Origin of the sequence: Streptomyces durocortorensis (assembly GCF_016901035.1) — a bacterium.
In the GTDB taxonomy this organism is placed as follows: Bacteria; Actinomycetota; Actinomycetes; order Streptomycetales; family Streptomycetaceae; genus Streptomyces; species Streptomyces durocortorensis.
Map to the genome: position 1 here is coordinate 65,565 of NZ_JAFEUF010000001.1, position 57,671 is coordinate 123,235.

At 68.0% G+C, this 57,671-nt stretch carries 49 protein-coding genes and 3 pseudogenes (1 of these 52 only partly in view); 27 read left to right on the forward strand and 25 right to left on the reverse strand.

What is annotated here, in order from left to right; translation table 11 throughout:
- Positions 1-120: 120 nt before the first annotated feature.
- The gene (locus JS521_RS00270; RefSeq protein WP_239486552.1) at positions 121-873 is read left to right on the forward strand and encodes a hypothetical protein; all 753 of its coding nucleotides are present in this window, start codon (positions 121-123) and stop codon (positions 871-873) included.
- Positions 874-1,386: 513 nt separating this feature from the next.
- On the forward strand, positions 1,387-2,091 hold the full coding sequence (locus tag JS521_RS00275; protein WP_205080689.1) for a nucleotidyltransferase domain-containing protein: 705 nt from the start codon (positions 1,387-1,389) through the stop codon (positions 2,089-2,091).
- A gap of 79 nt (positions 2,092-2,170) precedes the next feature.
- Here JS521_RS00275 and JS521_RS00280 read toward each other — a convergent pair whose 3' ends face one another.
- The 3 genes from JS521_RS00280 to JS521_RS00290 form a co-directional block, all read right to left on the reverse strand.
- Positions 2,171-2,581 carry an NUDIX hydrolase gene (locus tag JS521_RS00280; RefSeq protein WP_205080690.1) on the reverse strand — a complete coding sequence of 137 codons (411 nt, stop codon included), beginning with the start codon at positions 2,579-2,581 and terminating at the stop codon, positions 2,171-2,173.
- A 61-nt stretch (positions 2,582-2,642) separates the two neighbouring features.
- Positions 2,643-3,593, reverse strand: coding sequence for an FAD-dependent oxidoreductase (locus tag JS521_RS00285; RefSeq protein WP_205080691.1), 951 nt, complete (start codon positions 3,591-3,593; stop codon positions 2,643-2,645).
- 10 nt (positions 3,594-3,603) lie between these two features.
- Positions 3,604-5,049, reverse strand: a complete 1,446-nt coding sequence (locus JS521_RS00290; protein ID WP_205080692.1) for an NsdA family TPR-like regulatory protein — start codon at positions 5,047-5,049, stop codon at positions 3,604-3,606.
- Between the two features lie 203 nt (positions 5,050-5,252).
- Between JS521_RS00290 and JS521_RS00295 the strand changes: the two genes are divergently transcribed.
- Genes JS521_RS00295 through JS521_RS00335 form a run of 9 tightly spaced genes read left to right on the forward strand, consistent with a single transcriptional unit; the run spans position 5,253 to position 14,519 of the window.
- A complete protein-coding gene (locus JS521_RS00295) occupies positions 5,253-5,780 on the forward strand; it encodes an ATP-binding protein (RefSeq protein ID WP_205080693.1) in 528 nt (175 codons plus the stop codon).
- A gap of 43 nt (positions 5,781-5,823) precedes the next feature.
- Positions 5,824-7,131: a glycosyltransferase family 4 protein gene (locus tag JS521_RS37310; RefSeq protein ID WP_205080694.1), complete on the forward strand. Its 1,308-nt coding sequence runs from the start codon at positions 5,824-5,826 to the stop codon at positions 7,129-7,131.
- Complete coding sequence (locus tag JS521_RS00305) at positions 7,128-8,126, forward strand: D-2-hydroxyacid dehydrogenase (RefSeq protein WP_205080695.1); 999 nt, start codon at positions 7,128-7,130, stop codon at positions 8,124-8,126. The genes JS521_RS37310 and JS521_RS00305 overlap by 4 nt, the downstream gene beginning before the upstream one ends.
- 3 nt (positions 8,127-8,129) lie before the next feature.
- The gene (locus JS521_RS00310; protein ID WP_205080696.1) at positions 8,130-9,236 is read left to right on the forward strand and encodes a radical SAM protein; all 1,107 of its coding nucleotides are present in this window, start codon (positions 8,130-8,132) and stop codon (positions 9,234-9,236) included.
- Positions 9,236-10,354 (forward strand): hypothetical protein, encoded by a 1,119-nt coding sequence (locus JS521_RS00315; RefSeq protein WP_205080697.1) that lies wholly within the window; start codon positions 9,236-9,238, stop codon positions 10,352-10,354. Before JS521_RS00310 ends, JS521_RS00315 begins: the two co-directional genes overlap by 1 nt.
- 16 nt (positions 10,355-10,370) lie before the next feature.
- The gene (locus JS521_RS00320) at positions 10,371-11,168 is read left to right on the forward strand and encodes a radical SAM protein (protein WP_205080698.1); all 798 of its coding nucleotides are present in this window, start codon (positions 10,371-10,373) and stop codon (positions 11,166-11,168) included.
- 23 nt (positions 11,169-11,191) lie between these two features.
- Entirely contained in the window at positions 11,192-12,907 is a 1,716-nt protein-coding gene (locus JS521_RS00325) for a carbamoyltransferase C-terminal domain-containing protein (RefSeq protein WP_205080699.1), read from the forward strand.
- Positions 12,908-12,921: 14 nt separating this feature from the next.
- The gene (locus JS521_RS00330) at positions 12,922-13,536 is read left to right on the forward strand and encodes an HD domain-containing protein (protein ID WP_205080700.1); all 615 of its coding nucleotides are present in this window, start codon (positions 12,922-12,924) and stop codon (positions 13,534-13,536) included.
- A complete protein-coding gene (locus JS521_RS00335; RefSeq protein WP_205080701.1) occupies positions 13,533-14,519 on the forward strand; it encodes a glycosyltransferase in 987 nt (328 codons plus the stop codon). Before JS521_RS00330 ends, JS521_RS00335 begins: the two co-directional genes overlap by 4 nt.
- A 9-nt stretch (positions 14,520-14,528) precedes the next feature.
- Here JS521_RS00335 and gltX read toward each other — a convergent pair whose 3' ends face one another.
- A complete protein-coding gene (gltX, locus tag JS521_RS00340) occupies positions 14,529-15,902 on the reverse strand; it encodes a glutamate--tRNA ligase (RefSeq protein ID WP_239486575.1) in 1,374 nt (457 codons plus the stop codon).
- A 545-nt stretch (positions 15,903-16,447) separates the two neighbouring features.
- A complete protein-coding gene (locus tag JS521_RS00345; RefSeq protein ID WP_205080703.1) occupies positions 16,448-17,593 on the reverse strand; it encodes a DNA cytosine methyltransferase in 1,146 nt (381 codons plus the stop codon).
- 406 nt (positions 17,594-17,999) lie between these two features.
- Between JS521_RS00345 and JS521_RS00350 the strand changes: the two genes are divergently transcribed.
- From JS521_RS00350 to JS521_RS37315, 3 genes are read left to right on the forward strand one after another with little or no spacing between them, the layout of a single operon-like run.
- Positions 18,000-19,832: a hypothetical protein gene (locus JS521_RS00350; protein WP_205080704.1), complete on the forward strand. Its 1,833-nt coding sequence runs from the start codon at positions 18,000-18,002 to the stop codon at positions 19,830-19,832.
- Positions 19,832-21,271: a hypothetical protein gene (locus JS521_RS00355; RefSeq protein WP_205080705.1), complete on the forward strand. Its 1,440-nt coding sequence runs from the start codon at positions 19,832-19,834 to the stop codon at positions 21,269-21,271. The genes JS521_RS00350 and JS521_RS00355 overlap by 1 nt, the downstream gene beginning before the upstream one ends.
- A complete protein-coding gene (locus JS521_RS37315; RefSeq protein WP_205080706.1) occupies positions 21,268-26,304 on the forward strand; it encodes an FtsK/SpoIIIE domain-containing protein in 5,037 nt (1,678 codons plus the stop codon). The genes JS521_RS00355 and JS521_RS37315 overlap by 4 nt, the downstream gene beginning before the upstream one ends.
- Before the next feature lie 124 nt (positions 26,305-26,428).
- On the opposite strand, the gene JS521_RS00365 is transcribed toward JS521_RS37315, so the two are convergent.
- Positions 26,429-26,932 carry a very short patch repair endonuclease gene (locus tag JS521_RS00365; RefSeq protein ID WP_205080707.1) on the reverse strand — a complete coding sequence of 168 codons (504 nt, stop codon included), beginning with the start codon at positions 26,930-26,932 and terminating at the stop codon, positions 26,429-26,431.
- Positions 26,933-27,134: 202 nt separating this feature from the next.
- The gene (locus JS521_RS00370; protein ID WP_073788316.1) at positions 27,135-27,323 is read right to left on the reverse strand and encodes a hypothetical protein; all 189 of its coding nucleotides are present in this window, start codon (positions 27,321-27,323) and stop codon (positions 27,135-27,137) included.
- A 705-nt stretch (positions 27,324-28,028) separates the two neighbouring features.
- Between JS521_RS00370 and JS521_RS36300 the strand changes: the two genes are divergently transcribed.
- A complete protein-coding gene (locus JS521_RS36300) occupies positions 28,029-28,820 on the forward strand; it encodes a hypothetical protein (protein WP_239486554.1) in 792 nt (263 codons plus the stop codon).
- Positions 28,817-29,287: an MGMT family protein gene (locus JS521_RS37320; protein WP_307847718.1), complete on the forward strand. Its 471-nt coding sequence runs from the start codon at positions 28,817-28,819 to the stop codon at positions 29,285-29,287. The genes JS521_RS36300 and JS521_RS37320 overlap by 4 nt, the downstream gene beginning before the upstream one ends.
- Positions 29,288-29,329: 42 nt before the next feature.
- Here JS521_RS37320 and metG read toward each other — a convergent pair whose 3' ends face one another.
- Complete coding sequence (gene metG, locus JS521_RS00380; protein WP_205080708.1) at positions 29,330-31,051, reverse strand: methionine--tRNA ligase; 1,722 nt, start codon at positions 31,049-31,051, stop codon at positions 29,330-29,332.
- Between the two features lie 480 nt (positions 31,052-31,531).
- Positions 31,532-32,107 carry a rhodanese-like domain-containing protein gene (locus JS521_RS00385; RefSeq protein ID WP_205080709.1) on the reverse strand — a complete coding sequence of 192 codons (576 nt, stop codon included), beginning with the start codon at positions 32,105-32,107 and terminating at the stop codon, positions 31,532-31,534.
- A gap of 83 nt (positions 32,108-32,190) precedes the next feature.
- Here JS521_RS00385 and JS521_RS00390 point away from each other — a divergent pair, with 83 nt between their 5' ends.
- Positions 32,191-32,478 carry a metal-sensitive transcriptional regulator gene (locus JS521_RS00390; RefSeq protein WP_010056191.1) on the forward strand — a complete coding sequence of 96 codons (288 nt, stop codon included), beginning with the start codon at positions 32,191-32,193 and terminating at the stop codon, positions 32,476-32,478.
- Between the two features lie 44 nt (positions 32,479-32,522).
- On the opposite strand, the gene JS521_RS00395 is transcribed toward JS521_RS00390, so the two are convergent.
- The 3 genes from JS521_RS00395 to JS521_RS00405 are packed head-to-tail and all read right to left on the reverse strand — an operon-like array spanning position 32,523 to position 35,052.
- Positions 32,523-33,266, reverse strand: coding sequence for a sulfite exporter TauE/SafE family protein (locus JS521_RS00395; RefSeq protein ID WP_205080710.1), 744 nt, complete (start codon positions 33,264-33,266; stop codon positions 32,523-32,525).
- Entirely contained in the window at positions 33,263-33,628 is a 366-nt protein-coding gene (locus JS521_RS00400) for a rhodanese-like domain-containing protein (protein WP_205080711.1), read from the reverse strand. Before JS521_RS00400 ends, JS521_RS00395 begins: the two co-directional genes overlap by 4 nt.
- A gap of 59 nt (positions 33,629-33,687) precedes the next feature.
- Positions 33,688-35,052: an MBL fold metallo-hydrolase gene (locus JS521_RS00405; protein ID WP_205080712.1), complete on the reverse strand. Its 1,365-nt coding sequence runs from the start codon at positions 35,050-35,052 to the stop codon at positions 33,688-33,690.
- Positions 35,053-35,212: 160 nt separating this feature from the next.
- Between JS521_RS00405 and JS521_RS00410 the strand changes: the two genes are divergently transcribed.
- On the forward strand, positions 35,213-35,611 hold the full coding sequence (locus tag JS521_RS00410) for a DUF302 domain-containing protein (RefSeq protein ID WP_030812994.1): 399 nt from the start codon (positions 35,213-35,215) through the stop codon (positions 35,609-35,611).
- Between the two features lie 193 nt (positions 35,612-35,804).
- Here the strand turns inward: JS521_RS00410 and JS521_RS00415 are convergent, their stop codons facing one another.
- Positions 35,805-37,091 (reverse strand): hypothetical protein, encoded by a 1,287-nt coding sequence (locus JS521_RS00415; RefSeq protein WP_205080713.1) that lies wholly within the window; start codon positions 37,089-37,091, stop codon positions 35,805-35,807.
- Between the two features lie 501 nt (positions 37,092-37,592).
- Here JS521_RS00415 and JS521_RS00420 point away from each other — a divergent pair.
- On the forward strand, positions 37,593-38,351 hold the full coding sequence (locus JS521_RS00420) for a hypothetical protein (protein ID WP_205080714.1): 759 nt from the start codon (positions 37,593-37,595) through the stop codon (positions 38,349-38,351).
- Here the strand turns inward: JS521_RS00420 and JS521_RS00425 are convergent.
- Positions 38,326-38,774, reverse strand: a pseudogene (locus JS521_RS00425) (transposase family protein); the annotation flags it as partial. The gene JS521_RS00420 and the pseudogene JS521_RS00425 overlap by 26 nt on opposite strands.
- Before the next feature lie 397 nt (positions 38,775-39,171).
- Between JS521_RS00425 and JS521_RS00430 the strand changes: the two are divergent.
- The gene (locus JS521_RS00430; RefSeq protein WP_239486556.1) at positions 39,172-40,227 is read left to right on the forward strand and encodes a peptidase; all 1,056 of its coding nucleotides are present in this window, start codon (positions 39,172-39,174) and stop codon (positions 40,225-40,227) included.
- On the opposite strand, the gene JS521_RS00435 is transcribed toward JS521_RS00430, so the two are convergent.
- On the reverse strand, positions 40,193-40,726 hold the full coding sequence (locus JS521_RS00435) for a DUF4232 domain-containing protein (protein ID WP_205080715.1): 534 nt from the start codon (positions 40,724-40,726) through the stop codon (positions 40,193-40,195). The two genes, JS521_RS00430 and JS521_RS00435, sit on opposite strands and share 35 nt — an antisense overlap.
- Positions 40,727-41,291: 565 nt before the next feature.
- Here JS521_RS00435 and JS521_RS00440 point away from each other — a divergent pair.
- Positions 41,292-42,152, forward strand: coding sequence for a PmeII family type II restriction endonuclease (locus JS521_RS00440; protein WP_205080716.1), 861 nt, complete (start codon positions 41,292-41,294; stop codon positions 42,150-42,152).
- A 60-nt stretch (positions 42,153-42,212) separates the two neighbouring features.
- Here the strand turns inward: JS521_RS00440 and JS521_RS00445 are convergent, their stop codons facing one another.
- Positions 42,213-43,301 (reverse strand): DNA cytosine methyltransferase, encoded by a 1,089-nt coding sequence (locus JS521_RS00445; protein ID WP_205080717.1) that lies wholly within the window; start codon positions 43,299-43,301, stop codon positions 42,213-42,215.
- A 235-nt stretch (positions 43,302-43,536) separates the two neighbouring features.
- Positions 43,537-43,761: a hypothetical protein gene (locus tag JS521_RS00450; RefSeq protein ID WP_239486557.1), complete on the reverse strand. Its 225-nt coding sequence runs from the start codon at positions 43,759-43,761 to the stop codon at positions 43,537-43,539.
- Positions 43,762-43,886: 125 nt separating this feature from the next.
- Between JS521_RS00450 and JS521_RS37155 the strand changes: the two genes are divergently transcribed.
- A complete protein-coding gene (locus tag JS521_RS37155) occupies positions 43,887-44,048 on the forward strand; it encodes an SDR family NAD(P)-dependent oxidoreductase (RefSeq protein ID WP_307847723.1) in 162 nt (53 codons plus the stop codon).
- Here the strand turns inward: JS521_RS37155 and JS521_RS00460 are convergent.
- Positions 44,020-44,799, reverse strand: a complete 780-nt coding sequence (locus tag JS521_RS00460) for a DUF899 family protein (RefSeq protein WP_205080718.1) — start codon at positions 44,797-44,799, stop codon at positions 44,020-44,022. The two genes, JS521_RS37155 and JS521_RS00460, sit on opposite strands and share 29 nt — an antisense overlap.
- 272 nt (positions 44,800-45,071) lie before the next feature.
- Between JS521_RS00460 and JS521_RS00465 the strand changes: the two are divergent.
- The 3 genes and pseudogenes from JS521_RS00465 to JS521_RS00475 all read left to right on the forward strand — a co-directional run bounded on the left by JS521_RS00465 (position 45,072) and on the right by JS521_RS00475 (position 46,779).
- Positions 45,072-45,466: pseudogene (locus JS521_RS00465) on the forward strand (TOBE domain-containing protein).
- Positions 45,467-45,541: 75 nt separating this feature from the next.
- A pseudogene (locus tag JS521_RS00470) lies at positions 45,542-45,709 on the forward strand (molybdopterin-dependent oxidoreductase); the annotation flags it as partial.
- Between the two features lie 263 nt (positions 45,710-45,972).
- On the forward strand, positions 45,973-46,779 hold the full coding sequence (locus tag JS521_RS00475) for an SGNH/GDSL hydrolase family protein (protein ID WP_205080720.1): 807 nt from the start codon (positions 45,973-45,975) through the stop codon (positions 46,777-46,779).
- A gap of 54 nt (positions 46,780-46,833) precedes the next feature.
- Here the strand turns inward: JS521_RS00475 and JS521_RS00480 are convergent, their stop codons facing one another.
- Entirely contained in the window at positions 46,834-47,214 is a 381-nt protein-coding gene (locus JS521_RS00480; RefSeq protein WP_205080735.1) for a nuclear transport factor 2 family protein, read from the reverse strand.
- Between the two features lie 213 nt (positions 47,215-47,427).
- The gene (locus JS521_RS00485; protein ID WP_205080721.1) at positions 47,428-48,267 is read right to left on the reverse strand and encodes a class I SAM-dependent methyltransferase; all 840 of its coding nucleotides are present in this window, start codon (positions 48,265-48,267) and stop codon (positions 47,428-47,430) included.
- Positions 48,268-48,356: 89 nt separating this feature from the next.
- Between JS521_RS00485 and JS521_RS00490 the strand changes: the two genes are divergently transcribed.
- Positions 48,357-50,174 (forward strand): S9 family peptidase, encoded by a 1,818-nt coding sequence (locus JS521_RS00490; protein WP_205080722.1) that lies wholly within the window; start codon positions 48,357-48,359, stop codon positions 50,172-50,174.
- 62 nt (positions 50,175-50,236) lie between these two features.
- A complete protein-coding gene (locus tag JS521_RS00495; RefSeq protein ID WP_205080723.1) occupies positions 50,237-51,166 on the forward strand; it encodes an SURF1 family protein in 930 nt (309 codons plus the stop codon).
- Here JS521_RS00495 and JS521_RS00500 read toward each other — a convergent pair.
- From JS521_RS00500 to JS521_RS00520, 5 genes are all read right to left on the reverse strand, one after another.
- Positions 51,136-52,695, reverse strand: coding sequence for a hypothetical protein (locus JS521_RS00500; RefSeq protein WP_205080724.1), 1,560 nt, complete (start codon positions 52,693-52,695; stop codon positions 51,136-51,138). The two genes, JS521_RS00495 and JS521_RS00500, sit on opposite strands and share 31 nt — an antisense overlap.
- On the reverse strand, positions 52,692-53,354 hold the full coding sequence (locus tag JS521_RS00505) for a SigE family RNA polymerase sigma factor (protein ID WP_205080725.1): 663 nt from the start codon (positions 53,352-53,354) through the stop codon (positions 52,692-52,694). The genes JS521_RS00500 and JS521_RS00505 overlap by 4 nt, the downstream gene beginning before the upstream one ends.
- 275 nt (positions 53,355-53,629) lie before the next feature.
- On the reverse strand, positions 53,630-54,700 hold the full coding sequence (locus JS521_RS00510) for an aspartate-semialdehyde dehydrogenase (protein WP_205080726.1): 1,071 nt from the start codon (positions 54,698-54,700) through the stop codon (positions 53,630-53,632).
- On the reverse strand, positions 54,697-55,968 hold the full coding sequence (locus tag JS521_RS00515; RefSeq protein ID WP_047177900.1) for an aspartate kinase: 1,272 nt from the start codon (positions 55,966-55,968) through the stop codon (positions 54,697-54,699). Before JS521_RS00515 ends, JS521_RS00510 begins: the two co-directional genes overlap by 4 nt.
- Positions 55,969-56,192: 224 nt before the next feature.
- Positions 56,193-57,671, reverse strand: partial view of a LamG domain-containing protein gene (locus tag JS521_RS00520; protein WP_205080727.1) — the 3' portion only. 651 nt of this gene lie beyond the right edge of the window; 1,479 of the gene's 2,130 nt are visible here — the last part of the coding sequence; its start codon lies off the right edge, out of view; its stop codon occupies positions 56,193-56,195.

Here is a 57,671-nt window from a genome sequence, read left to right on the forward strand (position 1 = left end):
CCCCCCGCCTCCCTTGCTAGCTCCCCCCGCCGCCTCTCGCCGCCCCCGCCCCCCCCCCCCCCCCCCCCCCCCCCCCCCCCCCCCCCCCCCCCCCCCCCCCCCCCCCCCCCCCCCGGCCCGGTGACCAATCTCGTCTCCGGGCAGGCCGAACTGCTGGACCGCATAAACCCCGCCTGGGGCAGACGATTCCGCAACGGCGGCATGGACAGTACACAGCCCTCCGCCGCGTGCGGACGCGATCCGCTGGAGCGCCTCGCCTGGATCGCCGGCAGTTGGCGCGAGCAGGACCCCTACACCCACCTCGCCTTTTTCCGCGGCGAGAACATCAGCGCCGAACAGATCGCGCTGCTCCACGGAGCCGACCCCGCACAGATCGCCGCCGGGACCCGTCTCGCGGATCTGCGCCGCATGGACGGCGGGACCTTCGACTACTGGGACATTGTCTGGGAGACCTGCTGCTTCGGGCAGGGCGGCGGCTGGGCGTTCCTGATGTACCACGAGACCCCCGGCCTCAGGCCCGATCCTGAGGCTCTCGCCCGGCTCGGCGTCACCGAGACGGTGCACCTGACCGCCACCTCCGCGAAGGCCATCTACACCTTCGACTACATGCGTAACGGCCGCCGTATCGACGACGACTGGGGCATCCTGGAGCTGATCTGGTACGACCGCGGCCTGGCCCCCTACTTCCGAGGCGGTCAGCTCGACTTCATCAACCAGGCCATACGCCGCGCCGAACTGGACCATCCCGAACTCACCAGCGAGTTCGAGCTGTACTTCCACGCCCTGGAGGACGCTTTCGGCCTCCAACTGCCCCGGCAGGACTTTCAGGACGGAATGGTCCGGGCCGCGCAGTGGGAACGCCGGAACAGTTGACCGTTCCGCACTGCGAGCTGCAGCGATTGCTCCCGGGCAGCCGGGCCTGAGCCAGTGATCAAGAGGGAGGGGGTAGCCGCTGGGCATGGGGCAATGGTGGAGACGATTCGGCGCTGCGGTGGCGGCCGGAGTCGTGATGAGCACTGTCATGACGTGGGTGGGCGACATGACCTGGGGATGGGACTTCGCGGCCCGATGTCTGCTCATCTCGGCGGCTTACGCGGTGATGGGGCCCTTGTTAGCGCGGTCTCGGCGGAATGCTGAGGAGCAGGATCGCCACCACATGCGGGCGGTTCAGGAAGCGCGGCGCGATCGGCGATGACCCACGCCCTCGGGCAAGCCAGTCGCAACAATCGCGGTCATGACGTCGATGCCGAATATCTTCCGCCAGGCCCTGCAGACTGCACTGGCCAGCCAAGAAACGGTGCTCTCCCTGCTTCGCCATCAGACTGGCGCCGGCGCCCCTAGAGAAATCCCTGTGCGCACGATGGACAGAATGCCGATAGTTGCTGCATGGATGCGATCGCCGCCGCGCGTGCCGTTGTAGAGGAAGACCACCCCGACGCTCAGGCTGCGTTCCTGGGCGGCAGCGTTGTGACGGCCCGCCGCACGCCGATGTCGGACCTCGACATCGTGGTGATCCTCCACGGATCCCCGGCCCCATACCGGGCAAGCTTCCGAAGCGGTGAGTGGCTGGTGGAGATGTTCGTGCACACCGAAGCGACGTGGCACTCGTACGTCGACCGGGAAGTGCGCAAGCGCCGGTCGCCGCTGCTCTGGATGTGTTCCGACGGGCTGTTGCTCTTCGACACCGATGGGGTCGGGGCGCGCATCGCCACTGAGGCTAGGGCGCTGACCTCTGTGGGACCGCCCAAGATGTCGGCTGACGAGATCGATGACTGCCGCTACGCGATCACCGACCTCCTCGACGACCTCGCCGGGAGCCCGGACCAGAGCGAACGGCTGTTCATCGCCACCGAACTGGTGCGACGGGCCGGCGAACTGGCTCTGAACATCAGCGGGTCGTGGTGCGGAGGCGGGAAGTGGCTGGCACGCCGTCTCGAGACGGCGGCGCCGGGGCTCAGCGAGCGCCTGCACGATGGCCTACGTGACGTCTTGGCAGAGCGGATTGAGACTCTTGTGGCCGCCGTGGACGAGGTACTGGATCAGGCCGGCGGACGACTCTGGGTCGGCTACAAGCGTGCTGGAACTCTGTGAACGAGGTCAGCACGCGGCAGCAGGGTCGCATCGAAAGGTCGAGCGCCGCGCACCCATGGCTCTGCCTCGCGGAGGGGGATCAGGAAGGCAGGACTGCATCAAGGTGTTCCTGCACCGGCTCGAACAGGCCGTAAGGCACGTACTGCGGGATGTCTCCGTGGGTTACCCAAGCCACCTCGGCTACCTCCTCGGTGGTCGTGAGGTGGGCGACTCCACCCTCCACCTCACAGGCCGTATAGGAGATCAGCCGGCCCGTCATCGGGTGAATGCGCTCACCGAGCAACTTCGCCGCAGCCACGCGCAGTCCTGTCTCCTCACGGGCCTCCCGCACAGCGGCAGCTTCTCGGGACTCACCCGGCTCGACCTTGCCGGCCGGGAACTGCCAGGAGAGCTGCCCCTCGCTGACCCGACGGCGCACCATGAGGACGCGTCCCTCTTGGACGATTACAGCTGCGGCAACGCTCGGTACGTTCGCCATGCTCTGCGTCATCACGTTCACCCTTCACGGACGCCACGACTTCCATCACCGACGAGTCGGGGAGAGCCCTCGCTCAGCCGAGGGAAAGAAGCTCTCGAGTCGCCTCGGCGCACCCCCACGACAGCGTGACGCCGGCGCCTCCATGCCCGTAGTTGTGTACGACCAGGACTCCGTCCTGTCGCTCCGCCTCCACGCGGACAACGGAACGAGTCGGCCGAGCGCCGATCCGGTGTTCCAGAACGCGGGCACGGGCGAGGCGGGGTTCGACCTCGGCGCATCGGGCGAGGATGCTGGCCGCCACTGTGTCGTCCGGGGCCAGGTCGCCTTCGTCGTCGATGGCTGTGCCGCCCAGGACGACGGTCTCTCCATGCGGATAGAAGCACAGTAGATCCGGCGACGTGCCGGTGTCCTCGGAGAAGAACTCGGTCAGCCCCGGGTTGGCGACGACTACGTGCTGGCCACGAATCGGCCGCAGGTCTGAATCCACGGCCAGGTCACCGGCGCCCAAGCCCGCGCAATTGACGATCAGAGGGGCCGGGCCGACGTCCGCGAGCGAGGTCAGACGTCGCTGCTCGACCGTTCCGCCGCCCGCTCGCAGCTGGCGCAGGAGATAGTCGAGATAGGCGGGCATGTCGATCAGCGGCACCGTGAACCGGTAACCGGCCGTGAACCCGTCCGGCAGTTCGGTCGACTCGCACGGTCGGAACCCGGGCAGCGTGGTGGCCCAGTCCGGTGGGGCCTCGGCAGTACGGGATGCTTCGATGCCGCTGGTGAGCCGGACGCCTGTGGCCTGGTCCTGGGCCAGCTCCCGGAAGACTTCCAGGGACCGCTGTCCCCACCGGTCGACCTCGTCCTTAGGCTCGACCAGGTACGGGCCCCACATCGCGCCGGCAGCCAGCGAGGTGACACCGGGCACCTGCTCGGCGATCACGTGCACCGATACCCCGGCCTCGGCGAGAACAACGGCGGAGGTCAGCCCTGCCACCCCAGCGCCGACAACGACAACGCGCTCCCCTGCGGTCATGATCTCGACCCTAACGGCCGGGTGGCGTCGACGGAGCATGTCGGGCGAGTGCGTCTTCGAGGACCGGCAGAAAGCTGCGGACGTGCGGGTTTCGCTGGCGGCGGCGTAGGTCCGCCGCAAGCTGGTGGAGCAGCGCCGCGCTCCTAGGTGAACGTACGGCGTCAAGGCGGTCAGCCGCGATCTGGCCGATCTCGCAGGCCGCCTCCAGGTCTCCGTAGGCGCTGTGTCCCAAGGCCAGCCAGGCTCCTTCGAACATGGCCCTGCGCTGGCTGGGGTCGCCACGCGGAACGTCGTACGCCCCGGAACGGAGCATCTCGGTCCCTTGAGCGAGAAAGCGACGGCCCTTGGTGCCGCCGTCCTCCTTCTGCCGGGCGCGCCCCATCTGAACGAAGCCATAGCCGGCTTGGCAGTCGAGGTGGTTGTCGGTGAGGAAGTACATCCAGCGGGGCTCCTCCCGGCTGCCGTCCCGACCCGCGATCAGTTCTCGCGCGGAGCCGCGGGTGTGGGCGAAGTCGTTGTCACGGCCGGCGGCCGCATACGCGTAGGCGAGCCGGGAAAGGACGGATGCCCGGGCGGCAGGCGGAGCGGCTTCGCTGGCGCGGCGGGCTGCCTCGCCGAGGGCGATGGCATCCGCCGGATGTCCCCGGCTCGCCGCCTGGAAGGAGAGGTCGCCGAGAATGTGCGCGCACAGGGGCAGGTCGTTGACCTGATGTGCGGCTCGCAGCGCAGTGGCGAAGTAGCGCTGGGCCAGACCGTGATCTGCCGCGTCGAAGGCCATCCAGCCGGCGAGCTGACCGATCTCCGCCAGCGCGCGGATGAGCCTGCTCGCCACAGCGGGCGGATGCCCGCCCTCGTGAATCAATAGCCCCACAGCACGGAACTGGGCACCGACGTAGGGGAGATGTCTCGCACCTCCATGCTCGTCGTCGAGCAGCTGGAGCATGGGCAGGTGCTGCTCGACCTGGTCGACGAGCGGATCAGCGCCGGGCGGCGGGGCCATCCGGGACGTGTACTGGCCTCGCCCCGCGGTTCCGTCGAGGTACTGGGCGACGATCGCCAGAAGCCCCGCGCCTGAGATCGCGAGGAATCGACGCCGGTCGACAAGCCCTCCCATCACCCAGTCCTCCACGATCGCCTCCATGCCCTGCACGGTCCAGGGCCGTGCGAGATCCGTGTCCGCCGGGACGAGCGCCGAGGAGTCACCCGCGCGGCCCTGCCACAGTTCGGCCACGGAGACAGCTCTACCCAGTTCCTGGGAGAGCACATAGGCAGCCATCATCGGTAACGGCGAACGCGGCAGCGAGCCGCCGTCCCTCCAGTGGTACGGCGCCGACTCGGCGACGGTCCCCGCTCCGAACACCCTGTTGAGCTTTCGCGCGAGCGCCTTGGGGCTCCATCCGAGTTCGTCGAGGCACCGCGACAGCGCGGCGTTGGGTCCCCCTGCTTGTTGCCCCACGTGTGCCCACCTCACGTCCCCAGCGGTTCGTCGGCCGCCCCGCGCTCCTCATGGTGATGCAGACCGCAGCCGAATCTCCTGCATCTCAAGGAAGTTGACCGAGTTGACCGACTGATCGGGTGCTGCCCGACCGGCCCCCTCCGGTGTTCTTGAGTCACGACGGAAGGCGCCGCCTTCGACGCCGGCGGAGAAAGAGGTGGGCCTTGAGACACCACACGAGCACCTCCCGAGACCGTCCGGGCAGCGTGTTGGAGCGCGGCACCGGGCACCCGGGCTCAGCGCCACCACCCAAGCACTCCGACTGCGGCGGCACGACCACGCTGATCACGGATCTGCCGTACGGACTGAGGGCAGCCGAGGTTGCTCGGGAAGCCGTCGCGGTGGCACTCCACGGCACCGAGACTGATCTCCTCGACGACGCCCGACTCATCGGGTCGGAACTCGCAACGAACGCCTTCGCCTCGGGAAACCCACCTCTGGTCCTGTGCGTGGACGTCAAGACCTCGGCCGTCGACGGCCTGGAGGTCGAGATCACCGTCACCGACGGAGGCTGCCCTGACCTGGCACCTACGTCTCCCCCGGGTCCCCAGGAGGAAGCCGTATCGGGACGAGGCTTGGTCATCGTCGACGCACTGGCCGATGCCTGGTCCTTGAGCACCGGTACCCACGGAACCCGTGCCTGGTGCCGGCTGAAGCGCCAGGCCAGCCCGTCGCCTCCCAGTACGCACTGATGCTCACGCCCACGAGACCCGTCTTCCAAGGAGGCACCACACGGTGCGCATCGACCATGCGACCCCGCCCTCGCCCACTGACGCGCCGGCGGCCGGTCGCCAGCCCCGCGTCGTCGTAGCTGTCCACGAGGGCGTCTACGGTGCCGCGTCGGGCACCGGCTTCAGCAACCGCGCCTTCCTGACAGCCCTCGCCCGCATCCTGCCGATGGGCCGCCTCTCCGTGATCACCCCGCACGTCCCCGAAACAGCGGGAACGCACGATCGGCGGTGGACCCGCGAGGTCCAGCAGATGCTGAAGAAGGCCCAAGCCCAGGTGATCACGATCCCTGCGGTCCCAGCGCCGCCGGGCTCGGTCCACGGCGCCATGCAGCTGTGTGACCTGGCCGGCGAGGCTGCCCTACGCGTCGCCCATCGCACCAGCCGCTGCCTGCTCGTCGGCCTCGACGCCCCCCTCCTCGGCCTCGCCCCGTACACGTCCCCCACCATGGACCTGCTCCTCGTCCCGCGCTCCGCGGCGGCCCTCACGCGGCCAGGAGACCGGCCGCGGATCCGCTGGGAACGTGAAGCCCTACGAGCGGCGATCGCCCGAGGAGGGCGGATCGGGGCCATCTCCGCCCACATGCGAGAACACCTCGTCGCGAGCTGCGGTGTCCCTCGGGCGAGCATCGTGAACATTCCGAACGGACTGATCCGGGAGGAGCTGACCAGGCCGACGGTTGTTCGCCCCTTACCACTCCAGGCCCGAGGCGGATTCCTGCTTGCCATGGGGCGCGCCGTGCCCACCAAGGGGTTCGAAGACCTGCTGGAAGCGCTGCACGTCCTGAAGGAGCGTGGGGTTCGTATTCCGCACCTGCTCTTGGCGGCCGTTACTTCGGAGGGGCACGAGCGTCTCACCTCTCATCAGAAGGACCTGGCGGCAGGCATCCGCGCCTACGGCTTGGACGCGACGCTCATCACCCGCTTCACCCCCTCCGTCCGCTCCTGGTTGCACAGTCCGGCGCTGCGCGCGGTCGTCATTCCCTCACGCGAGGAGCCCTTCGGACGGATACCCCTGGAGGCGTTCGCGGCAGGCGCCGGACCCGTCGTCGCGACCAGCGCTGGCGGCCTGGCCCAGACCGTCATCGAGGGCGTGACCGGCTTCACCTCCGCACCCCGGGACCCCAAGTCCCTGGCATCCGCTCTGCACAGAGCCTTGACCGTCCTGCCCCGAGAACGCGAGCGACTCCAAATCGGCGGAACCGCTCTGGTGCGTTCGCGCCACGACTACGAGGCCAGCATCGGCTCCGTCATCGGCCGCATCGCCCCGTGGGTTCTGGCTCCGTCGTCCTCCGGGGAAGGCGGGACCCGATGAGCAGGCCGGTGGTGCTCGTCAGCCTGGAATCCCCGCACTCCTTCTGGCGGCTGTCCGCCGAACACGAGCGTTCCCTACGTATCGCCTTCCCGGGTGTCGACTTCCGTACGGCCGCAGAGGAGGACGTGCCGTACCGGCTGGCCGAGGCACACGTCTACCTCGGCTGGCGGTTCGAGCCGTCGTGGCTGGCCAACGCGCCTCACCTGAACTGGATCGCTTCCCCGGCCGCCGGCACCGACCATCTGCCCGTCGCCGAGGCCCACTCCGCCGGGGTGGCCCTGACCCGCTCGTACGGGTTCCATGGCCGCCCCATGGCCGAGCACGCCATGGGACTGATCCTCGGCTTCTCCCGCGGGTTGTTCATGAGCCAGCGCGTCCAGCGAAACCGGACGCGGTGGAAGGACGACCTCGCCGCAGAGTTCTTCGACCTTGCCGGGTCGACGATGGCCATCGTCGGCTGCGGCAGCATCGGAGGCCATCTCGCTCGCGCCGCCCGCGCTTTCGGCATGAACGTGATCGGAGTGCGCCGGACACCGCCTGTGGCACCCAGGGCCGGGCTCACCTGGATGCACGCCTCGGCGGTCCACCAAGCCGTCGCCGTCGCAGACGTGGTGGTCAACCTGCTGCCCGCCACCCGTGTCACGGACCGTCTCTTCGACCACCGCCTCTTCACGGCCTGCAAGCCCGGAGCGCTGTTCCTCAACCTCGGTCGAGCGACGACCGTCGACCAGCAGGCCCTCCTGGCCGCCCTCAATGCCGGCCACCTACGCGGCGCCGCCCTGGACGTCTCGGACCCGAAACCGCTGCCGGCTCGCCATCCACTCCGACTCCACCCACGGGTCGTACTCACACCGAAGAGCTCGACGCTCTGCCGCACGTACATGAACGAGGCGGTCGACTTCTTCGCCGCCAACCTGCGCCGATACCTCGCCGGTCAGCCGCTCAACGGCCTGGCCGAAGTGCCGGACGCCCACTCTCCCCTCGACGGAGGCTGACCGATGCCCACCACCCGCCACGACCTGGCCGCCGCTTTCGCGGCGACCGGCCGAAACCACCCCTACCTGGCCTTCACCCTGAACTCGCTGTGCAACCTGGACTGCGTGTTCTGCAAGCCCCGTTGCATGCCGGACTACGGGCACAAGGACCGTCCTCTGACCACCACCGACTACGCGGCCATCGCCGCGGAAGCCGGTACCTGGAAGATTCGGAAGGCGCACTGCTCCGGAGGCGAGCCGACCCTGCGGGCGGACATCCTCGACGTGATCGCGGGACTCGCAGACGGCCTCGGGTCCGGCGCCGCGATCGGCATGACGAGCCACGGCAACCTGCGCCGCGGGCTGAGCGTCGAGAAGCTCCGTGACGCCGGCCTGACGCACCTCAACCTCAGCCTGCACAGCCTCGACCCGGAACGGTCCGCCACGATCATGGGAGGCGGCGACCCGCGCGCCACCCTGAGCACCCTCGACGACGCCCTCTCCCTCGGCCTGCAGGTGAAGATCAACTGCGTTCTCCAGCGCACCTACCTGGACGACGCCTTCGCCGTGGCCGAGCTCGCCCGCGATCTGCCTGTCGCCGTCCGCCTGATCGAACTCCAGAACATCGGGCCCGCGCAGGCGCTGTTCGACACCGAGTTCATCAGCGAGGCAGACGTCCGCGACCGTCTCCACGAGTGGTTCGGGGGCGCGGGGGAGGTCTCTCGTGACCAGCTCGGGGTCCGTAGCCCCGGGCAGTACCTCCGCCCCGACGGCTGGGCGGGCTCGATCGGCTTCATCTCCAACTCCAGCTGCGCCACATGCTCCGACGCCAACCGGATCAAGATCACGCCCACCGGTGTGGCCCGCCCCTGCATCCTCCACAACCGCGACATCCCTCTGAAGTCCCACCTCGCCGACGGCACCCTCGATGACGCCTTCGCCCACCTCTTCCAGGCCATGCTCGACCGCAACACGAACGACGCCTGGCAGGGGTTCCACTACGTCGACTACGACCTGCGCTGGGACCGGATGGAGCGCCCCGAGGGCGCCCCGGTCCTGCCCCTGCTCCCCGTCCTGACCACAAGCGCGACTCAGTCCTCCTGCACCCGAGCCTCCACCGGGGAGTGGTGATGGTCGTGGCCGAAGCGCCGCCCCTCTACCTGGGGCTCGGAAGGCTGTACGAACGCGAGCTGGACGCCCACGGTGTCGGGGCCGTGATGCTCACCCACAAGTGGCAGTCGACCGACCTGCTGGCTCCCCACTCGGACATCGACGTACGTGTTCTCCTGCCGGAGGCGCCAGTGGACTGGGAGGAGTGGAACCACCACCTGGCCTCCGCGCACAGGTCCGCAGTCCGCCGGGAGGTCTCCCACGGACGGCTTCTGGAGCATCCGCCCGGATTCGCGTTCACCGCGGCCGAGGCGGACGGACGACTCATCTCCGCACCCGAGCTCGCGACCTGGTCGCTGATCAGCGGGAGCGCCCGGGACTTCCAACGCTGGAGGTCCCGGGCCCAGATGGCGCCCTGGTGCGAGGTCGATGAATGCTTCTACCGAGGAATCCTCCAGGCGCGGCTCGGCGGCCGGTACCAGCTGGCAGCGGACAGTACGGACAACGTGGTCGAGGACATCACGGCGTACCGGCGCCACTGCGTGGCCTGGCACTACCTCGCCCCCTGCTGGTTCGCCGCTGCCGCGCTCGCGACACGGACCCGCTGTCCCGGCAAGACGGCCGCGCTCACCCAGTGGCGCCCGGACGGGCTGGACGCCTACGCCGAGCTGTTCCTCCGGCACTCAGAGAGCGGGCCCGACGGGCGCCCCCGCAGCCCGCACCTCCTGCTCCGCGCGGCGCATGTCTCCCTGGAGGCAGCCATGCGCCGCATTCCTGATGCGAGCCGTCCTCCCGACACAGGCAAGGAGTCCACGAGGACCGACTGGGTCATGACCGCCGGGATGCTCCGCGTACGCGTGGCCCGCTGGCTGTACTACCTCGATCCGCCGTCCGGCGTCGCGACCGAGTACCTGATCCGGCGGGAGGCCAAAGAGCTCCGTTCCGCCGCCCAGACCCTGTACGCACTCGCGGAGGACGGGCCCGGTCCCGCCCAACGTCTGGCCGCCCGGATGGCCGGACTGATCCCCACCGGCCCCACGACCGCCGACACCCTGCGCGCCACCCTCGCCCACTGGCATCGGCAGAAGCCCATCGTGCGGGACTTCCTCAGCCTCACGCCCGATGACGTCAACCCCTGACACAAGGAGCCTCGCCATGCCCGCGCACGCGTCTCATCCCCGCGTCCTCAAAACGGCGAAGATCAAGATCACGACGAAATGCAACCGGTCCTGCGACTTCTGCATCTTCGCCGACGGCGCCCAGGGCGAGAACATGTCCCTGGATCTGTTCTCCACCATCCTGGCCCGGCTGGAGACCATCCCGTTCCAGCAGCTGCACATCAACGGCGGCGAGCCCACCGTGCACCGCGACTTCCCCGCACTCAGCGACGCCGCCCGCACACGTCTGCCGGACAAGGTCATGGTCCTGGGCACGAACGCCATCACCCTTGCTCGCAACCAGCGGATCATGGAAGCCACCCTCCGCTCGTACGACCAGATCCTCATCGGCTGCGACGACGAGCACGAGAACTACGCCGAAGTGCACGCCGTCGTGCCCCGCCTCCGTGAAGCTGGCAAGACCGTAGTCATCAACAGCGTCCTGGAAGGCATCAGTTTCTCCCGGCTGGTGGAACTCGCGAGCCTGTGCGACGCGTACGGCGCGATCCACGTCACCAACCACGTGCACCACGTCGACGTCGGCCAGCCGTCGAACGACCTGCGCGGCATCTGCGACCGCTACCTCGACCAGCACCTGATGATCGAGATGGACGGGTCCTGCTACCGCTGCTTCAACGCCATGGCGAAGGACGACAGCGAGTTCAGCATCTGGGACCAGGACTTCGCGGCCAAGGTGTTCGCCCCCCGAGGTCACCACTTCCGGTTCTGCCTGCGCTGCCACGAGTACGCCGACTCCGGCGCCGCTCTCCTACCCGCCCGCATTCCGACCGCCTGACCCCAGCCCGGAGGTACACGACCATGCCCGCAGTCCTCGGGCTGAACTTCCATCACGACACCGCCGCCGCCTTGATCGTCGACGGCCGCCTCTACGCGGCCGAAGAGGAACGCTGGAGCGGTGTCAAACACAATCACCCCGCCCGCAAGGGCACGCTCGCCGCACCGGTCCGCGCACTCCAGTGGTGCTTGGAGGCCGCCGGCATCGAACCGCAGGACGTCGACGCCGTCTGGGCCGCCTCCATGCGCCCCAACCCCGCCGCCGGCTGGTGGCTCACCGAGGAACGGGAAGAGCTCTCCGTCCTCCTGCCCGCCCCGCTCGATGAACGTCTCCGCCTTCTGTCCCACCACACTGCCCACGTGCTCTCCGGCTACCTGCTCTCCGGACACGACCACGCGGCGGGGCTCGTCATCGACGCCGGCGGCTCCGCCCTCGGCGCCGACTTCGGCCCGGGCAGGGAACGCATCACCGGCTACGACCTGCGGCCGGATCGCATCGATCGCCTCCACCAGAGCATGCCGGCCGTGGTTCCCGGCCCTGTCGGCCCTCGGCGTGTCCACTCCTCCCTCGGGCACTTCTACCGGAACCTCGCCCGGAGGGTGATCCCACCCGGCGACGAGCCCGAGGGCAGCATGATGGCGCTCGCCGCATTCGGCGACCCCCAGCGCTATGGGCCGCAGATCCGCGAACTCGTACGGCTCAGCGACGACGGCGAGGTCCGCGTCGACCATCCCTGGGGCTCTGCGGACAGCACCACACCACTTCTGCTCCGCGGCCACGTCTGGACCGCCGCCAATGTCGTGGAGCAGCCCGAACACGAACGGGCCGATCTGGCCGCCGCAGTCCAGCAGATCTTCTCCGAATCGGTCGTCCACATCGCACGCCATCTGCAGCGGCTTACAAGGGCCTCGTCCCTGGTGTTCTCGGGCGGATGCGCCCTGAACTCCCACCTCAACGGCCGGCTGGCCGCCGACAGCGGCTTCGACAGCCTCTTCGTGGCGCCGGCGCCACATGACGCGGGCACCGCCGTGGGCGCCGCCGTGTACGCCTGGCACTACCAGCTCGGGCAGGAGCGCCTTCCGGTACCGACCGATGCGGCCTGGGGCCCAAACCCTGGCACGCTGATGCCTGATGCGGTGCCATCCGGCTACCGCGCTCTGACCGGCCTCGGGGCGGGCCTGGCACCCGCAGCAGCCACGCTGCTCGCTGAGCACCGCGTTGTCGGCTGGGTACAGGGGCCGCTCGAATTCGGGCCTCGGGCCCTCGGCCACCGCTCGATCCTCGCCCACCCGGGCCACGCCGCCACCCGGGACCGGCTCAACGCCATCAAGCAACGAGCCGAATATCGCCCGTTCGCCCCGGCCGTCCTCGCCGAGCACGCCACAGAGTGGTTCATGTCGGAGGGTGACCCCTTCATGAACCGTGTCGTCCACGTCCGCCGGTGCCGAGCCGACCGGATAGCGGCAGTCACCCACCATGACGGCACCGCCCGCGTCCAGTCCGTGGCCGCCGACCACCAGGGCCTGCACGAGCTCCTGCTGCAGTTCCACGAGCGCACCGGACTGCCGCTGCTCCTGAACACCTCCTTCAACCGCAAAGGCACCCCGATCCTGCGGACCTCCCAGCAGGCCGCACAGGCGGCAGCAGACCTCGGCCTCGACGCCCTCGCTGTCGGAGACAACCTCCTGATCGCCGACCACGTCCCCGATCCCCGTTCGCAGTCCCAGCCGTCCTTATGAGAGGGATGACGGAAATGGCCACCACCGATCTGTCACACACCCTGACCACGCTCGGCACCACCGCATGGCCTGCCAGGGAGCGTGCCCGCGCCCGTGTAGCCGCTGAGGTGGCCTTTACGATCTACACCGGCCATACTCGGGATCAGGGCACCCCGTACTTCCAGCACCCACTCGCCGTCGTCGCGATCCTGCGGCACGAGCTCGGCGTTACACAGCCCGAGACTCTCCTCCTCGGCCTTCTGCACGACGCCCTGGAGGTCGATCCGAGCGCAGAGGCCCTCGTCAGCCACCAGCTGGGGACACCCTTCGCCGAGCGCCTACGTGCGATGACGCCCGAACACCGGCTCGAACAGCGCCCCAAAGCTCCCGGTGACGAGACCCGGTGGCGCATGAAGACGGCGGCCCTCCCCGCAGAGGAACTCCTGGTACGGCTCGCCGACCGCATTCACAACCTGCGCGACCTGGCCGCCTCGCAGAACCAAGAGCGCCGGCGGAAGTTCGTACGGAACCTCACCGACTTCCACCTCCCCCTCGCCGACGCCGCACGCCGCCTCAGCCCCCACTTGGAAGCCGCACACACACTGCTCAACGCCGAGTACGTCCACCATCAGCAGGAGGTAAGTCCGTGAGACGGATCGTGTACTCGATGGAACCTGTCGGCCGGACCGGCGGCCGGGTCTACCTCCGGATGCTTCACGAGGCAACCGTCGACGACGTGGAATGGCGCACGGTCCCGGACCACAAGCGCACCTACCGCGCCCGCCGCTGGCGGAAGCTCCGCCACCTCGCACAGCTGGCCCCAACCGTCCGAGCGCTGCATTCCGCCCCAGGTATCTTCGTGTGGGACGACATCAGCCTGCTGATCTTCACGCCGGAGATGCGGGCCCGCACCATGTTCCTCCTGCACCACTACGAACCGTTGCAGCACGACTCCGCCCCCGTCGAGGCAATGCTCTGGGAGCGGCTGTTCCGGGTGTTGCCGCAGTGTGCGGCCGTGGTGTGCGTATCCCCGTACTGGGCTGACTTCCTCCGCGCCCGCGGCGTCCGCAACATACGGGTGATCTACAACGCCTTCGACATGGCCGAGGTCGAGCGGGCGCGGGGCTTCGACCGAGCCGAGTGCCGCGCCGAATTCGGTCTGGCCCCGGAGACGATCGGCGTGTACGCGGGCAAGGCCGTCCACTGGAAGGGCACCGAGGAGGTCACAGCGGCCCTGACCGGCGTACCCGGGCTACGGGTGATCACCAGCGGTAGCAACACCATCGGCCTCGACGGCGCGCACTACGACGTAGAGCGCGAGCGGTACCTACGGCTGCTGCGGGCGTGCGACGTCGGCGTCTTCCTGCCCCGCATGCAGGAGGGCTGGAGCCGCTGCGCGGCCGAAGCCCTACTACTCGGCCTGCCCTGCCTGATCCGGCCGATCGCGGGCCTCGGCGACCTCGCCGCCCTGACCGGCCAGCCCACGCCGGATCTCGACCGTCTGCCGGCGCAGGTCCGGGAACACGCTGCGGCACGCCGGACCGAAGCCAAGACAGCGTACGAGACCCTGGCTCGGTTCGACCTGAACTACTTCGGAAACGCCTGGGGCGACCTTCTCGCACAGGTCGCCTGACCAGAGCGACTACGCCTGGGCGGCCAGCTTCTCGGCTGCGGCGTCCAGACGGGCCAGCACGCGGTCCCGGCCGAGCAGCTCCATGGACTCGAACAGCGGGAGTCCGATCGTTCGGCCGGTGACCGCGACCCGGATGGGCGCCTGGGCCTTGCCCAGCTTCAGCCCGTGCTTCTCTCCCACGGCGAGCGTGATGGCCTTAAGACCGTCCGCTTCCCAGCCCGCGACGGTGGCGAACTCGGCACGAGCGTCGGCCAGGATGTTTTCGGCGCCGGCCTTCATGGCCTTGTTCCACGACGCCTCGTCCTCGACGGGCGCGTCAAGGAACAGGAAGTCCACGTAGCTGGTGATCTCCGACAGCAACGCCAGCCGCGTCTGGGCCAGCGGCGCTACCGTCTCGAAGAGAGCCTGGTCGAACGCCTCCGGCTGCCACGGCGCGTACGGGGCCACGAGCCAGGGCGCACAGGCTGCGGCGAACTGCGCGGGTGCCAGAGCACGGATGTAGTCGCCGTTGAAAGCCGTCAGCTTCTTCACGTCGAAGAACGCCGGGGCGGTGTTGACGTCCTCGATCCGGAAGAGCTGCTCCAGCTCCTCGTACGGCATGAGCTCCCTGTCGCCGCCCGGGCCCCAGCCCAGGAGCATCAGGTAGTTCACCATCGCCTCGGGAAGGAAGCCCTCGGCGAGGTAGTCCTCCAGCGCGACCTTGTCCCGACGCTTGGAGAGCTTCTGCCGCTTCTCGTTCACGATCACGGGCAGGTGCGCCCACACCGGCGGCTCGGCGCCGAGCGCCTCCCACAGCATCTGCTGCTTCGGCGTGTTCGACAGGTGCTCCTCGCCGCGGATGACCTGCGTGATGCCCTCGTCCAGGTCGTCGACCACGTTCGCGATCAGGAAGACGGGGGACCCGTCACCACGGGCGATCACGAAGTCCTCGATCGCGCTGTTCGGGAACGCCGGCTCCCCGCGGATCAGGTCGACCACGACGGTCTCGCCCTCGTCCGGTGTCTGGAACCGCAGCGCCCGGCCTTCCTCGAAGGCCAGCCCGCGGTCCCGGCAGAACCCGTCGTACCCGAGGTGCTCCGACCCCGTGCGCTCCTTCAGCTGCTCCCGGGTGCAGTCGCAGTAGTACGCCTTGCCCGCCGCGTATAGCTGCTGGGCGGCCTCGCTGTGCCGGGCCGCGTTGTGCGACTGGAAGTACGGCCCCTCGAAGGCCGCGTCCTCGCCGTGGATGCCGATCGCCGCGAGAGCGCTGACGATGCCGTCGATCCACTCCGGCTTGTTCCGGGCCGCGTCGGTGTCCTCAATCCGCAGGACGAAGGTGCCGCCGGACTGTCGTGCCACGGCCCAGTTGTAGAGAGCGGACCGCGCCCCACCGACATGGAACATGCCGGTCGGAGACGGGGCGAAACGAACGCGAACCGGGGCAGTAGACATGCCCTCCAGGGTACCGACGCCGGGCACCTGTCCTGGACCACTCCACCTGTCCCCGCGCTGCCGTTTTCCCGGCCGCCCTCGACTCCCACTTGTACACCATTTCGTCGCTCCCGGTACCGCCGGTCGCCTTGCCCTTCCAGCGCGCCGAGCGACGACAGAGATAAACCGTGGTTCCACAGCCCAAGGTGAATTCGGTGGTGGTCGAAGGTGCCCTTCTCCCATATGGCGCGACGGGCTTGCAATCAGAGTCTCCATGACCGGTGGACGGGCCGCTCCGCCTTCACGGAAATCACTTAGGGTCAACACTCAAATAGACCACTGAAATCGAGCTCACGGCATGACTATTTATTGGCGATCGCAACTCAAAAGCCAGCCATGGAGGGCTCGCCAAACGCAAAACAGGAAAGCTAAGCGAGCCTGGCGAGGGACTTACTGGGCCACCAGCGGGCAATTGGCCCGCCTTAACGTCCTCGGACGGACATCAGTACGTTGGAGGCTCAACAGGCGAGATCTACAGCAGCGGTAGCGAAGCCGTCATCGCACTGTCGAGACGCGTCGCTCTTCGCCTGGAGAACTTCAGCATCGAAGAGCCTGGAGGTCAACGCCTCGGTCAGAGGTGGGGGTACGGCGTTGCCAATGATGACCTGAACCTCGGTGCGCGTCAGCTCGTAGCGAGGCTTGACCCTCTCATCGACGAACTTGAAGTAGTCCGGGAAGCCCTGGATGCGCGCGGCCTCATGGGCGGTTAGACATCGAGGAACAGCAGGGTGGACAAAGCGTCCGCGCCCCATCGTCGCAAATCCGCTGGTGATGGTCTGAGACGGACGATCCCACCATAGACGGCCATACATAGCGGTGTAATTATGCTCGCCGCGATGACACTCGGGGCGCTCTTCGTTCGGCAGATTGTGCTCGTCATTGTCGAAGAGATACTTCATACGCCGTTGGTTGTCCGCGTTGGGTATAGCAGCTTCATCGAAGAATGATTTGGCGTGAACGTCGAGCAGGTCACCGATCGCCCAACGCAGGTCATGCGGTACAGCGATGCGGCCCTCTACCTTCAGCAAGTCAGCCGCCGAGAACCCAAAAGGCAGCGCGTCTTCGCGGATGGCCAGTAGTATGTGGCGCTTGCGTGTCTGAGCGACCCCGAGCTTGAGCAGGTCGATACGACCAGTGGCGACGTCGTATCCAAGCCTCTTGAGGTGAACGATGGCGCGGGAGACCACCTGCTGCTTGTCGTTGACAACGGCCAGCACGTTCTCAATGACGACTGCACTGGGGCGCAGAACCTCGGCCGCACGAGCCATACGCAGGTACAGCCGGTTCTTGGGATCATCACGGCGGGTGTGGTTGTTGAGGTTGCTGTGCCCCTGACACGGTGGCCCACCAATCAGGAGCTCCACCTCACCCACCGTGGATAGAGTCTTCTCCTCCTGAGCGGTCAACGTGGAGCCAAGGTCACCATCGAAGAAGGATTCGACGGTCCCCTGTTGGACGTTGGCCTTGGGGAAGTTAGCCTTGAAGACCTTGGTGGGAGCCGCCTCAAAGTCAACCGCAAGACGAACGTCGAGCGAAACGTCAAGCCTGTGCGCCGCCTGGGCAATACCGAGGGTGAGGCCACCACAGCCGGCGAAGAGGTCCACGACTCGCAGGGAACCGACGCCCTCCTCAAACTTCGGCCGGCGCTTGGCCCGCAAGGGGTGTCGCTCACCCACGTGTGACCCCCATCTGCACTTGCTCGTAGAACCGACGGAACGAGCGGTCATCGTACTCGATCAAGGTTGATCAAGCGCTGCAGACGGGCACCTACCCATCGGCTGACGTGCCGATCACGTCGGGTTCGCGCCCCCTGAACAAGCTCGTCAACGACCGTCGCCCTGCGACCCTGTTGCTCCTGCGGCGTCGACGAGATCGACGCCTGTGTTCCTTCAAGGGGACCAAGTCAAGCCAGGAGCATTTTCGCGCCGCGTCGCAGCATTTGATCTACCGTCAGGCTCGCTGGCAGCTAAAATTCTGCAGCCCTGGGCTCGATCGACGAAGGACAGCAGCATGCCGCTAGAGGTCAACAAACACGTCCAACGGATACGTCGTTATCAGCCGTTCGACGTCGACACCTCTGAGATGGTCTATGAGCTGCAGGCAGACTGGACACAGCCACAGTTCCCCGTCGTGACGCTGGACTACCTGCTGAGCGCCATCGAGCGACAGACCACGAAGACCATCGTCCTCACCGGAGACGCCGGGCACGGCAAGACGAGCCTGTGCGCCAGCCTTCTGGCCAAGCTGCGGGCTGGTGACGAGCCGATCACGCCAGATGTCCGGAAGGCGGTCTTCCTCGGCCTGTCCGAGGCAAAAGGCGCGAGCCGCCCTGTCGGCCGGACCCGCAGCGGACGCCCGCTGTACATCCTCAGCGATCTGAGCGAGCTCAGCCCGCAGGCCGGTGCTCACAAGCTCGTGGAGCTTCTCGACCCTCCGGACAACGGCATCGCGATCATCTGCGCGAACGAGGGCCAACTGCGCAAGTGCGTCGCCGAGGATGACAACCTCGGCAAAACCGGCACGGGACGTGCCAAGGTTCTGGTGCAGACCCTAACGGAAGGCATAGTTCGCGGGCAGGTCAGTGACTCTGATGGTGCAGTGACCGTCATCAACCTCAACTACCAATCCGTAGCGGCAGACAGTTCCAACGGCGGGCTCATCCCTTGGATCCTGAAGCAGTGGACAACGACCCAGTCATCGCGGTGGAAGCGGTGCGAGACCTGTGATGCACGCAAGGTCTGCCCGATCCTGGCCAATCGCAACGAACTGAGTGATCCCACCCGCGGGCCACAGCGCCGGGTCGCGATCCGGGACATGTTCGCTGCGGCCGAGCGGACCGGGGCCGTTATCACGACACGTCAGGCGCTCTCGGTCACCAGCTACATGCTCACCGGCGGCCTGTCCTGCGATGACGTCCACGCCAGGTACCAGCGGTCGCATTCGAACCGGCAGTGGCAAGCTCCCCACCTGTACCACCAAGCGCTCTTCGGCGACCGGTTGAGTCAGCAACAGCGTCACCTGGTTCCTGCCTTCTTCGCGCTACGAAAGTTGGACCCGGGCCGGGTCTCCCGTCGCCAGGTCGACGACCGACTGGACCTAGATACGGCGGGCGACTTCCCTCCCGCGGATTCCAGCAGCTACCTGAATAAGGTCCGCACGAATCGGGACGCCCAAAAGCAGGCCGAACAGTTGCGGGGCCTATACACGTTCCTGCGGCGAGCCGACTTCTTCAACAGCGACGACGATACGGATCGTTCCGCCCGAATGGGTCTGCAGGCCGGAGACGACTTTGTGCGTGTCCAGGACAAGGACCGGGACCCGGCAGACACCAGAGTGCGAGACCTATTTCTCAAGGGCCTGGAGGCCGTCCAGGGCATTCACCGGGCATCGAGCAACCCTGACTTCTTCGTACTTGACCCCGCCTTCTTCACACACCGCGCCCGCGCCGCCGTGGTCTCCCGGCGAGTGCCCAGCAAGGGCGTCGAGGTGGTCGACCAGGTCACCCAGTGGCAACGGGAAGCCGGGACGAGCACCACCCCCGAGATGCGGAACGCCGTCGAGTGGCTCAACCGGGCCATCTACATCCGTATCCCAGCCGTCGCCCCTGACCAGGACGCAGTCTCGGTGGAAGCGGACCTCTTGCGTTTCGAGTTGTTGACGCGGTGGGCCGCGGGCCTGCGCAGCGAGGTGCAGCACGAGGCAGAGATCCGCGGCCTGAGCGGATCCCTGGCCGAGCTGGCTGACTCGTCGAACAAGGACGACGAGATCCAGGTACTGGTGGGCAACGTCATGCGAAAACTCATGATCGACGTCGGCGACAAGATCAGGTCGGTGCGTGCGTAATGGCTGATCGTTCCAAGGCCGAGGTGGTCCTTCGCCTCTTTGGGGTGAATCTCGAACAGCAGGGCCGCGGTTTCTACATCCCGCTTGAGATGCTCGCGATCGCCCGCGGCGTCTACCTGGCGCATCAGGAGGACCCGGAGCAGTTCGCGGGGCTCCTGGACAACGGAGCCGGCACGGCTTACAAGAGAACCTCTCACGACCTGGCCCGGCGAATCGCGACCAAGGCCCCCATAGTCGAGGGCAATGAAGAACTAGGCAAGGCCGTCGAGCTGGACTCTCCCGAGACGATGGAAACGCTCCACGCTCTGTTCTCCTCCCTGTTGGTTGAAATCCCAGGGCGTCGCAGTCAGCCCAGCTGGTTCGGCGCGCACATCTATCCGTTCGTCGGTGAGCTCATCCACTACGACGCAGTCGAACGACGAGTCAAGCAAATCGATGCCAAGAAGAGCGCTAAGAAGCGCAAGCAGGCCACCAAAGTCGATGTCGGCATCAACGCTCCTACTATCGAGCGCTACCTCTTCCGCGATGGTGGGAGTTGGGCCTACAAGGCCCTTCGTGCCGACCTCGCTCCTACCCGCAAGGAAGCGACCCGGCAGGGCCTGAGCGACCTCGTGCAGGACAGCGAAACCCCACTGGGCAATCTCGCCAAGGCCCTCAGCGCGCACGACTTCGACTACGACGAATCTCCCGTGGAAGGCTCAGACACAGGAATCGAGCTGTATGAGGAGCTCAGCCCGTGGCCTGATCTGCTGAGGGAGGGGACCTGCAACATCGTCAGTCGGATCGCTACGGTCCCGAGGGCCAAGCGCACGGAGAGCCTCATGCACTGGGTCCCCTACTGCTTGGCACGCCATCAGCTCCACCTCGCACGCACCAAGCTCGGTGCCACCAACCGTGAGTCGATCCTGTTGGACTTCGGCAACGAGGCAACCCCGCTGCGCAGGGAATCGCAGAAGAACCTCGCCGGCTTCCGCAACGACATCGTCAAGGCGATCAACGTCCAGGCCCAGGTAATGATCGGCGAAGCCGAAGGCGACGAGGGTAAAAAACGCCGCTACGAGAGATTCATGAAGGAAGGCGGCACCGCGGTCGCCTCACCCCGAGCGTTCTTCAGCGAGACCCTCGCCGCTGTCGGAGCCTTGAACGCGACGGCCGGGCGACGACACTTCACCATGAAGCCACCGATGCTCGAGGCTCTGGTCTCTGCCACCGTCGCTCAGGAAGCGGAGATGGAGTTCGACAAGTTCTGCACGCTGCTGTACGAGAGGTATGGGCTTGTGATGGAGGACAAGGTCGCGGCAGCGAGCCCGTTGGCCTACGAGGTCGACCCATCGGTCCTTGACCACAACGGCAAGGCGTTCCGGGAGAAACTCGCCGCTATTGGTCTGCTCACTCAATATTCAGATGCAACCAGCATGGTTCGAGGGGAGCCCCGGTGACCGACAGCAGCATCCGAGCGCTCGGGCGGTTCGTCGCCGACGAAGCACTTCGCAAGGTCACTGAGGCCAACGGGGCCCGCGCCGTCCTACGGGTCAGCGGCTTCGACCGACCGACCGTGGCCGAGGCACTCCGCCGCACTGCCCGGCAGCTGTTGGGCTCGCAGGACAGTCAGGTTGTCGTCAAGGTCGGCACCTCAGAGCCAATCGAAGGTGTCCCTGCTGACTACCTGTTGAGGCCCCAGGACCAGCTGACCAAGTGGCGAAATTCAGGACAGGGCAGGGCGGTGTTGCTCTTCGAGTGGGGGCAGTCTCCGGACGCACAGGGGCTGGCGGCCATGAACGCCCTGAACGATGCCACGATCCTGGGGAACTACCATGACCCCTCCGGCGAGCGTGGGTTCGACAGATTCATGGCGGAAGCATGGCGGGAAGCGGGGGGTATCGGCACTGTTCCAGCCGCGATGGGCACCGTTTTGCCGGCGATCTGGGGTGCCGTCACGGATGAGGAGCCCCGGTCCTTGCACCGCTGGGCAGCCTTCCTGGTCGACACTGCGCAGAAGGTCGCAGCAACTCAGGTCCGCACCCCTGACGTGGTCTACCCGGAGATCTCCGCTGCCCTGCCGGCTCTTGATCTCTTCCCGGACCGAGGACTCTTCGTCAAGCCCGCCGCGCTGACCACCCGGATCAAGAAGAACGTCTCGGTAAGTGCCTTCAAGCAGCCCACGGGCAAGGAGATCACCGAGGACGACCTGATAGACCGCATAAGCGCGACCGAGTTCAGTGCGGAGTCCTTGGACCACGTCGGCACGGACTCCGAGACTGCCAAGGAGCTCATGCGCGGCCTCGTACTCAACCTCAATCGCAGTGGCTCCACTCCGCAGGACTCTCGTCAGTTGCGCCGAGGACAGGACCTGACCCTCTGGCTGGAAGTCTTCGAACAGAAGTCCAAGAAGATCGGCCTGGGCCAGCAGGTCCGGCAGGAGATCGAGAAGGCCGACACAGATCGGGTCGACGAGTTCGACGCCATGGTGATCGAAGATGCACTCGATCTCGGAGATCAGGAAGCCGCACAGCGTTTCCTTGACGAGGCTCCTGTCTGCGGGGCGGATCCTCTGGCCGACCTGCTGTCCAAGCGGTCGCGCCGCAAAGTCGAGAAGCTTGCCTTTCCGGACTCTCAGTTCGTCCAGGACCCGCTGCGTGCCCTGCTGCGCGAGCTGACCTACTTCTCCGATGAAGAGGAAGGCTCCGTCGTCGTCGGGCTGGAAGGCAACCAGGAAGTTGGGCGGTGGAGCCGTTGGCTCTTTGCTTTCCTGTACGCCAACACCCTCGATGACGTCCGGGAATCCACCGGTCTTCGTCTGACTCTGGACGTCAAGAAGTGCCTGTTGGACCTGACCAAGCCGCCCCTCCCGGAGGAGGACGAGCCGTTCGATCCGAACACGGAGTGGGCCCCGCTGCGCATCCTGGTCGAGATGGACGGCGCCCAGCGACGCTTTCGCTGGGACCCTCTTGGCATCCCGGGGCAAATCGCGCTGGCGGCTCTCATACACGGCTGGCGAACTCCCCCTGGCCATACCGGCAAGTTGACCTTTGACACCTTCCTCGAAAGGTTCAATGACCCCCGGCAGTGGCAGGCCGACGAACCCTTGCCTGTTTCCGAATCGCAGTTTGCCAGTCAGCTGGAGCGCCTCAGGCTTGAGCATTTCAGCCGGTTCTGCGACGGGCTTGACGCCGGGAAGATCAACGATTACGTACGCGAGTGGGAAGGCGTGCTCCGCGAAGCTCGCACCACCCTGGTTCCCGACAACGCTCCGAACGCCGACCTCGAGGCTGTCGTCCTGACCGATGTTGTCGGGCTTGCCGACCACCGCATGATGATGCTGGCCACTCACCCGCTGAAGCTGCGCTGGCTGGCAAAGAACTACGAGGAGGCTGCTGACAGCATCGAGACCGCCCTGAACAAGGAGGGAGGTCTGAGCCTAAACCAGGAAAACGAGGAGCTCTTCTTCGACGCCATTGAGCGTATCTCCCCACACGGGACACCCGCTGTCCTCGTCGGTCCCGGCGGCACGATTGCCATTCCGATGCGAGAGTCGGCCGGGCACGAGGAGTACGCACCGGTCCGCTACGGCGGAAACGAGTCCAAGGACTGGCTCTCCAGCGTCGACGAGACTGCGATCGACGAGATGGTCCGCGTCATCACCGACTACCTGACGACCTACCCCCACAAGCTTGATGGGCTGCGCGTACTGCTTCTGGACCGCAACGGCGACCCTGTCCTACCGATGCGCGTGGCCAAGCAGATGCGGGCCAAGAACCCTCGTTTGAAAGTTGATCTGGTTGTACTGGCTCCGCAGGCCACCCACCACGAGATCATCCAGGGTTTCGACCTGCAGTTCTCCGGTACGGAGATGTCCGACGACAGCTTCCTGCCCGACGTCCAACTGATCCTTCAGGCATGGGAGCCCGACCAGGAAGCAGACCTGTCAGGGCTGGAGGACACCATCGACCTCGCTCTGGCGCCGGCGCTGTTCGGCACGCAGACCAGTATGAAGGAGAGCACCAAGAAGGAGTCCCTGTCGGGCTACTTCAACCCCTGGAAACACCCAGCTTCACACAACCTGGCTCAGACCAGCGAGAACGTCGTGAGAGCACTGTTGCCTGAGACCGCCGACGAGACTCTTGAGTCTTGGTCGACCTTGTGCGTGCGCTACGACCGCCGTTCCCCGGTCTCCCGGGAGAGTGTCGACGGCATCGACTACTTCGAGATGCAGGTGCAGTTCGACCAGCACCAGAACCTGTTCGAGACCCTGCACCGTGTGGCCCACTGGGTCGTCACTCTCGACAGCTTCATCGGCCGTGAGCAAATCGACTCCCTGCGCAACCGCCCTGACGTCATCCTCGTTAAGCCCAGCGTCGGCAAGAACGAGTCCTACACCCTCATTGTCAGCTCGCAGACAGGTCGGCAGTTCGTCGTTCAGCGACTGTGCCGCCGCCTTGAGCAGATCGGTGTCGTCACCCCGCAGGACTCGGAAAGCACCGCTAAACGAATCTACGAGGTCGGCCGCAACGTGGCCCCTGGCGCCGTGCTGCGCTCCCTCGGCATTGGCACTACGGTCAACGAAGTCGTCGGCCTGGTAGCCACGCGATTTGTCATCGACCAGCAGTTTCCCGTCTCTAGGCAGGGCACGAGCCTGGTCACGTGGATCAGCTTCGACGAGCACCACCGCTGGTTCGGCCGCGGACACAAGACTCGTGCCGACCTCGGCCGGTTTGTGCTGACGGTCCAGGACGACGGCACTGTTCGCCTGGATGTCCTGGTCGCCGAGTCCAAGTTCCGCCAGACCTTCGACGTCGGTTCGGCTGAGGAACAGCTCAACCGCACGACTGACCTGTGTAGGGATGCCTTCCGTTCGGAAGGCGAGGCTCGCCACGACCGGCCCTTCTGGCTGGACGAGCTTGCTGCCGCGATCGCTCAGACCAGTGGAAAGACCACGCAGGCCGAAGACCTTCCAGCTCGCACCCTGATCGGTAATGACGACCACCGCCAGGTCGAGGCGAAGGTCCTTGATGCCCTACGCTCCGAGGATGTCCAACTCGGCCATGTTACTGGCGTTGCCGTGGCTATCTCGGCAGAGGACGATCAGTCGGCACCCGCGATCGGAAGCCTCGGCAGGCACACCTTGGTGAGGTTGAACAAACGGGAACTGCTGAACCTCATCGGCGCTCTACGCGCCAAGGAGGACCCCACCAACGCCGATCCCCTTGTTGTCTCTGGAGACCTCAGCGGGACCGTGAAGGCCGCTGGCACTGCCGTCGAAACCTCCTCTGTGGGCCTCTCCGCCGAACCGCCCACTCTGGATGAAACAACGGCATTTGCCGAGGCCGGCGGGGCTGCCGCTCTAACAGCGTCGCCAGGAGCGGTACTTGCACGTCACCCTGCCGCAGAGGCAGGTCCTGCACCTCTGAAAGCTTCCCGCGGTGGGCTCTCCGAGGAGGAGCTGGCGCTTCGATACAACAAGATCGTTGACGTCTTTGCCCGCCACAAGGTCGCGGTCACCGCACCGGAGGTCGGCAAGTGGCAGGAGGGCCCCGGCTTCTATATCTTCCGGTTCATCCCCAATCCTGGGGTCACCGTGGACAAGCTGACCAACCGACGCGACGAGATCTTCCTGGCCCTGGCGCTCCCCTCCGGGTTCAGCATTCGTGCCCGCAGCGACCGCGGCTCCGTGCTTTTCGAGATCCCCAAGATCGACGACGAGAAGTACGGGGTCGACGCCAAGGCGCTGTGGCTGCGGTGCCCGGCCAATCCCGAGAGCCTCATCGCCCCGCTGGGCGCCGACATCGAGGGCAACCCGGTCACCATTGACCTCTCCTCCGCAGACTCACCGCATTTGCTGGTGGCCGGCACTACCGGATCGGGAAAGTCCGTCGCGCTGGATACGATCCTCAAGGGCCTGGTCCGGTACGACAAGAGCACCCTGCGACTCCGCCTCGTTGATCCCAAGGGCACCGAGCTTGTCGACTTCGAGGACGACCCGCACCTTGACGGCGTGATCGGTATGGACGCTGCCGATGCCATCGAGATCCTTGAGGAAACCGTCGAAGAGATGGCCGTGCGCTACAAGGACATGAAGGCGATCCGCACACGCAAGCTCGTCGAGTACAACGCCAAGGTCGACAAGGCAGATCGAAAGCCCTGGATCGTCATCGTCCTTGATGAGTACGCCGATCTCACTAGCGATCCCGAAGAGAAGAAGCAGATCGAAGCGCTGCTCAAGCGCCTCACGCAGAAAGCCCGCGCTGCGGGCATCCACGTCATTACAGCCACGCAGCGACCGAGTGCGGACGTCATCTCTACGACCATCCGCTCCAACTTCCCTGCCCAACTCGCCCTGCGGGTCAAGACAGCGACCGACAGCCGCATCATTCTGGACGAGACAGGAGCCGAAGCTCTCGCCGGACAGGGCGACGCCTTTTTGCACACGGCTAAGAGCACCACGCGACTGCAGGTGGCCTACGACGGGAGCTGACCAGGTCCCGCCAGGTTTGATCAAATCCATCTCGTAGAGAGGCCAAAAAGGCCACCACTGGTACGAGCTCTTCTCGCTGAACCCGGCGGAGTTCAGCTGACCGCTGCCGCCAGCGACGTGACGGTCAGGAGGTCATCTTCGGGTGCTTTGAGGCTTGGACCTCCTGCCGTCGGGGGGGGACTGCCTCAATGACAGTGGCGGCACACGCCTCTGGTTCGAGGTGTTCCCAGAAACGGAGCACCAGCCAGCCTGCCTCCGTGAGGCGGTTGTCTGTGTCCCGGTCGCGCTGGATGTTGCGGCCGATCTTTTCTTCCCAGTACAGCCGATTCGTCTTGGGCATCACGAAGTGCTCCGGGCAGCCGTGCCAGAAGCAGCCGTCGATAAAGACTGCGACCTTCGTAGGGCGGAAGACCATGTCGGCCGTGCGGCGCATCTTCGGGAGCGGCTTTGCCGCTACCCGGTAGCGCAGTCCAGCGGCATGGACAAGCGAGCGAAGGAGCAGCTCGGGCTCGGTATCACGACTTCGGTTGCCAAGCATGCTCCGCCGGGTCGCGGCCGACGACGCCCACGACCCCTCCGGCAGTGTCCACTGCTCGGCCGACGCTTCTGGTACTTCTTGCTCGCTCATACTCCCAGCAGCTCAGAGACAACTTCCTCCAGGGCGTCCCGCCCGGCGAGGACCTGTTCCTGTCCGTCCAACTCCATTCTCGGCGCTTCCCCGTGCCGAGGTCGGGCGGTCGCAAGTCTCGCACCCACGGACGCTACCTGGCTGCACACCGACCTCCCCGATCGCTGCAACGGGAATGGCCTCGCGGCGGTGGGCTCCCCACTCATAGAGTTCCGTCCTGCAGCAGGGCCTTGAAGGCGTCTACCTCTCGCTGCAGCACAATGCGCCCGTCGCCGTCGCTGAACGCCAGGATCCGGCCGCCTGCATCCAGGCCCGCCTCCGCGAGGAGCCCCAGCGGAAGGGACACGCGGCCGTCGTCATCGATCTGCAGTTCTGCTGGTTCGCGTATCACAATCGCAGTCTGCCAGGCTCCAGGTAGGGCTGGGCTATGCGCCGTACGTCGCGTGGTCGCCTGCTGCAGAATGCTGGGCCAGCTCCGCGTGGCTCAGCCGAATGTCGAACTGCTCGCCTCGTCGGCCTCCGTGGGTGGCGCGAAACGCGGACTCAGCAGCGGTTGCCTGAGGTCTCGCTGGGAGCCATCTGGGAGCCAACCCGCTCCCCAAGCCCCTTCGAGACCACCCGAGACCAAGACAGGCCGACGCTCTGACCAGCGCAAACGCCATCCGCACTGGCTAGATCAATAACCGACCCTCATTCGGGACGAAGAGGTCGTGGGTTCAAATCCCGCCACCCCGACAGCTGAAACACCAGGTCAGGGGCCTGATCCATTTAATGGATCAGGCCGCTGAGTGGTTTCCGGGGGCGTCTTGGGAACCGATCTCGGAGTCCGGCTCCCCGTTGGCTCCCGAAGCAGTTCGGCGTTTCGACGATTCGGCGAGATAGCCCTCGTAGAGGAACCCCGCCCGCGTACGCTCTGGGCGTCCGACGCACCGCGCCGGGCGCACGAGGGGGCACCGTGGATCATCTCTTCACCGTGGACGGCCGGACGGCCACGCCGATATCGCGCACCGGGCTCGCCGCCGAGAGCCTGCTGGAGCGGCAGCACCTCCAGGAATGAGTGATCGCCCATCCCCAGGTGCTCGGGGAGTCAGTGCTCGTGATCACCGCGGAGTACGACCGGTGGGCCGACACCGACGGAGTGCCGGCCCGCGACCGGCTGGACGTGCTCGGGTTGGATGCGACAGGGCGCCTCGTAGTGGTCGAGCTGAAGCAGGGGACGGCCGACCGGGACGTGCACCTCCAAGCGATCACCTACGCCGCCCTGGTGTCCCGCTTCGGCCTCGGCACCCTCGCCCAGGCGCACCGTGGCTTCCTGTCGCGCAGAGGGCAGGTCCTCGACATCGGCGCGTGCAGGCAGCGGCTGCTCGACCACGTGGACGGGGAGTGGAGCCCGGCGTTGCTCCAGCGGCCCCGGCAGGTGATCATCGCCGCCGACTTCCCCAAGCAGGTCACCCACTCCGTCGTCCGGCTTTCGGAGATGGGCATCGACATCGACCTCGTCCAGGTCGGCCTGTGGCGGGTGGAAGGGCATATCGTCGCCGGGTTCACCAAGGTCTATCCGACCCCTGAGGTCGAGGAGTTCACGCTCACCCCGACCCGGGTCGAAGGCGAGGCGGCGGCCAAGAAGCTGCAGGAACGCTCGCGTTCACGCAACGCCGTCCACGTGCTTGTCGGCGCGGGCCTGTTGCCTGATGGGGCGAGGCTGCTGATGACACCGCGCCACGGTGTGACGGAAGCGATCCGCGCCGAAATCCGGGCGTGGGTGGCGCAGACACCGGCCGGGCAGCCGCCACCTGGACCAATGACACCGCCAAGCCACTGGTCTGGGACGCGGACGGAGCCTCCTACTCCCCTACCGGGCTGGCCAACCACATCTTCACGAACGTGACCGGACGCACCGCCGACGGCATACAGGGAACGACGTGGTGGGACGTGGACACCGCCCATGTGCCCGCCGACGTCGACCCCGACGCATGGGCCACGCTGGCAGGGTCCGACCTCACCGGGCTGGCCAGGCAGCTCAGCGGCACTCGCAAGGACTGGACCGGGCTGCACACTCTGCTGAGCGGTGTCCCGGCTGGGCGATGGACCACCTACGGCGACCTGGCGGCGGCGGTCGGGAGCCATGCCGTCCCCATAGGTCAGCACCTCGGCACCTGCGGTCGATGCCCCAACCCCTGGCGCGTCCTCACGGCCGCCGGGAAGGTCAGCCCCGGCTTCCAGTGGCCCGACCCCTCGCGTACGGACACCGCCGCATCCCTCCTGATCAGGGAAGGCGTGCGCTTCGATGGGGACACCGCCGACCCGGACCAGCGCCTGCGCCAGGACGAGCTCCGACACGTCCTCGACGGCTGAGAGCCCTTCGAAGCCCTCAGCCCATCGTGACCGGTCCCTGGCTCAGGCGTCAGCCCCGCCGAAGCGCTCGCGGTAGGACTCCAGGTCCTCCTCCGTGATCTTCGCGAAGAGCACCGGCGGCACGGTGAACGGCGTGCCGGCCGGGACAGCGTCCAGGGACTTCGTCTGCTCGGCGGTCACCCAGGTCGCGGTGTCGCTCTCCAGGGCGAAGGCCCCGCGCATGGCGGCCGCCGAGGCAGGGATGAACGGCTCGGAGACGACCGAGTAGAGGTGGATGAGGTTCATCGCGGTGCGCAGGGTCAGGGCCGCGCCCTCCGGGTCGGTCTTGATCTCCAGCCAGGGGGCCTTCTCCTCCAGGTAGGAGTTGCCCGCCGACCACAGGGCGCGCAGCGCGGCGCCGGCCTTGCGGTACTGGAGAGCGTCCATGTGCTCCTCGTACTCGGCCAGGAGGCGGGCGATCTCCTCGCCGAGTCGGGTCTCCGCCTCGCCGGCCGCCGTGCCTGCGGGGACCTCGTCGCCGAAGCGCTTGCGGGAGAAGGACAGAACGCGGTTGACGAAGTTGCCGAGGGTGTCGGCCAGGTCCTTGTTGACCGTGGCGGCGAAGTGCTCCCAGGTGAAGGAGGAGTCGTCGGACTCGGGGGCGTTGGCGACCAGGAAATAGCGCCAGTAGTCCGCCGGGAGCGTCTCCAGCGCGGCGTCGGTGAAGACGCCCCGCTTCTGCGAGGTGGAGAACTTGCCGCCGTAGTACGTCAGCCAGTTGAAGCCCTTGACGACGTCGACCTTCTTCCACGGTTCGCGCACGCCGAGCTCGGTGGCGGGGAACATCACCGTGTGGAACGGGACGTTGTCCTTCGCCATGAACTGGGTGTAGCGGACCGTGTCGTCGGCCTCGTACCACCAGGACTTCCAGTCGCGGCTATCGCCGTCCGGGGCAGCGTCCGCCCACTCCTTCGTCGCGCCGATGTACTCGATCGGGGCGTCGAACCAGACGTAGAAGACCTTGCCCTCGGCCGCCAGCTCCGGCCAGGTGTCCGCCGGGACCGGAACGCCCCAGTCCAGGTCGCGCGTGATCGCCCGGTCGTTCAGGCCCTCGGTCAGCCACTTGCGGGCGATCGAGGAAGACAGCTGCGGCCATTCGGCCTCGTGCCGGGCCACCCACGCCTCAACCTCGTGCTGGAGCTTCGACTGGAGCAGGAAGAGGTGCTTGGTCTCGCGGACTTCCAACTCCGTGGAGCCGCTGATCGCCGAGCGGGGCTCCAGCAGGTCCGTCGGGTCCAGGACGCGCGTGCAGTTCTCGCACTGGTCGCCGCGCGCCTTGTCGTAACCGCAGTGCGGGCAGGTTCCCTCGACGTAACGGTCAGGGAGGAATCGACCGTCCACCGGGGAGTACACCTGGCTGATCGCCCGCTCCTCGATGAAGCCGTTGTCCCACAGCTTCCGCGAGAAGTGCTGCGTGATCTCGACATTCTGCTGCGAAGAGCTGCGGCCGAAGTAGTCGAAGGCCAACTCGAACCCGTCGTACACATCCTTCTGCGCATCGTGGGCCTGCGCGCAGAACTCCGCCACCGACACCCCGGCCGCCTTGGCCGCCAGCTCGGCCGGCGTCCCGTGCTCGTCGGTGGCGCAGATGTACAGGACATCGTGACCACGCTGGCGGAGGTACCGGGAGTACACATCCGCCGGAAGCATCGACCCGACCATGTTGCCCAGGTGCTTGATCCCATTGATGTAGGGAAGCGCGCTGGTTACCAGGTGTCGAGCCATCCTTGGATGCTCCATTTCGTACGTTTGGCGCGGGCGGCAGCGCCCGCGGCGGACCGAAGTCGGGAGGGTGCAGCAGGCGCGACCGCACAGGGGCGCTCAATCGTGTCTCGCATGGTGATAGCCAGAGCTGCAAACCGCCGCAATCGTATGGCACCCGGGTACCACTCCGCCGGGTCGTTTACCGCCGGGCGCGCTCGCACGGAAAGGCGCTCGGCCGTCCGAGACAGGCGGCCAAGCGAGTCTCGAACGGCCGAGGCGGTCCTCATATTAGGCACGTATGACCGTGGTTACGCATTCCCCTCTTCATCGGGAAGTCCCGGTGCCTCGCGCAGCCCCGTACTGCTGCGGCCCGTCCGGAAGCGGCGCAGTGACGTCGAGGAGCGAGCCCTCCGCGCAGAGCTGACGTGACGTGCCAAGCGGCAGGTTCAAGGGCCGGGCGGGGCCGGTCAGCCGGGCCCCCCGCCCTTGTGGCGTCGCAGATCAGCGGCTGCGCAGTTCCGCCAGCGTGCGGTCGAGGTCGTGGGCACGGGGGCGGTTGTGCGGGAGCTTGGCGAGGACCGCGGCCATGCCGCAGGTGTTGGTGAGTGCGGAGAAGACCAGCCCGCCAGCGATGCCGGCCGACAGGATCTGGAAGGCCGGGTGGATGAGAACGCCGAGCAGAAGGCCGAGCAGGACGAGGGCGCCGGCAGTGAGGCGGACCTGGCGCTCCATGCCCCACACGGTGCGGGCCGGGCCCTGCGGACGGTGGAGTTCGTGGCCGCCGGCAGCCCAGGCTCCGGTGCCGCCGGAGAGGGTCGTGGTGGTGATGCCGTTCTCGGCGAGGATCTTGCAGGCGTTCTCGGAGCGGGCACCGGATGCGCAGACGACCAGCACGTCCTTGCGGTGCGCCGCGTCGCGGATGTCGGGCAGGGCGCGCTGGATGTGGTCCAGGGGGATGTTCAGGGCCCCGGGCAGGTGACCTGCGGCGTATTCGCCGGGGGTGCGGACGTCGATGACGGTCAGTTCGTGCAGGCGGGTGCGGGCTTCACCGGTACCGAGGGCCGTGGGCGTGGTCATGGCGAGTGTCATCCTTTGCTGTCGGCGGGGCCCCCGCGCGGGGGAGTATATTTACCCCTGGGGGTATGTGATGAGGAGTGATGATGGAGCTTGATCTGGCGGGTGCGGAGCTGAAAGCGGTTCTGAACCGGTTGCGCCGTGCGCAGGGGCAGATCTCCGGGGTGATCCGGATGATCGAGGAGGGGCGGGACTGCGAGGAGGTCGTGACGCAGCTGGCGGCTGCGTCCCGGGCTCTGGACCGGGCGGGTTTCGCGATCATCGCCACCGGGCTCCAGCAGTGCCTCACCGAGATGGAGGACGGCAGTCGCTCCGGCGAGGACCGGGATGAGATGCGCGCCCGACTGGAGAAGCTGTTCCTGTCCCTGGCCTGATGGGGCCGACCGGAGCGCGGCGGTGATCGTGCCCACCGCTCGGCTCAGATGACGACGTCCATCAGCATCCAGAGCGCCACCGCCAACAGAACGTAGGCGAAGACGCGCTGGAGGCGCTGCCCGCTGATCTTGGTGGACAGGCGTTTTCCGTCCCAGGCGCCGAGGATCGCCGCTCCGGTGAAGGGGGCGATCACTTCCCAGCGCACGTCTCCTCCAGCCCCTGTTCTGGCGGTGAGGGCGGCCAGGGAGTTGACGGTGATGACCAGGAGGCTGGTGCCGACTGCCTGCTTCATCCGCAGGCCGAGGACGCTGACCAGGGCGGGGACGGCGAGGAACCCCCCGCCGACGCCGAGGAACCCGGTGACGGCGCCGAGCCCGGCTCCGGTGGCGGCTGCTTTGGCCGGACGTATCCACTCGGGCGGCGCCGATTCGGTGGGGCGCAGCATGCGCAGGGCGGCCAGGGCGGCGATGGCTGCGAACGCTGCGGTGAGTACGGCGGCGGGCAGGTGACCTGCGGCGGCCCCGGCGAGGAAGGCCGGGACGATGCCCGCGAGTGCGAACGGGGCGCCGGTCTTCCAGGCGACGTTGCCGTCGCGGGCGTGGGCGTACAGGGCGGTGGCGGAGGTCGCGGTGACGATGATCAGGCTGGCGGTGGTGGCCGAGGCCGGGGAGAAGCCGAGCAGGTAGATCAGGGCGGGGACCGCGAGGACGCTGCCACCGCCGCCCAGGGTGCCGAGGGCCAGTCCGATGACAGCCCCGGCGACGAGGGCGAGTACGAGGGTGCTCACGCTATCGAGCCGCTGTTCCCGCGCTCGTCGACTACCGGATACCCGGCGGCGGCCCACGCGTTCATGCCGCCCTCCACGTCCACCGCGTCCGCGCCCCGTTCGGCCAGGAGCTTCGCGGCCTGCTGGGAGCGGTGCCCGCTGCGACAGATCGCCACCAGCGCCCGGCCCTGCGCGGTCGCGGGCAGGGCCCCACCCGTGACCAGGCCGGTCAGCGGGGCGTGCACGGCGTTGGGGGCGTGCCCGGATTTCCACTCGTCTTTCTCGCGCACGTCCAGCAGAACGGCATCGGACTGATCGCCGCCGGTGATGGCCTGCGCCTCGTCGACGGACACGCGCTTCCGGCTCTTGCGGAAGAGGAACATCAGATACTCGCCTCATCTTTCGTCGGCGCCCTCTGCGGGGGCGCCGGCCTGGTGCCTGGTCAGCCGGTCAGGACGGTCAGCCCGGCCTTCTCGGCAGCGTCGAAGCCGTCGTCCACGGCCACCACCCGCCGTCCGGCGGCATCCAGCAGGGAGGCGGCGATGCCCGCGCGCATTCCGCCCGCGCAGTGCACCCACACCGTCCCGTCCGGTACCTCACCGATGCGTTGGTGCACCTGGTGGATCGGGATGTGCACCGAGCCGGCTATCCGGCCTTCGGCGCGCTCGGAATCACGGCGCACGTCCAGCACCACGACCTCGTCCATGTCCTGACCTGCCAGCTCGGCGAAGGTGGCGCGGGGGAACGAGGCGGGACGCTCACCCTCGCGCAGCCATTGCGCCGGGCCACCGGTCGCGGCGGAGGCGGGCCGGTCGATGCCGACGCGGACCAGTTCCCGCTGGGCCGCGGCCAGCTGCTCGGCACTCTCGGCGAGCAGGGTGACGGGCTTGCCCCACGGAATCATCCAGGCCAGATACGTCGCGAGCTTGCCGTCCAGCTCGAAGTTGAACGAGCCCGCGACATGCCCCTCGGCGAAGGCGATCCGGCTGCGAAGGTCCACGACCCACTCCCCGGCCGCGAGCCGGGTGGCGATCTCCTGCGGATCGGCGACCGTCGGCGGAGTCATGTCGACCGGGTCGGGTCCGCCCGCGTTGGCCGGGCCCATGTGCGTGTAGTAGGCGGGCACGTCCTCCAGGCCGGCGAGCAGGTCGGCGACGAATGTGTCCACGTCCACTGTCAGGGCCGCGTTCGCCGTCTTCTCCTTGCCGATCGTCGTGCTGTCGCCGTCGGCCTGCGCGGAGGAACAGAAGCTGCCGAACCCGTGGGTGGGCAGCACGGCCGTCTCGTCGGGCAGCGCTTCGGCCAGGCGGTGCGCCGAGGCGTGCTGGGCCCGCGCCAACTCCTCGGTCAGGCGGGGCTCGACGAGATCGGGACGACCGACCGTACCGATCAGCAGGGATCCACCGGTGAACGCGGCCACCGGCCGGCCCGCCTCCCGCAGCACGTACGCGGTGTGGTGCGGAGTGTGTCCGGGAGTCGCGATCGCCGCCAGGTCCAGGCCGGCGGTGCTGTCGATGTCGACCGCGTCCCCGTCGTGCACGGGAGTGCGGGCGAAGGAGACGTGCGCACCGGCGGGCACCAGGTAGACGGCGCCCGCGATCCGGGCCAGCTCCAGTCCGCCGGTGACGTAGTCGTTGTGGATGTGGGTCTCCACCACGTGCGAGATACGCACCCCGCGCCGGGCGGCCGCTGCCAGCACCTGATCGATGTCCCGGGGCGGATCGACAGCCACCGCGGCCGCCGGACCGCCGGCGAGATAGCTGCGGTTGCCCAGCCCCTCCAGCTCGATCACGTCAACGAAAAACACCGCGATGCTCCTTCCGTACGAAAATTACCCCCCGGGGTATGCAATCCACCGTAGCACTCTTACCCCCGGGGGTATATTTCGACTCGGGTGGCAGCAGTCATCCGTACTGCGGACCGGCCGCTTCGCCGGCCGACCGCTCCCGCGAACGAGGAGGCAGGCAATGGGCTACGACCGCACCGTGAGCGTGAAGGGGTCGTTCGAGCAGGTTCAGCGCGAGGTCCGTGACGCACTGGCCGAGCAGGGCTTCGGGGTCCTGACGGAGATCGACGTGCAGGCCACGCTGAAGGCGAAGCTCGGGCATGACATGGAGCCCTACCTGATCCTCGGCGCCTGCAACCCGCCCCTCGCACACCAGGCCCTGGAAGCCGACCGCTCGATCGGTCTGCTGCTGCCGTGCAACGTCGTCGTGCGCGCCGACGGCGACCAGGTGGTCGTGCAGGCCGTCGATCCCGGCACCATGGTCACGCTGACCGGACTCGATGCGATGGCGCCCGTGGCCCGGGAAGCCACCCTCCGGCTGGACGCCGCTCTCGCCTCCCTGAAGGGGACCGGCGCATGAGGACCGACACCGAGAACCACGCACAGACGGACCACTGACCAGCTGGACCGGGCCGCGCCCGGGCCGGGGCGGGCCGCAGGGAAGGCGGTGCCGGCCCCAGTGCGTGATGCACTGGCCCCTGCCTCGGTGAGGGATACCTCGAACCCGGCTCGTGAGAAGCCCCGCAGAGGCTCTTCGGGATCCACGGAGCGGGTCAGGGCTTCGGGAGGCGGTCCTGTTCGCGTTGCAGGGCGGCGAAGTCGTCAAAGACGGTGTAGGTGCGCGGGAGTGGGGCGCCTTGTTCGTGGCGGACGGTGCGGGGGACGTAAAGGCTGTTGAGCATCCAGGGTTTCGTCTTCCCGGTGATGTCCCGCACGGATGCCTTGCCCTGCACCACGCCGTAGGTGGCTGCGGCCAGACGGCCCGTCTCCCGGTACGCGGTCACCTGGTCCCGCATGAAGTGCTTCTGGCTCTCGAACCACGGGCTCATCCGCAGGAAGTCCCGCCACTGCTCCTCGGTGAGCGGGCGTTCGGCGGCTGCCTTGAGGAACTGCCATACCCGGGTGTCACGACCGAGGCCGAGTTCCTTGCCGTGGGCGGTGACGAAGGGGGCGGGCAGGGGTTTCGGCATCTGCCGCTGATAGTGGTTGACCAGGGAGAACTCGGTGACGAGGAACTTCTTGCCGTCGTCGAGCCGGGGCAGGACGTAGTCCAGGTACTTCCGGGCGGCCCCGGCCGAGGTGACGTGCGGGTGCATGTCCAGTCCGTCGAGCTGCGGGGTCCGGTTGACGAAGTCGATCCACTCCCCGGTGGCGTCCGAGAGCATCGCGGGGTCGTCCAGATGGTTGAGGGCGCCCATGTGCAGCCGGGTGCGGCACCCCTCGGGGAAGTGCTCGTCGCGGTAGTCGATGACGTGCTTCGCGACGGCCTGGTAGAAGGGGTTGAGTTTGCTCCCCCTCTCCTGCGGACGGGTTTCCAGGAAGGGTTCGTTGCCGAGGGTGAGGATCGCCACCTTGTCCAGCACGGCCTCAAGGACCTTGTCCACGGCCGCCAGTTCGGCCCGCATCTCCCTGCTCCCCGGGACCGGGACCGTCCGGCCCTCCTTCCTGAACTGGAACTTCAGCGCCAGAATGGTGCCGAAGCCCTGGCCGTGCAGGTCCAGGAGCGATTCGACCGCCCGCAGGCGCTCCGCGGCCGTGCCCTGTTTGACGCGGTCCAGCACGGTGAAGCCACGCACCCAGCTGGTCCCCAGGCCGTCCAGGGCCTCTTTGTCCACGTAGGTGGGGTCCTCGTTGAAGTTCGCGCCCAGGGCACCGTCCGGCACGGCTTCGCGGGGCTTCACGGACTCCGTGCTCTCCGGTTTGCCCGAGGCGCCGTTCCCCTGGTCGTCGCGGTCCGCGCCGCCGGTGCACCCGGCAGCCAGAAGGGCCCCGGCGGAAAGCCCGAAGAGCCGTCGCCGCGAGAGAGGCGCGTGGGGTACCGGGGGCCGGTCGCTCTGCACGGATACTCCTTGTCGTCGGGTACGGGCGTACAGCTTGATGCGGTGGGTGGAAGTGTCCCGGGTCAGTCTTCAGCACGTTCCTGTGCGGCGAGGCCCACAAGTATCGCGACCTTCACGACGCCTTCGACTCCCTCACCCGCGGCCTCATCCGCCGCCGAATCGGGCAACCGCGGTGTCACGAGTTTCAACTGCGCTCCGTGAACGCCGAGGCGGGCGCGAGTTCACCAGCCAGGCGAGCGTGCAACCTGTCGCAGCTTCTGGGCCTCCACGACGCGGCTGCGTCTTGCGCCTTCGGCGGCTGGAGGATGTGCCCGCGGGGAGAAGGTTGTGCCCGGCTTGTGCCCGTGTGTCCCGTGAACTCGGCAGGGGTGTCATCACCTTGTAACTGCTCTTTCGTCACGATCACCGCAGCAGGAAGGCTGTTGATCGACCGAGTGCACAGCCGTTCCGCGCATTGCGCCGGCTGGCCGCACATCAGTAGCAGCCACAGGAAGAGGCCACATGCTTCGCAGCCACCGCAAGTCCGTCCTCACCGCCGCCGCCCTGATCGCTACGACCACGCTTCTTACGGCCTGTCAGGACGGTGGCTCCGGGGACGACAAGGCGCACACCTCCAGTTCCTCGTCCTCGGAGACGAAGGCGATGTCAGGCAGTGACACCAAGGCTTCCGGCAGCGACGAGGAACAGGCCGACGGCACCACCGGGAACAAGTCCGACGGCAAGGAGGTGACCGGTACCTGGTTCGGCACGGTTTCCTATCTCGCCCCCGGCAAGTACACCGTCTCCGATCTCAAGGACACCAAGCAGCAGTTCTTCACCTCCACGGACACCGACATCCAGGGCGCCGGGAAGATCTGCGGGGACGCGGCCGGCCAGGCAGCCACGCCCTGCAGCGAGGACGAGCTCGAGGCCGCCGCCAGGGACGGAGTCTCCGCCACGGTCAAACTGAAGAACGGCATCGCCGTCAGCGTCATCGAGGACCACTCCGGCAGCAATGACGGCAAGACGTCCGGCCTGTGGAGCGGGAAGCTCGCGTACCTGGCGCCGAACAAGTACACCGTCGCGAACGACGAGGGCCGGCGGGCGTTCCTCACCTCCAACGAGACCGTCATCAACGGAGCCGGCTTGATCTGCGGCGACCGCGAGGAAATCAAGCAGTGCACCGAGGACGAGCTCGAGGCCGCCGCTGAGAAGAGCATCGATGTGGTCGTCAAAGTCGAAAACGGCATCGCCGTCACCATCGACGAGAACCACAACTGACCCGGCGTAGCTCCGTCAGGGGCCGTTTCCATCGGATGTTCCATCCCGGGAACGCCAGGCCGTAAGACCGGTCATAGCGAGGTCAATCATGGCTTCGGGGCGGGTGGGCAGGGTTTCGCAGTCGCGGGCCAGGCGCCGGTGGAGCATGAGCCAGCCGTAGGTTCGCTCGACCGCCCACCGTTCGGAGATGCGAGTGAAGCCCCTGGTCCCGGGTTTGCGGGTGGTGATCTCCACGTCGATACCGAGGAGGCCGGCGTGCTCGACGAGGTACTGGCAGTAGACGCCGTCGCCGCACGCCTTGCGGATACCTGGGTGGTCGGCGGCGACTTGGTCGAGCAGTGCGGTCCCGGCCACGGAGCCCCTGGACGCCGGCTGCGGGGACCGGCGGCGCCCGACCAGATCACTGAGGCGATCCGCGACCTGCTGCTTTGCTGAGCCCCCGCCCGGGCCGGAGAAGGCCGACCCCGAGAACCGGTTGGCCTGTCGCCGGCGCCCGCATCAGCAAGCGGCGGGGTGCTCGAACTCCTGCTCGCCCACCACGACGCCGTCCTCGTTCCCGAGCGGCCGGGGGAGCAAGTCGAACTGCGGTCGGCTGTTGACCGGATCGAGAAGAGGAAGCCCCGCCGACGGCGCTGGGAGCGGGTTCGTCCTTGATGGCGCCTCGGTTGGTAGTTAGTGGCTGATTCTGTTCGTTCATGTCCGTGTTCTGCCACGGAGGGTCGGGTCGGCACAACCCGCCTTGTTTCGCGCCTGTCTTGAGATGTGAGGGACCGCAGTTCGTTGTTCCCTGCACCACCAGCCCCACGATTGAAGGACTTCCATGCGCATCTCAGATTCCCGTAGCCGCACCCTGCGCGGCGGGACCGCCGCCGTGGCCGCCGCAGCGCTGGTGGCGCTCGGCGCCGTGCCGGCGCTCGCCGCCGACCCGGAGCCGGATCTCGGCGTCGGAACGATCGCACCGGTCAAGGGGGTTCAGCCCGGAAGCTCGTTCTCCACCCCGCTCACCTTCCTCAACAAGGGAACGGCGGAAGTACCCGCGGTCTGGGTGACGTACGCCGTGCCGCCGGGCCTGAAGGCGGACGAGACGTACAAGAACTGCACGTACTACACCGTCCCCTCGTACGACGAGATGCCCGCGTCGAACGTCGCTTCCTGCAAGATCGAGCAGCCGCTGAAGCCGGGTGTCGTCTACGGCACGGCGAAGCCCGTCTCGCTCAAGGCGCTCGGCTCCGCGTTCCGGGAGGACCTGCGGGTCACGATCGGCACGGACGCGCCGGACCCGGGCGACGGCGGCTCCAGCGAGCCCGTGCCGGGCACCGGCGACCCGCTCACCCTCGTGGAGAAGAATCCGGCCACCGACGCGGACCGGCAGAACCACCCCGGGCCCGTCGCCAAGGCCAAGGTGAACGTTGCGAACACCGCAGACTTCGCCCTGACCGGCACCGAGGCGAAGGGGAAGGTGGGCGACAAGGTCACCGCGACGGTGAAGTTCGCCAACAAGGGCCCCGCCCGCGTCCAGGGCAACCGCGACGAGAGCGTCACCACCGTCGACGTCCACATCCCGAAGGGCACCTCCGTCGTCAAGGCCCACGGATTCTGCGACGCGGTCACCACGACCCACTACCGCTGCGGCACCTCCCAGTCCTGGGTCGACGTGAACGGCGGCGAGAGCTACCCCTTCGTCCTGCGCATCGACAAGGCCGTCGGCCGCACCACCGGCGAAGTCTCCTTCACCGGCCAGGAGCGCCCCTTCGACCACAACGCGACCAACGACACCGCGCAGATCCTGATCGAGACGGGTAAGGACGCCAGCACCGCCACCGGCCCGACCGGTACGGGACTCAGACGGCGGGCGGGGTGTCACTCCAGGCCGTAACCGACAGATCACCGTTGTCCACGTCTTGTTCGAAGGGGACGGTGCTGTGCGCGTTGCCGCCCGTGGGCGATATCTGCAGGTAGTGGGCGGCTGCCGTATCAGCTCCGGTGTGCGTCCACACGAGGTCGGCGTAGGCCGAGTCGCCGGCCTGCAGGGTGACATCGTGCGGCCCGGGGTCCGTGGCGAAGTAGGTGTCACCGTGTTCCGTCTGCGTCGGCAGCGCGGTGTGGCCGCCGCCTTCCAGGGCGAGGCCCGCGTAGCCGGAAAGCACGCATGTGACGTTCCCGGTGTTGGTGAGCTTCAGGAACGTCCCGGCATGGTTCATACCCGCCTGTTCGGTCCCGAGCTGCGTCGTGGTCGCCTTCAGAGTGCCAGGCTGGCATTCCTGCGTAGCTCGCGCCGTGGACGATGTGGCGTCAGATGCAAAAGCCGCCCCCGTTCCTGCGGCAGCGAAAGCGACCGCAGCGGTGACGGCGATGGTGGCTCGCGAGATGACCATGTTCGTTCCTCCTTGCAGTTCGTGCTCACGTACGGAGGCAGTCGGAACTTCCTCTGACAGTCGCCTTGCCGCGAGGATCGGCGCCAATGTCACTGAACAGTCACAAGAGGACAGGAAGCGAATGACCGGACCGAGGTGACCGGATATCTGCTTCCACACGGGCCTACCGGCTGCGAGAGCTCGGCAAAGCGATCGCTCACGCGTACACCCGCAGCGCGACGCACGCATTCACCGCGACCGGGGCTGAGCCCTACTCGGCCTCAGCAGGTCGGCCCTCCGGCAACACCCAATCACTTCACTTCCGCAACGCGACCAGCCCCTGCGGGTTCAAATCCCGCCACCCCGACAGCTGAGTAGCAGGTCAGAGGGCCGGTACTGATTCCAGGACGGGGCCTCTGCTGTTGTGCGTGTCGCGGAGCCGCTTCCGCACGGGCACCACGAGCATCCAGCACGAAGGGGGCCGGCGCGGGAACCCATGGGTCAGCCGGGCACTCCCGGATGGCCCCAGGCAGCCTCTTGGGAAACGTGGTCTCACGCAGGTCGGGGTCATGGTAATAAGATCCGCATGCGCCCAGACATCACTCCACCTGTCACCACTCAAGAGCTGGCCTCGGCGGTGCAGGAACCCCTCGGTTTCGACGACGAGGGCAAGCGTCAGACCTCGAACGAGGAGCTGGCCGATCAGGTCTCGGCCATCCTCCGAGTGGATCATGACCGAGCAGCGTTCATAGTCGCGGAATCTGAGCGCCTTTATGTGAATCGCATGCGTGAAAGGTTCTCAAAGCTCAGGGTTTCCGAGCGCCTGAAGAGAACCAATCCGTTTCTTTTGCGGATTCGCGGCGCGGAAACAGTTCGCGACTGGGCAGTGATTCAGGTACAGAGCGCCTTGTACGCCTCGGAGGAGGAGGCCGTCGGGCATCTCCTCGAAGCCATCATCAAAGCTTGTTTCCCTGGAGCGTCGGAGCCTGGACTTCCCGATGATTTCGACTTCGAAAGCATCGAATCAAGTGAGGTGATTCATGGGTATCAGGTCAAGATGAGCTGGGACTGCATGCCCATGAGTTCACGGAAGAACCTGTCGAACACCATCGTCAGAGTGAGAGAGCAGTACCGAAGCCAAGGGAAGACTTTCGTAGGATATTTCGCCCCCTGCTACGGAAGAGCCCGGACCACGAAGCCGCCCGGCCAGGAATACATTACGCTTGCCAGTAAGGAGTTCTGGCAGCAAGTCGGAGGAGGTGAGACCGACTTCGACGTGAAGGTGGGAGAGGTGTGCGCTCTCCTGTGCTCCGAGTTTCGATCCGAAGTGCTCGACACCCTGGTTCCGGACCTGCTGGACAGACTTACCCATGCGGCACATCCAGAGATCGGGAATCGGGATGGCCAGATCGACTATGCAAAGCTCTTCCGCAGAGTGAACAGGTAACCGGCTGCGGTTCCAGTAGCGCCAGTCCTTGCGCACAGGGATGACGCTACTGCCGCCCGCCTAAGCGGAAGGTACGGCTGCGCACGAATCCAGCGTCGACTTCACGTGCTCACCGATGGCCTGCGCCAGCAGCACAGGGACGGCGTTCCCTACGAGCTTGTATTGATCACGGCCCGGGCCGTGAAACTTCCAGTCGTCCGGGAAGGTCTGGATACGGGCGCACTCCCGAACAGTGAGCGGCCTGTCCTCCACCGGGTGGCAGAGGGCCGTGCTTGCATTCTGCGGCTCGGTGAGGATAGTCGGGGAGGGAGAGCTGAAGGACAGGCGTCGCCAGTAACCCGAACGCCCTCCCTTGGCATAGAAGGCGCGCCCCATGGACTCTTTCTGAATCTCCTCCGGGAGGTGCCTCCAGTTGCCGCCCTCAGGAACCATGCGCAGATATTTCAACTTACGCTCACTGAATTTGGCGCAGAATGAATCATCATCAACCAAGCCGTCGAGGGCGTCGCCGATGGTGCGCCAAGGCTCCAGGAACAGGCTTGACTCTTTCGCATGGGTGGGCTCGGGGAAGGACACAGGTGAACCGTCCCTGTACCCGATCAGGAAGACCCGCTGCCTGGCCTGAGGGACTCCGTAGTCAGCCGAATTGAATTCACGATATTTGAGGCTGTAACCAAGCTCCTCCAGCTGGGAGCAGAGCTCACGGAGAAGCGACCCGTGCAGCTGATCGATAACCTTTCCATTGTTGTTGTAAGGGAGCTGTCGCCACGTGACGGAAGCAGACAGCAAGCCCTTGACATTCTCCATGAGGAATGCCTTGGGCTGCAGTTCTTTCACCAGGCGCACGAATTCAAATACGAGTGGCCCTTTTTCCGAGTCGTCGAGACCGAGCCGCTTGCCGGCCGTGCTGAAACTCTGACAGGGCGGGCCGCCGGCCAGTAGGTCCACTTCCCCCTCGGCCAACCCGGCCGACTGCCGGATGTCCTCTGCCGAGAGAGTCCTGATGTCGTTGCCGTAGAAGGGCATGCGTGGACGGTTCGCCTGAGCCGTGGCAACGGCGGCGGGCATGCTGTCCGCGCCGAAACGAATATCGAACCCGGCTTGCTCCAGTCCGAGGTCCAGCCCCATCCCGCCCGAGAAGAGGGACACGCAATTTGGTGCACCCATGGTTCGGCAGCCACTCCTCATGTTTTTCATTCTCCACAATTTTTGTGGCAGCCTCGGAGATGCACCGATGTGCCGCCCTGCATTCTACACTGTCCGGGCAAATCTCCATCAGGGGAAAGTGAAATCCATATTGCGCTCATGAGATCACTACTGCGCTGCGTCAAACTTGACGACTGCCGACCATGCCGGCAGACGGATATCCCTTTCGGGCCGTTGCTCAGCAGGCCGCCTTGTCCGGTGCGGTCGACTCGCGCTGGGCGGTTCGGGCCACGCGGGAGAGCAGGGTGCGCAGTCGGCTCGCGTCGTCGTCGAGGTCGGTGAGGAGACGCGCTTCGGTGGCGGCGAGGCTGTGGCGCACCTCGGTGAGGCGGGTGCGGCCGGTGGTGATCAGGACCTGTCGGGCGCGGCGGTCGCGCGGGCAGACAGAACATCTGCGATCCATAGTGGCTTGCGTGGCGGCGCCCCGTGGGTGATCCACGCGGCGCGCCACGATCCGCACCGGATCCGCACCGGAGAGAAGACCATGACAATGACAGCAACACCGCACTTCAGGGCCGTATCGCACTGGTGACCGGCGCGATGTCGGGTATCGGCAAAGCTGTCGCGCAGAACCTGGCCCGCCAGGGCGCGCACGTCGTTCTGCACGGACGGGACCAGGCCCGGGGCGAGGCCCTGGTGGACAGTGGCCGGCTTCCTCGCCTTATGTGTTTCGTCGGGGGCCGGGTGTGAGGTCGTCGGAGCGTCCGGCCTCGATGCGGGACCACTGGGGGATGGGCCGCCCGTTGGTGCGCATGGGGTGCTCGGGAGGTGCGTCCATGGTCTGCGGCCAGCCGGAGGGCGAGTCCTCCCAGAGTTCCTGGCGGCCGTACACGGTCAGGTCGATCAGCGCGTAGTCGTAGTCCATCACCTCCACCCCGCGCAGCGTCGTCCAGTACGTCTCGTAGACCCGGTCGCCCTCGCGGAGGTAGCAGACAATGTGCATGCTGCCGACCTGGCGTCCGGTCAGCAGCTCGTCGTTCGAGGGGAGTGCGGAGTACCAGGGCATCTCCCAGCCCATGAAGTCCCGGTAGCGGCGGCTCTCCTCGTACGGGCCCTGGCAGAAGACGGCGTACGTGATGTCACGGGAGTGCAGGAACTCCAGCTCCCGCACCTGGTTGGTGACCCAGGTGCAGCCCTCGCACTGGTCGGCCGCCTCGTGGCCGTCGTGCCACATGAAGTAGTACGCGATCAGCTGTCGGCGTCCTTCGAACGCGTCGAGCAGCGTCACCGGCCCGTCCGGCCCGGTCAGTTCGAGGCCGGCGTCCACCTCGACCATGGGCAGCCGGCGCCTGGCCGCCGCGATCGCGTCGCCCTCCCGGGTGTGCGCCTTCTCGCGGATCCGCAGTGCGTGCAGTTCGGCCTCGAAGGCGGCCCGGTCGGCCACCGGCGGCAGGGCCGGTGCGCGGTCGGGGGCCGGTGCGCTGCTGTCGTTCTCGGTCACGGTCGTGTCCCGTCGTCGTACGCCATCAGCCGCCCCCTCTGTCAGCCGCCCCCTCTGTCAGCCGCCCCCTCTGTCAGCCGGAGGCCGAGTGGGCCGCGGCAGGTGAGTTTCCCAGGAGCTGTCGGTCCGATCCAGCTCCTGGGGCGGCACGGCGAGCCGCAAGCTCCTCGGGGCCGTCTCTGTGGGGACGGTCCGGCCGGTTCGGCGTCGCCGCCGTGGGCGCGGAGCGTCTTTCGGCCCAGGGGGTGTCCGGCACCCCCTGGAGTGCCTCCGTGCCGACGTACAGCATCGGCCGGGCCGCGGAGCTGCTCGGCGTCAGTTCGGAGACCGTCCGCCGCCGGGCCGACGGGGGCAGCTCGCCATGGAACGGGACGGGTCGGGGAACCGGGTGATCGACGGGGTCGGGCTCGCCGCGTTCGCCAAGGACCGGGACGCCGGGCTGCATCCCGTGCCCGGGGAGACCCGGACCTCGGTGCGTTGCTCGTTCGCCGGAATCGTCACCGCGGTCACCGTCGACGACATCGTGGCCCAGGTGGAGATCCAGTCCGGGCCGCACCGGCTCGTCTCCCTGTTGAGCCGCGAGGCGGTCGACGAACTCGGCATCGCGGTCGGGGTGACCGCCACGGCCCGGGTGAAGTCGACCAACGTGCACATCGACCGGACGTAGGGCCGAAAGCCCCGGCTCAGCGGCAGAGCAACGCCGTCTTCAAGTTCAGTTTGTGGTCCAGCCGGGCCAGGTCGCTTCGGCGACGCGCCCGTCCTGCTCGCGACCCGCATGGACGACCGGCCGCTGGAGCCGGACGGCAGCCAGCTGGTGATGCCGCGGGACCGGTGCGGGGCTCGTTACGTCAGCGCCATCACCCGGGTCTGGGTCGGGGCCGCACTTCTTCCCCCGTACACCGGAGGCTGAACCTCAGCGCCCGTCCGCGGAACCGGCGTTGGACCGTCCGGATGAACCGGCGGGTCTCTTGAGGCTCGCCGGGGCGCACAGAATTCCCCCGAACTTGCTTACCTCATCACCGAGTTGAGGTTTATCTACGCGCGGAGCACGACCCACCGAACGATCCTTCGGGCATATCAGACGACTTCTTGCACGGCCATTACCGGCGGGTACCGGGAGCTGCTAGAAACTGAATTCCCCACATCCCCCCACGCTTCGAAGGGCTGGCAGCCATGTCAGTACGGAGAATTCGGGCATCCCTCACCACTCTCGCGCTCGCCGCAATCGCGGCCATCGGTGTCGCGGGGCCGGCTTCCGCGACCGACTCGGCCGCCGCGGGCGGCTATGTCGCGCTCGGCGATTCCTACTCCTCCGGCGTCGGCGCCGGGGGCTACCTCCCCGACAGCGGCGACTGCCGGCGCAGCACCGCCGCCTACCCCTACCTGTGGCAGGCGGCGAACTCCCCCGCCTCGTTCGACTTCGTCGCCTGCTCGGGGGCGACGACCTCGTCGGTGGCGAGCAGTCAGCTCGGCGTGCTCAGCGCGTCCACCTCGCTGGTCAGCGTCACCGCCGGAGGCAATGACGTCGGGTTCGCCGACGTCATGCAGGACTGCGTGCTCGGCAGCGAGGCCACCTGCCTCGCCGGCGTGGACGCGGCCGTCGGGCAGATGAACAGCACCCTGCCCGGCAGCCTGGACGCGCTGTACGACGGCATCCGGGCCGGCGCCCCGCAGGCGCAGGTCGTGGTCCTCGGCTACCCCCGCTTCTACCAGCTGTCCGGCAGCTGCATCGCCGGGCTCAGCGAGGCCGAACGGGCCGCGATCAACAACGCGTCGGACGTGCTGAACGACGTCCTCGCCAAGCGGTCCGCCGACGCCGGGTTCACCTTCTCCAGTGTGGTGGACGAGTTCACCGGACATGAGCTGTGCTCGGGCGACGCCTGGATCCACAGCGTCACCGTCCCGATCGAGAACTCCTACCACCCCAAGGCCGCAGGGCAGTCGGGCGGCTATCTGCCCGCCTTCCGCTCGGCGGTGTAGGACCGCTCGCGTCGTGGAGAGGCGGTTCACCGGGCGACCGGTGGGCCGCCTCTCTCAGTAGCGCTCGACCAGGTGCTCGCGGCCGGCCGGAGGCTCGTACGACTCGGGCCAGAAGTCCGTCACCCCGGTGATCAGCCCCTCCTCGTCGAACGTGAAGAAGTGAATGGCGTCCAACTCCTGCGCCGGCTCGCCCTCCTGCTCCCCCATCACGGTGAACCCGGTCCGGGCTGCGGCCTGCCGGCCCTCCGCGTCGGCGACGATCCGCTCGACCCGGACGTGCCAGTCGCCCGGATACTCCTGGTTGAACCGGAGATACCGCTCCTTGCCGCGGATCCGCTCGCGCGTCTGCGGCAGGTCGTACACCACGTCCTCGGCGAGGGTCGCCCCGAACGCGCCCCAGTCGCGCGCCTCGGCCGCCGACCAGTACGTCTCCACCGCCCCGCGCAGTGCGGCCGTCGTGATCCCGGAAGCCGTCCCGGGCGTGGTGCCGGGAGCGGTGTTGGAAGCAGTGCTGGAAACGGTGCTGGAAGCAGTCGCGGGCGTGGCTCCGCCCACCGTTCCGCCTGTCGTGTCGGTCATGGGAACGAGTCTGTACCCCGCCACTGACAATCGGCCGGAGAAGCTCCGCAGGGCGGCTGCGACCTGCGGTTATCCCTGACTCCCGGCAGGCCGCGACGCCTTGACCGAATACATCAGCGGGATCCTCGGCCGCCCCGCCGGGAAGCGGTAGTGGCCGTCCGCGTGGCGCTCCAGCGTGTCGAACCGCTGGACGAGGGAGACATCGTGCTCGTGGAGGAACTCGATCCGCAGCCCCGCCGAGGCGAGCGCCGTCACCACCCGGCCCACCGGGTGCTGCCACTCGACGCTGCGGTTGTGCACAGTGGGCGCGTCGAGGTCGGCGTACGTGCCCGGCGTCTCGTCCACCCAGGCGTCCCGGCTGAAGTAGTCGTCGGTGACCGTCGAACCGGTCGTGTCCATCGAGTCGGTCAGCGGGTGGAACTCCACCAGGTAGAGGAACCCGCCGGGCGCGACCAGCGACGCGGCGGTCTCGGCCCAGCGGTCGATGTCGGGCAGCCAGCCCAGCGCGCCGATGCCCGTGTAGACGATGTCGTACGCGGAGTCGGGGACGGCGGCCGGCGCGTCGTACACGTCGGCCACGACGAACGCCGCTCTGTCCGGGCCGAGACCCAGCGTCCCGGCAAGGTCCCGGGCGGTCTCGACGGCGGGCTCGGAGAAGTCGAGGCCCACGACCTGTGCGGCGCCGTGCCGCGCCCAGGACAGGGTGTCCAGGCCGAAATGGCACTGGAGATGCAGCAGGGTCTTGCCCCTGACGTCCCCGACCTCGGCCAGCTCGAAGGCGCGCAGCACGTCCTTGCCCGCCCGGAACGCGTCCAGCTCGTAGAAGTCGCTCGCCACGTGGATCGGCACGCGTTCGTCCCAGCGCGCGCGGTTGGTCTCGTGCCAGTCGTCCGGAGTCGGGGAGTACATGCCCGGGAAGTTACCCACAGGCGGGACGGGGGTGCGAGTGGTTATCCACAGGCTCCCCGGCAAAGTGGCCGATCGGGTTGGATGGGGGCATGAGCGAATCACAGAACGCCTCGACCACGCCGGAGTGGGAGCAGCGGTTCCGCGCGCCCCGGGTGTCCCTGCCCGACTGGGCCGAGGACGCCCCTGACCGCTCTCTGTTCGTCTCCAACGCCACCGGGACCTACGAGCTGTACGCGTGGGACCGGGCGGGCGGGCGGCAGCGGCAGGTGACCGACCGGCCCAACGGGACCACCGACGGTGTGCTGACGCCGGACGGGGAAGCGATCTGGTGGTTCAGCGACACCGACGGCGACGAGTTCGGCGTGTGGATGCGCCAGCCGTTCGGCGGTGGTCAGGACGAGCCGGCCGTGCCGGGTCTCGCCCCCTCCTACCCGGCGGGGCTGGCCATCGGGCGGGACGGTTCGGCGGTGGTAGGCCGCTCGACCGACGAGGACGGCACGACGGTCCACCTGATGCGGACGCCGGGCGCCGAGCCCGTGGAGATCTACCGGCACCGGGAGTCCGCGGGCGTCGGGGACCTCTCCCACGACGGGACGCTGATCGCGCTGGAGCACACGGAGCACGGTGACGCCATGCACTCCGCGCTGCGCGTGGTGCGCCCGGACGGCTCGACGGTGGCCGAGCTGGACGACACCGAGGGCGGCACGAAGGAGCTGGGGCTCGCCGTGCTGGGCTTCGCGCCCGTGGCCGGGGACAGCCGGCTGCTCGTCGGGCATCAGCGCCGGGGCCGGTGGGAGCCGATGATCTGGGATCCGGTCGCGGGCACGGAGACCGCGCTGCCGGTCGACCTGCCGGGCGACGTGGGGGCCGAGTGGTATCCGGACGGCTCCGCGCTGCTCATCGAGCACAGCTTCGAGGCCCGCAGCGAGCTGTGGCGGTACGAGCCGGGGGCGGCGGAGCCCGTACGCGTGGAGACCCCCGCCGGTACGGTGTCGGGCGCCACGGCCCGCCCGGACGGCACCGTGGAGTACCTGTGGTCCTCCGCCGCGCTGCCGCCCGTGGTGCGGTCGACGAGCGGCGCGGTGGTCCTGGACCCGCCGGGGGCGAAGGCCCCGCCGTCGGTGCCCGTCGAGGACGCGTGGGTGGAGGGGCCGGGCGGCCGGATCCACGCCCTCGTGCAGAAGCCGGCTGCCGGGGACGGCCCGTTCCCGACGATCTTCGAGATCCACGGCGGGCCGACCTGGCACGACAGTGACGCCTTCGCCTCCGGACCCGCCGCCTGGGTGGACCACGGCTTCGCGGTCGTCCGGGTCAACTACCGGGGCTCCACCGGATACGGCCGCGCCTGGACGGACGCGCTGAAGCACCGGGTCGGCCTGATCGAGCTGGAGGACATCGCAGCCGTACGGGACTGGTCGGTGAAGTCCGGGCTCGCCGACCCGGACCGCCTGGTCCTGGCCGGCGGCTCCTGGGGCGGCTATCTGACGCTCCTCGGGCTGGGCACCCAGCCCGACGCGTGGGCGCTGGGTCTGGCGGCCGTCCCCGTCGCGGACTACGTCACGGCGTACCACGACGAGATGGAGGCCCTGAAGGCGATGGACCGCACGCTGCTGGGCGGCACGCCGGAGGAGGTGCCCGAGCGCTTCGAGGCCTCGTCCCCGCTGACGTACGTCGACGCGGTGCGCGCCCCCGTGTACATCTCGGCGGGCGTCAACGATCCGCGCTGCCCCATCCGTCAGGTGGAGAACTACGTGGACCGGCTGGCGGCGCGCGACGCGGTCCACGAGGTCTACCGCTACGACGCCGGGCACGGCTCGCTGGTGGTGGAGGAGCGGATCAAGCAGGTGCGGCTGGAGCTGGAGTTCGCGCTGAAGCACCTGGGCGGGGGTGCCGTCCAAGGGGCGTAAGGGCCGGATAAATTACGGACCCCGCCCCGGGTGCCCGGGGCGGGGAACCGTACCGTGGAGGGGTGTACCGGTTCCTGCTGACCCCACGGTGGTGGGGGATCAACCTCTTCGTCGTGCTGGCCATCCCGTTCTGCGTGTTCATGGGCACCTGGCAGCTCGGCCGCTTCGAGGAGCGCGTCCAGTCGCACGAACAGGCGGAGAAGGCCCCCGATCCGAGCACCCGGGCCGCGAAACCCCTGGACGAGCTGCTGCCCGTCGACAAGGTGACGTCCGGCCGCCCGGCCATCGCCACGGGGACGTACGCCGACCAGTTCCTGGTGCCCGGCCGGAAGCTGGACGACCGTCAGGGCTTCTACGTCCTGAACATGCTGCGTACGGACAGCGGCAAGGCCCTGCCGGTGGTACGGGGCTGGCTGCCGGGGTCCGCGAGCGACGCCAAGGTGCCCGCCGCGCCGAAGGGCGAGGTCACGGTGACCGGCGACCTCCAGGCCTCCGAGAACACCCACAGCGACGGCGTCGATGTCCGGGGCGGGCTCCCCGGGGGCCAGATCGGCATGATCAGCGCGGCGACCCTGGTGAACCTCGTCCCGTACGACGTGTTCGACGCCTGGGTGACGCTTCCCGAGCCCGAGGCGGGTGGTACGGGCGGAGCCATGAAACCCGTGCCCGCGGCGGCCCCGGAGGGCAGCGGCCTCGATCTGAAGGCCTTCCAGAACCTGGGGTACACGGGCGAGTGGTTCGTCTTCGCCGCCTTCGTGCTCTTCATGTGGTTCCGGCTGGTGCGGCGCGAGGCCGAGGCCGAGCGGGACATCGCGCTCGGCCTCGTACCGGAGGAACCCGCTCCGGGGTCGGAGGACGCCCCGGAGGACCCGACTGCCCGGGATGCCCCGGAGGACGCCGCTCCGGGCTCGAAGGCCCCCCAGGACGCGCAGAGCGCCCCGGAGGACCCGTCTTCGCCGGACTACGACGTGGCGAGCACGCCCGTGCGGTAGATCGTGCCCGAGCAGGCGTTGGGGATCTCCGTCTGCGCCGTGGGCGCGCCCGTCTCCGGGGTGTGCGTCACGGCGACGCTGCCCTCGGCCGTGGTCCCGCCGTCGTCGTACAGCGACTGCGCGTCGACGCCGGACTGGTTGTCGGAGCCCTCGCCCACCGAGCCTCCCGCGCCGTCCGCCGAGGGGGTCGGGCTCGGTGAGGGGCCCACGGTCGGACAGGTGTCGGTCGGCACCCAGGCGAACCGCACCTCGTACGCCATGGCCGGCTTCAGCAGCACCGTGCCCGGCTCCTGGGACGGGTCGGGCAGGCCGGGGGCCGCGTCGCCGGCGGCGTGCTGGACGACGACGATCTTCTGCGAGTCGGCGGCGCCGAGGGCGGTGAAGCCCACCGTGCCGTTGCTGCTGACCGTGCAGTCCTTGCCGGACACGTTGGCGATCCTGAAGCTGCCGTAGACCGTGCCGTCTGCTCCCGGCGCGTCGGTGCCCGCGGACGCGACGCCGAGCTGGCTCGGGTCGCAGACCGGCAGGGACGCGAAATCCACGCTCGGGGAGTCGGGCTTCTCGCCCGCCACCGCCCCGTCCGGGTCGCTTCCCTCGCCCTGGGAGGGGCTCGGGTCCGGGGAGGCGTCTCCCGCGCTGCCCTCGCTCTCGCGCTCGGTGGGCTCCACGCTCCGCCGGCCCGGCTCCTCGGGCCCGGTCTCGTCCCCGTTGCCGCCCTGGGCCTGCTCGCCGTGTCCGGCGATGGCGGGGCGGGCGGTGGACGGGCCGTCCGAGGCCGCGACATGGACGAAGGCGGGGACGGCGGTGCCGATCAGCAGGGCCGCCGCGGCCGCCCCGACGACGGCCTGCCGCCGCCTGGCCCGGCGGGCGGGGACGGCGCGGTGGAGGTGGTCGAGGGTTCCATCGGAGGGGGCGATGTCGCGCACCGCACCGTGCAGCAGGCGGCGCAGGGCGACCTCGTCCAGCTCGCCCGGCTGGTCGGACGCGGGGGCGCGTCTGCCTTCGGCGAAGAGGTCGGTCAGCGTGGCGAGGACGTCGTCGTCGGACGTGCCGGAGGCGTTGTCGGACGTGCCGGGGGTGCTGCCGGTGGTGTTGTCGGGTGTGCTGCCGGTGGTGTTGTCGGGGGTGCTGCCAGGGGCCTTGTCTGGGGCGTTGCCCGCGTTGGGGCGGCCCTCACCGGCGCCCTCATCGGGGCCCCCACCGGCGTCGGTGGTCGCGGGAGTGTCCGTCACCGCGTCCGAGGAGGTTTCCGTGCCCGCGTCCGCCGGCGCCGGGGCTCGTTCGCCCGCGTCCCGCTCGTCGGGGTCCTCGGCGGCCTCGTTGTCCACCCGCACGGGCGGCGCGGGTTCCGGGGTCTCACCCTGTCCGGGACTCGGGCTCTGTCCGGGACTCGGGCTCTCGCCGTGCGGTCGGTCATCCGGATCGGTGTGCGGAGTCTTCTCCGGCCCGTGGTTCACAATTCCGTTTCCCGTCGGGTCATTCTCGTGCCTGTGCTCAGGGATATCGGAGTGCTGGTCGGACCCGCTCATGCCTGGGCCTCCATCACCACACGCAGCGCCGCGATGCCCCGCGAACCGTATGCCTTCACCGACCCCAGCGAGACGCCCAGCGTCTCGGCCACCTGGGCCTCCGTCATGTCCGCGAAGTAGCGCAGCACCAGCACCTCGCGCTGGCGTCGCTGGAGCCCCTTCATCGCCTTGATCAGCGCGTCCCGCTCCAGCTGGTCGTAGGCGCCCTCCTCCGCACTCGCCATGTCCGGCATCGGCTTGGAGAGCAGCTTCAGCCCGAGGATGCGGCGGCGGAGCGCGGAGCGCGAGAGGTTGACGACGGTCTGCCGGAGGTAGGCCAGGGTCTTCTCGGGCTCGCGGACGCGGTTGCGCGCGGAGTGCACCCGGATGAACGCCTCCTGCACCACGTCCTCGCAGGACGCGGTGTCGTCCAGCAGCAGGGCCGCGAGGCCGAGCAGGGAGCGGTAGTGGGCGCGGTAGGTCTCGGTGAGATGGTCGACTGTGGTTCCTGCTGCCACCGTCTCGTCAGCACCCCCGCGCTGCGAGGGCAGCGAGGCCGGGCGCGCAGCGGGCATGGGCGCGATCACCGGCATGCCGCCGGGCGCGCGGGGCCGCCGGAGCGGACGCACCGAAGCGCCTCGCAACGGGCCCACCACTGTGATGTCGAGAACCTCTGCCACGCCTGTTGGACACGCTGCCCCCCATCAGGGTTGTACGCGGACGGCGCCACGTTCGACGCTGTGCGACATGCCCTCATACGTACCTGCTCTTCCCCAAATGCCCCGTAATAGCGTCCGGCCACGCACAAAGTGACGGCATAGACGCAGCCCGGCCGAGGCGCGGTTGCAGATGGCCGGGAGATCATCGTCGGATACGACAACGTCCCAGCTCAAGAGGTTCAGACCAGCGAATTCCTCATAGGGCGTTCACAGATCCTACAAAAGAGGTTCGATCATCACCGGGGGAATTCCGCGGCGACCGATTCGGCGATCTGCGCCACGTTCAAAGCCGCACCTTTTCGGAGATTGTCGCCGCAAAGGAACATTTCCAGGGCATGCGGGTCGTCCATCGACCGCCGGACGCGGCCCACCCAGGTGGGGTCGGTACCGACCACGTCGGACGGGGTCGGGAAATCTCCGGAGGCCGGGCTGTCGAACAGCACCACGCCGGGGGCGGTCGCCAGGATCTCGTGCGCCTTGTCGACGGCGACCTCGTTCTCGAAGCGGGCGTGGACGGACATCGAGTGGGTGGCGACGACAGGGACGTACACGCAGGTCGCGGTGGTCTTCAGGTCCGGCATGCCGAGCACCTTGCGGCACTCCTCGCGGATGGCGATCTCCTCGGAGGACCAGCCGTCCCCGGCGTCCGTACCGGCCCAGGGCACGACGTTCAGGGCGACGGGCGCGGCGAACGGGCTCTTGGCCGTGGATGCCTCGTCGCCCAGGGCCCGGCGTACGTCTCCGGGCTGGGTGCCCAGTTCCGTACCGGCGACCAGGGCAAGCTGTTCGCGCAGCGCGGCGACGCCGTCCCGGCCCACGGCGCTGACGGCCTGGTACGAGGAGACGATCAGCTCGCGGAGCCCGAACTCGGCGTGCAGCGCGCCGACCGCGACGATCAGCGACAGCGTGGTGCAGTTCGGGGACGCGACGATGCCGCGCGGCCTGAGCCGTGCGGCATGGGGGTTGATCTCCGGGACGACCAGCGGCACGTCGTCGTCGAGCCGGAAGGCCGCGGAGTCGTCGATGACGACGACGCCCTTGGCGGCGGCGATCGGGGCCCAGCGGGCGGACACCTCGTCCGGCACCAGGAAGAGGGCCACGTCGATGCCGTCGAACACGTCCTCGGCGAGCGCGAGGACCTCGCTCTCCTCACCGCGCACGACCAGCTTCCGGCCGGCCGAGCGCGGTGAGGCGACGAGTCTGACCTCGCCCCAGACGTCCGCGTGCTGCGAGAGGATCCGGAGCATGACACCGCCGATCGCCCCGGTCGCACCGACGACCGCGAGCGAAGGGCGGTGTTCCGTCATCGGCCGGTGCCTCCGTAGACGACGGCCTCGTCGGAGTCGCTGTCGAGCCCGAAGGCGGTGTGCACGGCGCGCACGGCCTCGTTGACGTCGTCGGCGCGGGTGACCACCGAGATGCGGATCTCGGATGTCGAGATCAGCTCGATGTTCACGCCCGCGTCGGAGAGCGCCTCGAAGAAGCCGGCGGTGACGCCCGGGTTGGTCTTCATACCCGCGCCGACCAGGGAGATCTTGGCGATCTGGTCGTCGTAGCGGAGCGAGTCGAAACCGATGGTGCTCCGGGTCCGCTCCAGGGCGTCGATGGCCTTGCGGCCCTCGGCCTTGGGCAGGGTGAAGGAGATGTCCGTCAGGCCGGTCGTCGCGGCGGAGACGTTCTGCACCACCATGTCGATGTTGACCTCGGCGTTCGCGATGGCGCGGAAGATCGCGGCCGCCTCGCCCGGCTTGTCCGGGACGCCGACGACGGTGACCTTGGCCTCCGAGACGTCGTGGGCGACTCCGGAGATGATCGCGTGCTCCACCTGCTGGTCCCCTTGCGGCTCGTTGCTGACCCAGGTGCCGCGCAGTCCGGAGAAGGACGAGCGGACGTGGATCGGGATGTTGTAACGGCGTGCGTACTCGACGCAGCGGTGCAGCAGCACCTTGGAGCCGGACGCGGCCAGCTCCAGCATGTCCTCGAAGGAGATCCAGTCGATCTTCTTCGCCTTCTTCACGACCCGGGGGTCCGCGGTGAAGACGCCGTCGACGTCGGTGTAGATCTCACAGACCTCGGCGTCCAGCGCGGCGGCCAGCGCGACGGCGGTCGTGTCCGATCCGCCGCGGCCGAGGGTGGTGATGTTCTTGCCCTCCTGGGACACGCCCTGGAACCCGGCGACGATGGCGATGTTGCCCTCGTCGATCGAGGTCCGGATGCGGCCCGGGGTGACGTCGATGATGCGCGCTTTGTTGTGGACCGAGTCGGTGATGACACCGGCCTGGCTGCCCGTGAACGACTGGGCCTCGTGGCCCAGGTTCTTGATCGCCATGGCCAGCAGGGCCATGGAGATCCGCTCACCCGCGGTCAGCAGCATGTCGAACTCTCGACCGGTAGGCATCGGAGACACCTGCTCGGCGAGATCTATCAACTCGTCCGTCGTGTCGCCCATCGCGGACACCACGACAACCACCTGGTTGCCGTTCCTCTTGGCGTCGACGACTCGCTTGGCGACCCGCTTGATGCCCTCGGCATCGGCTACGGAGGAGCCTCCGTACTTCTGCACGACAAGGCCCACGTGCGCTCCTCGCTCAGTCATTACTGCGGTCGGCTCAGTTTAACGAGCAGTCCGGAATCGACCCGTCCACTACCAGATGGTGAGATGTCCCGCTCACCACCCGGTACGGCGTGTCGCTCCGAACTGCTCGTACGAGGCTGCTGCCCAGCCCGACCGCCGGGCACTCCCGTTTGTGTCCCAGCCCACACCCTCCGTACGGAAAGCGCGAGCCGGGACACACCTGGTTACGGCAGCTGACTGATCTGCGTCTCGGACAGCACGCCCTCGTAGGCGTACACGCCGTCCACCACGCCCTTCAGCTGCTCGCCCCAGCCGTCGGCGGTGCGGCCCCGGCCGAGCTGGAGCCCGCCGGTGCTCTTCCAGGCCGTGTCGAGGGCCGCGGTGCCGCCCTCGGCGTCCTTCGACCCGTCCACGTAGAAGGACACCTGGTTGGCGGACGCGTCGTGCACGACGGTGACCCGGTGGCCCGACCCGATGTCCCCGTCGGGCCACTCGATCCGGCGGAGCACGGTCTCCGGGGCGCCCGGCTCGTCGGCGTGCGCCAGCACCAGGTCCCAGCTGGAGTTCTCCGGGTCGAAGCGCACCTTGAAGGCGTCGCCGTGCTCGCCGCCCTGGGAGAAGGCGGTCATCGGCGTCGCCGGGGCGTCGTCGGTGAGCCGGACGCGGGCGCTGACCGTGAAGCTCCCCGAGGTGTCGACCACCGGGGCCTCCGTGGCCGCGTGGCCCGCGACGCCGTCGAGACGCAGGTGTCCGTCGCCCTCCAGCGGCCAGTCCCGGTCGCAGAACGGGTCGAAGGGGTCACAGGGGTCGTCGTCGAGGCGGTAGACCGAGGCCCCCGCGCCCAGCTTCAGCGGCGCTCCCCCGTCCGACTCCGGGGCGAGGCCGTCCGGCGCGGTGTCCAGCGCCCAGTGGCCGACGCGCTGCGCGGCCCGGGTGGCGAGGGCCGTCAGCTCCTCGGGCACGACGATCCGGTCGTACGCCCGTACGTCACCGATCTCGCCCTGCCAGCGGTCGCGGTAGCCCTGCGCCCCGCGCGCCCGGCCGATCTGGAAGTCGCCCTGGCCCGCCACGGGGACGGCTGCGGTCTCCTCGCCGACCGCGCGGCCGTTCACGTACAGCCGGGCCGTGCCGGTCTCCGCGTCGTACTGGCCGAGCACGTACGCCCAGTCGCCGGTCTCGGGCAGCCCGCCCGTGATCCGCGCCCCGCCGACGGCGAAGGACCAGGCGGGTCCGGAACCGGCCTGGGTGAGCCCCAGAGTGAAGGCGCGTGCCGCGCCCGCGTCCTGGGAGAGGACCGTACGGGTGCCGTCCACGCGCTCCGGCCGGACCCAGCCGCCCACGTCGAAGTCCTTCGCGGTGTCGGCGACGACCGGGGCCCCCGGCGTCAGGAAGCCGTGGCCCGTTCCGTCGAGCGAGGCGGTGGAGGTGAGCGGGGTGCCGGAGGGCGCGGGCGCGCCGAACGCGGCCCCCGCGCCGGCCCGGGCGGCGGTGCCCGTCTCGGCGGCGGCCGAACGGGAGCCCGCCGCGTCGGCGAGCTTCCACCGGGCCACCGGGGCGGGCCCTTCCCCGATCAGGAAGGTGTAGTCGGCGCGCGCACTGCGATTGCCCGCCCGGTCCTGCGCCTGTACCGAGAGAATCTGGCGGCCGGACTTCCGCGGCACGAAGCGGATCTCGGCCGAACCGTCGGGCCGGACGTCTGCCGT

Coding starts and splice junctions, on each gene's coding strand:
- JS521_RS00275 (WP_205080689.1), top strand. CDS start 1,387: ATGGATGCGATCGCCGCCGCGCGTGCCGTTGTAGAGGAAGACCACCCC.
- JS521_RS00280 (WP_205080690.1), bottom strand. CDS start 2,581: ATGACGCAGAGCATGGCGAACGTACCGAGCGTTGCCGCAGCTGTAATC.
- JS521_RS00285 (WP_205080691.1), bottom strand. CDS start 3,593: ATGACCGCAGGGGAGCGCGTTGTCGTTGTCGGCGCTGGGGTGGCAGGG.
- JS521_RS00305 (WP_205080695.1), top strand. CDS start 7,128: ATGAGCAGGCCGGTGGTGCTCGTCAGCCTGGAATCCCCGCACTCCTTC.
- JS521_RS00310 (WP_205080696.1), top strand. CDS start 8,130: ATGCCCACCACCCGCCACGACCTGGCCGCCGCTTTCGCGGCGACCGGC.
- JS521_RS00315 (WP_205080697.1), top strand. CDS start 9,236: ATGGTCGTGGCCGAAGCGCCGCCCCTCTACCTGGGGCTCGGAAGGCTG.
- JS521_RS00320 (WP_205080698.1), top strand. CDS start 10,371: ATGCCCGCGCACGCGTCTCATCCCCGCGTCCTCAAAACGGCGAAGATC.
- JS521_RS00325 (WP_205080699.1), top strand. CDS start 11,192: ATGCCCGCAGTCCTCGGGCTGAACTTCCATCACGACACCGCCGCCGCC.
- JS521_RS00330 (WP_205080700.1), top strand. CDS start 12,922: ATGGCCACCACCGATCTGTCACACACCCTGACCACGCTCGGCACCACC.
- gltX (WP_239486575.1), bottom strand. CDS start 15,902: ATGTTCCATGTCGGTGGGGCGCGGTCCGCTCTCTACAACTGGGCCGTG.
- JS521_RS00350 (WP_205080704.1), top strand. CDS start 18,000: ATGCCGCTAGAGGTCAACAAACACGTCCAACGGATACGTCGTTATCAG.
- JS521_RS00355 (WP_205080705.1), top strand. CDS start 19,832: ATGGCTGATCGTTCCAAGGCCGAGGTGGTCCTTCGCCTCTTTGGGGTG.
- JS521_RS00365 (WP_205080707.1), bottom strand. CDS start 26,932: ATGAGCGAGCAAGAAGTACCAGAAGCGTCGGCCGAGCAGTGGACACTG.
- metG (WP_205080708.1), bottom strand. CDS start 31,051: ATGGCTCGACACCTGGTAACCAGCGCGCTTCCCTACATCAATGGGATC.
- JS521_RS00385 (WP_205080709.1), bottom strand. CDS start 32,107: ATGACCACGCCCACGGCCCTCGGTACCGGTGAAGCCCGCACCCGCCTG.
- JS521_RS00390 (WP_010056191.1), top strand. CDS start 32,191: ATGGAGCTTGATCTGGCGGGTGCGGAGCTGAAAGCGGTTCTGAACCGG.
- JS521_RS00400 (WP_205080711.1), bottom strand. CDS start 33,628: ATGTTCCTCTTCCGCAAGAGCCGGAAGCGCGTGTCCGTCGACGAGGCG.
- JS521_RS00410 (WP_030812994.1), top strand. CDS start 35,213: ATGGGCTACGACCGCACCGTGAGCGTGAAGGGGTCGTTCGAGCAGGTT.
- JS521_RS00420 (WP_205080714.1), top strand. CDS start 37,593: ATGCTTCGCAGCCACCGCAAGTCCGTCCTCACCGCCGCCGCCCTGATC.
- JS521_RS00430 (WP_239486556.1), top strand. CDS start 39,172: ATGCGCATCTCAGATTCCCGTAGCCGCACCCTGCGCGGCGGGACCGCC.
- JS521_RS00435 (WP_205080715.1), bottom strand. CDS start 40,726: ATGGTCATCTCGCGAGCCACCATCGCCGTCACCGCTGCGGTCGCTTTC.
- JS521_RS00440 (WP_205080716.1), top strand. CDS start 41,292: ATGCGCCCAGACATCACTCCACCTGTCACCACTCAAGAGCTGGCCTCG.
- JS521_RS00450 (WP_239486557.1), bottom strand. CDS start 43,761: ATGGATCGCAGATGTTCTGTCTGCCCGCGCGACCGCCGCGCCCGACAG.
- JS521_RS00475 (WP_205080720.1), top strand. CDS start 45,973: ATGTCAGTACGGAGAATTCGGGCATCCCTCACCACTCTCGCGCTCGCC.
- JS521_RS00485 (WP_205080721.1), bottom strand. CDS start 48,267: ATGTACTCCCCGACTCCGGACGACTGGCACGAGACCAACCGCGCGCGC.
- JS521_RS00490 (WP_205080722.1), top strand. CDS start 48,357: ATGAGCGAATCACAGAACGCCTCGACCACGCCGGAGTGGGAGCAGCGG.
- JS521_RS00500 (WP_205080724.1), bottom strand. CDS start 52,695: ATGAGCGGGTCCGACCAGCACTCCGATATCCCTGAGCACAGGCACGAG.
- JS521_RS00510 (WP_205080726.1), bottom strand. CDS start 54,700: ATGACGGAACACCGCCCTTCGCTCGCGGTCGTCGGTGCGACCGGGGCG.